The sequence below is a fragment of the Photorhabdus sp. P32 genome (assembly GCF_038085095.1).
Lineage (GTDB): Bacteria > Pseudomonadota > Gammaproteobacteria > Enterobacterales > Enterobacteriaceae > Photorhabdus > Photorhabdus luminescens.
In genome coordinates this window covers 1-57,671 of sequence record NZ_JAZGJN010000287.1, presented here as the reverse complement: position 1 = coordinate 57,671, position 57,671 = coordinate 1, and the positions used below count along the sequence as shown (strand labels likewise).

Annotated in this window: 37 protein-coding genes, 1 tRNA gene and 3 pseudogenes (1 of these 41 running past the window's edge); 24 read left to right on the top strand and 17 right to left on the bottom strand. The window is 40.5% G+C overall.

All coding sequences use genetic code 11. From position 1 onward, the window contains the following. The 10 genes from V2H77_RS18685 to V2H77_RS18640 form a co-directional block, all read left to right on the top strand. Positions 1-509 carry the 3' end of a serine hydrolase domain-containing protein gene (locus tag V2H77_RS18685; RefSeq protein ID WP_341500001.1) on the top strand. It extends 919 nt beyond the left edge of the window, so 509 of the gene's 1,428 nt are visible here — the last part of the coding sequence; its start codon lies off the left edge, out of view; the stop codon is at positions 507-509. Between the two features lie 60 nt (positions 510-569). Further along, complete coding sequence (locus V2H77_RS18680; protein WP_341500000.1) at positions 570-5,042, top strand: amino acid adenylation domain-containing protein; 4,473 nt, start codon at positions 570-572, stop codon at positions 5,040-5,042. Positions 5,043-5,059: 17 nt separating this feature from the next. Next, complete coding sequence (locus V2H77_RS18675; protein ID WP_341499999.1) at positions 5,060-10,861, top strand: SDR family NAD(P)-dependent oxidoreductase; 5,802 nt, start codon at positions 5,060-5,062, stop codon at positions 10,859-10,861. A gap of 54 nt (positions 10,862-10,915) precedes the next feature. Further along, entirely contained in the window at positions 10,916-11,647 is a 732-nt protein-coding gene (locus V2H77_RS18670; protein WP_265379482.1) for a thioesterase II family protein, read from the top strand. 5 nt (positions 11,648-11,652) lie between these two features. Continuing rightward, on the top strand, positions 11,653-11,982 hold the full coding sequence (locus V2H77_RS18665; RefSeq protein WP_341499998.1) for a darcynin family protein: 330 nt from the start codon (positions 11,653-11,655) through the stop codon (positions 11,980-11,982). Positions 11,983-12,008: 26 nt separating this feature from the next. Further along, a complete protein-coding gene (locus V2H77_RS18660; protein WP_341499997.1) occupies positions 12,009-15,143 on the top strand; it encodes a non-ribosomal peptide synthetase in 3,135 nt (1,044 codons plus the stop codon). 21 nt (positions 15,144-15,164) lie between these two features. Continuing rightward, the gene (locus V2H77_RS18655; RefSeq protein WP_341499996.1) at positions 15,165-15,623 is read left to right on the top strand and encodes a GNAT family N-acetyltransferase; all 459 of its coding nucleotides are present in this window, start codon (positions 15,165-15,167) and stop codon (positions 15,621-15,623) included. Positions 15,624-15,649: 26 nt separating this feature from the next. Next, entirely contained in the window at positions 15,650-18,214 is a 2,565-nt protein-coding gene (locus V2H77_RS18650) for a non-ribosomal peptide synthetase (protein WP_341499994.1), read from the top strand. A 118-nt stretch (positions 18,215-18,332) separates the two neighbouring features. After that, positions 18,333-22,793, top strand: a complete 4,461-nt coding sequence (locus V2H77_RS18645) for a type I polyketide synthase (protein ID WP_341499993.1) — start codon at positions 18,333-18,335, stop codon at positions 22,791-22,793. A gap of 246 nt (positions 22,794-23,039) precedes the next feature. Further along, positions 23,040-23,702, top strand: coding sequence for a group II intron maturase-specific domain-containing protein (locus V2H77_RS18640; protein WP_341500045.1), 663 nt, complete (start codon positions 23,040-23,042; stop codon positions 23,700-23,702). Here V2H77_RS18640 and V2H77_RS18635 read toward each other — a convergent pair. From V2H77_RS18635 to V2H77_RS18625, 3 genes are all read right to left on the bottom strand, one after another. Then, positions 23,676-24,722 (bottom strand): PDDEXK nuclease domain-containing protein, encoded by a 1,047-nt coding sequence (locus V2H77_RS18635; RefSeq protein WP_341499992.1) that lies wholly within the window; start codon positions 24,720-24,722, stop codon positions 23,676-23,678. The two genes, V2H77_RS18640 and V2H77_RS18635, sit on opposite strands and share 27 nt — an antisense overlap. 396 nt (positions 24,723-25,118) lie before the next feature. Beyond that, a complete protein-coding gene (locus tag V2H77_RS18630) occupies positions 25,119-25,535 on the bottom strand; it encodes a group II intron maturase-specific domain-containing protein (RefSeq protein WP_341499991.1) in 417 nt (138 codons plus the stop codon). A gap of 535 nt (positions 25,536-26,070) precedes the next feature. Continuing rightward, complete coding sequence (locus V2H77_RS18625; protein ID WP_341499990.1) at positions 26,071-26,403, bottom strand: hypothetical protein; 333 nt, start codon at positions 26,401-26,403, stop codon at positions 26,071-26,073. A gap of 676 nt (positions 26,404-27,079) precedes the next feature. Here V2H77_RS18625 and V2H77_RS18620 point away from each other — a divergent pair. Beyond that, the gene (locus V2H77_RS18620) at positions 27,080-28,288 is read left to right on the top strand and encodes a multidrug effflux MFS transporter (RefSeq protein ID WP_341499989.1); all 1,209 of its coding nucleotides are present in this window, start codon (positions 27,080-27,082) and stop codon (positions 28,286-28,288) included. A gap of 701 nt (positions 28,289-28,989) precedes the next feature. Then, positions 28,990-30,132, top strand: coding sequence for a Fic family protein (locus tag V2H77_RS18615; RefSeq protein ID WP_341499988.1), 1,143 nt, complete (start codon positions 28,990-28,992; stop codon positions 30,130-30,132). A gap of 187 nt (positions 30,133-30,319) precedes the next feature. Here V2H77_RS18615 and V2H77_RS18610 read toward each other — a convergent pair whose 3' ends face one another. Continuing rightward, positions 30,320-33,556 carry a hypothetical protein gene (locus V2H77_RS18610; protein ID WP_341499987.1) on the bottom strand — a complete coding sequence of 1,079 codons (3,237 nt, stop codon included), beginning with the start codon at positions 33,554-33,556 and terminating at the stop codon, positions 30,320-30,322. 178 nt (positions 33,557-33,734) lie between these two features. On the opposite strand from V2H77_RS18610, the pseudogene V2H77_RS18605 reads away from it, so the two are divergent. Then, positions 33,735-34,406 (top strand): annotated as a pseudogene (locus V2H77_RS18605) (IS1595 family transposase). Here V2H77_RS18605 and V2H77_RS18600 read toward each other — a convergent pair. The 7 genes and pseudogenes from V2H77_RS18600 to aspA all read right to left on the bottom strand — a co-directional run bounded on the left by V2H77_RS18600 (position 34,314) and on the right by aspA (position 41,871). After that, the gene (locus V2H77_RS18600; protein WP_341499986.1) at positions 34,314-35,162 is read right to left on the bottom strand and encodes a hypothetical protein; all 849 of its coding nucleotides are present in this window, start codon (positions 35,160-35,162) and stop codon (positions 34,314-34,316) included. The pseudogene V2H77_RS18605 and the gene V2H77_RS18600 overlap by 93 nt on opposite strands. A gap of 598 nt (positions 35,163-35,760) precedes the next feature. Next, a pseudogene (locus V2H77_RS18595) lies at positions 35,761-36,135 on the bottom strand (Arm DNA-binding domain-containing protein); the annotation flags it as partial. A gap of 163 nt (positions 36,136-36,298) precedes the next feature. Beyond that, positions 36,299-36,374: transfer RNA gene (locus V2H77_RS18590), tRNA-Phe, on the bottom strand. A gap of 128 nt (positions 36,375-36,502) precedes the next feature. Then, positions 36,503-37,075 (bottom strand): division control transcriptional repressor DicD, encoded by a 573-nt coding sequence (gene dicD, locus V2H77_RS18585; RefSeq protein WP_265380180.1) that lies wholly within the window; start codon positions 37,073-37,075, stop codon positions 36,503-36,505. A 17-nt stretch (positions 37,076-37,092) separates the two neighbouring features. Further along, positions 37,093-38,820 carry a protein-disulfide reductase DsbD gene (locus V2H77_RS18580; RefSeq protein WP_341499985.1) on the bottom strand — a complete coding sequence of 576 codons (1,728 nt, stop codon included), beginning with the start codon at positions 38,818-38,820 and terminating at the stop codon, positions 37,093-37,095. Between the two features lie 184 nt (positions 38,821-39,004). Continuing rightward, a complete protein-coding gene (locus V2H77_RS18575; RefSeq protein ID WP_341499984.1) occupies positions 39,005-40,306 on the bottom strand; it encodes an anaerobic C4-dicarboxylate transporter in 1,302 nt (433 codons plus the stop codon). Between the two features lie 140 nt (positions 40,307-40,446). Beyond that, positions 40,447-41,871 (bottom strand): aspartate ammonia-lyase, encoded by a 1,425-nt coding sequence (aspA, locus tag V2H77_RS18570; protein ID WP_341499983.1) that lies wholly within the window; start codon positions 41,869-41,871, stop codon positions 40,447-40,449. Between the two features lie 376 nt (positions 41,872-42,247). Between aspA and V2H77_RS18565 the strand changes: the two genes are divergently transcribed. From V2H77_RS18565 to V2H77_RS18545, 5 genes are all read left to right on the top strand, one after another. Then, positions 42,248-42,736, top strand: a complete 489-nt coding sequence (locus V2H77_RS18565; protein WP_341499982.1) for an FxsA family protein — start codon at positions 42,248-42,250, stop codon at positions 42,734-42,736. Between the two features lie 197 nt (positions 42,737-42,933). Then, on the top strand, positions 42,934-43,227 hold the full coding sequence (locus V2H77_RS18560) for a co-chaperone GroES (RefSeq protein ID WP_036809429.1): 294 nt from the start codon (positions 42,934-42,936) through the stop codon (positions 43,225-43,227). A gap of 49 nt (positions 43,228-43,276) precedes the next feature. Further along, entirely contained in the window at positions 43,277-44,923 is a 1,647-nt protein-coding gene (groL, locus tag V2H77_RS18555) for a chaperonin GroEL (RefSeq protein ID WP_049582776.1), read from the top strand. A gap of 672 nt (positions 44,924-45,595) precedes the next feature. Continuing rightward, entirely contained in the window at positions 45,596-46,477 is an 882-nt protein-coding gene (locus V2H77_RS18550) for a LysR family transcriptional regulator (RefSeq protein WP_341499981.1), read from the top strand. Between the two features lie 873 nt (positions 46,478-47,350). Then, entirely contained in the window at positions 47,351-47,695 is a 345-nt protein-coding gene (locus tag V2H77_RS18545) for a DUF4156 domain-containing protein (protein ID WP_265380186.1), read from the top strand. A 59-nt stretch (positions 47,696-47,754) separates the two neighbouring features. Here V2H77_RS18545 and epmB read toward each other — a convergent pair whose 3' ends face one another. Continuing rightward, complete coding sequence (epmB, locus tag V2H77_RS18540; protein ID WP_341499980.1) at positions 47,755-48,783, bottom strand: EF-P beta-lysylation protein EpmB; 1,029 nt, start codon at positions 48,781-48,783, stop codon at positions 47,755-47,757. A 38-nt stretch (positions 48,784-48,821) separates the two neighbouring features. Between epmB and efp the strand changes: the two genes are divergently transcribed. Together efp and sugE are read left to right on the top strand one after the other, a co-directional pair. Then, positions 48,822-49,388 carry an elongation factor P gene (gene efp / locus V2H77_RS18535; protein ID WP_036776062.1) on the top strand — a complete coding sequence of 189 codons (567 nt, stop codon included), beginning with the start codon at positions 48,822-48,824 and terminating at the stop codon, positions 49,386-49,388. Between the two features lie 195 nt (positions 49,389-49,583). Further along, positions 49,584-49,898: a quaternary ammonium compound efflux SMR transporter SugE gene (gene sugE / locus V2H77_RS18530; RefSeq protein ID WP_088373786.1), complete on the top strand. Its 315-nt coding sequence runs from the start codon at positions 49,584-49,586 to the stop codon at positions 49,896-49,898. Positions 49,899-49,943: 45 nt separating this feature from the next. Here sugE and V2H77_RS18525 read toward each other — a convergent pair whose 3' ends face one another. From V2H77_RS18525 to frdA, 5 genes are read right to left on the bottom strand one after another with little or no spacing between them, the layout of a single operon-like run. After that, a complete protein-coding gene (locus V2H77_RS18525; protein ID WP_341500046.1) occupies positions 49,944-50,078 on the bottom strand; it encodes a hypothetical protein in 135 nt (44 codons plus the stop codon). Continuing rightward, positions 50,068-50,421, bottom strand: a complete 354-nt coding sequence (gene frdD / locus V2H77_RS18520) for a fumarate reductase subunit FrdD (protein ID WP_341499979.1) — start codon at positions 50,419-50,421, stop codon at positions 50,068-50,070. Before frdD ends, V2H77_RS18525 begins: the two co-directional genes overlap by 11 nt. 16 nt (positions 50,422-50,437) lie before the next feature. Continuing rightward, a complete protein-coding gene (gene frdC, locus V2H77_RS18515; RefSeq protein WP_341499978.1) occupies positions 50,438-50,830 on the bottom strand; it encodes a fumarate reductase subunit FrdC in 393 nt (130 codons plus the stop codon). Between the two features lie 15 nt (positions 50,831-50,845). After that, positions 50,846-51,580, bottom strand: a complete 735-nt coding sequence (locus V2H77_RS18510) for a succinate dehydrogenase/fumarate reductase iron-sulfur subunit (RefSeq protein WP_341499977.1) — start codon at positions 51,578-51,580, stop codon at positions 50,846-50,848. Next, a complete protein-coding gene (gene frdA, locus V2H77_RS18505; RefSeq protein ID WP_341499976.1) occupies positions 51,573-53,369 on the bottom strand; it encodes a fumarate reductase (quinol) flavoprotein subunit in 1,797 nt (598 codons plus the stop codon). Before frdA ends, V2H77_RS18510 begins: the two co-directional genes overlap by 8 nt. A 1,639-nt stretch (positions 53,370-55,008) precedes the next feature. Between frdA and V2H77_RS18500 the strand changes: the two genes are divergently transcribed. The 4 genes and pseudogenes from V2H77_RS18500 to V2H77_RS18485 all read left to right on the top strand — a co-directional run. Next, complete coding sequence (locus tag V2H77_RS18500; RefSeq protein ID WP_341499975.1) at positions 55,009-55,701, top strand: PAS domain-containing protein; 693 nt, start codon at positions 55,009-55,011, stop codon at positions 55,699-55,701. Between the two features lie 51 nt (positions 55,702-55,752). Further along, a complete protein-coding gene (locus V2H77_RS18495) occupies positions 55,753-56,433 on the top strand; it encodes a helix-turn-helix transcriptional regulator (protein ID WP_341499974.1) in 681 nt (226 codons plus the stop codon). 300 nt (positions 56,434-56,733) lie between these two features. Further along, positions 56,734-57,414 carry a helix-turn-helix transcriptional regulator gene (locus V2H77_RS18490; RefSeq protein ID WP_341499973.1) on the top strand — a complete coding sequence of 227 codons (681 nt, stop codon included), beginning with the start codon at positions 56,734-56,736 and terminating at the stop codon, positions 57,412-57,414. 28 nt (positions 57,415-57,442) lie between these two features. After that, positions 57,443-57,646 (top strand): annotated as a pseudogene (locus V2H77_RS18485) (helix-turn-helix transcriptional regulator); the annotation flags it as partial. Positions 57,647-57,671: the final 25 nt, after the last annotated feature.

Here is a 57,671-nt window from a genome sequence, read left to right as displayed (position 1 = left end):
CAGGCATGAACCCAACTTTCTCTAGTTACGTTTCTGTTGATCTGGATTCTGGCGCTGCGGTTGCCGTGATGGCGAATGTTAACAGCAACATTACTTTTGAACTTGGTAAGCAAATCATGCAACAGCTTGCTCAAGGGGGAGACTTTACAGGACTAAATACCGTTAAAGATCTGGAATTATTTGATACTTTTGATAGAACTTTTCTCATTGTCAGTATATTTGTGATTTTGGCTTGCCTCTTGTTAATCTATTTAAACTTAAGAGGGAAGAATATAAGATGGCTTTCAAACTTGGGCGTTGTGAAAGCGGCAATTTTATCTGCTGGATTCAGCATTGCTCTGTTAATCGTGTTGACCTTCCCAAATTTGTTGCTTGGATTGTCTTGGGCGACATTTATGATTTGGATGCCTAATAGTTTTTGGGTTTTATATTTTCCTCTGGTGCTTCTTTTACTCCTTTGTCTCTCTTTGTTCTCTCGCGCTTTATATCGTCGTCGCTCAGTACATTGAGTTTGATTGGGATTTTATTTTTCAACATGTTCAGCATTTAAATTTCTTACGGATTTAATTATGTCTATTAGTAGAAAATCATATGAAATGACAGGGATTCAAAAAGGGGTGTGGGTAACAGAGTTGAAACATCAGGGGACCAGTATGTTTAATATTGGTGGTACCTGTAGTGTTGAAACGGAATTGGATTTTCCAAGGTTAGCTAATGCGATACAGAGCGTTATTAGAGAAACCCAAAATTTAAATTTCACTTTGAATGATGAGATTCCACCGAAACTTATTTTAGATCGCCGCGTGGAAAAAAATATCGATTTTATTGATTTTGGTCACAGAGAGAATCCACAAAGAGAGTTTGAGCAGTGGCGTGAAGAGTGTATGTCTCAGAAAATGGATTTGACGACATGCTTATATTATTTTTGCTTGTATAAAGTGTCTGATTCAAAATGTGGTTTTTTAATCAAAATACATCACTTAGTTTGTGATGGCGTGACAATGCATAATATTATAGCCAGGATTTGTGAGTGTTATAATCATCAATTAAATGATGTTGTGCATTGTGAGCCTGCTGATGATCAAAGCTACTTTTTGGCGTTAGAAGAAAAATATTTATCTAGTCGCCAATATGATAAGGATAAATTATTTTGGCGTAATTTCCTTGCTGGCAAGGGAGAGAACAGCAACTTTATTTTAGGTAATAGAACACTTTCAACCCAAGCCACACGGAAGATTTATGATATTCCTAATCAAATATCAGAGAGAATAAAGCATGTTTGCGCAAAATTAGAGTGCACAGAAAACGTATTTTATTATGCGGCTATTGCTCTATTATTATCTCGGCTTTCGGGGAGTAAACAAGTCTCTTTTGGTATACCGCTTCATGGCAGGAAAAAGATAAATCTGGTACGGAATTCAATGACGGTGTCTACCGTTCCAACACAAATAGCCGTGGATGAATACACCGATTTTTCAAGTTTAATTAAATCAGCTTTTGAGAATACCAATCGGATATACAGACACCAAAAATATGATTACACAGAGTTGGTTAAAGAAACGAGAGCCGGGGCATCGGTTAATGATTTGTTTGATGTTAGCTACAACTACGCCAACACTGGATATAACCTGGTTCTGGGTGAATGTCCACTGATTGTTGAAGATATATTCCCTGGCGAACAACAATATTCTATTCAATTTCTTTTTAAAGAGTTATTAAATGAGAAATCGACAAAAATATATTGTGACTACAAAGTAGAAGAATATACCCAGCAACAGATTGATTCAGTAATCAATTTATTAATTGATATTCTGGATGAAGTCAGTACCGATCCACACGGTCAGTTGTTGATGGTTGCGCCAGTAAGAAAGAATAATCTTCAACTGATTGAAACGGGGCCTAACAATGCGGTACCAACCGCCGCAACGATCATCTCGTTATTTGAACAGAGTGTTAGTAGCAATAAAGATCGGCTGGCAATTATTGAAGAAAATAGATCATTGACTTTCCAAGAGCTTCAAACCTTAGTGAGAACAATCAGTATCAATCTCTTAAATCACGGGGTTTCTGGAGGATCTCGAGTTGCTATTTTACTGCCTAAAAGTGCAGAGCAAATTGCAACTTTACTGGCGATTATGACCGTCGGGGCGACATATATTCCACTTGAAAGGGATTTGCCGAAGGAAAGAATAAAATACATTTTGGCCGATAGCGAATGTGCATTAGTTATCACAAACCATGATGGGGCATCGTTATTGCCAGCAGACGTTGCTTATTGCGATAGTGCAGCTTTGTCTGAAACTTTGCTACAAGATGATTTGGCCCGGTTACAAATAAGGTGTGAACCTACCAGTGAGGCGTATTTAATATATACTTCGGGTTCCACCGGTCTGCCGAAAGGGACAATTATTCGTCAACCAGAACTTGTGAATTATTGCCAGTGGGCCGCACAGGTTTATTATCCCGAAAAATCTGATGTGGCGGCATATTATACACCGCTGACTTTTGATTTAACGGTGACTTCATTGTTCCCGGCGCTGCTTTCCGGTTCGGCGATTAAGGTATACACCGAAACATCAAACTTTATCCTGAGCGATATTATTCACGATGGTGTTGCGACAGTAGTGAAATGTACGCCATCACATTTACGCGCTATCCAACATGAAATTGTCGGCCCTCACTGCGCAATTAAACGTTTTATCGTGGGTGGAGAAAATTTAAAAGTCAGCGTGGCAAATCACACCTACCTGCAATTTGCGGGTAAAGCCGACATTTTCAATGAATATGGACCAACAGAAACCGTGGTTGGCTGTATGACTTATAAGTTTGATCCCGCCAAAGATACCGACGTTTCAGTACCGATTGGTGAACCTATCGACAATACCCAGATATATATTGTGGATGGTTATGGACGCCACTGTATTCCGTATATGAAAGGTGAAATGGTCATTGCTGGAAATGGCGTGTCTGCGGGCTATTGGAATCGCTCGGAATTGACTCAGAAGAGATTCATTACTGACAGATTTTATCCAAAACAACGAGCCTATTTATCAGGGGATCTCGCTTATCGCAACGAATCTGGGCAAATAACTTATTTGGGCCGTATTGATAAACAGGTCAAGATCAGGGGACATCGGATTGAGATCGAAGAGATCGAGACAAAGTTATTGGAATATAAGGATGTTCAGGACGTAACCATATTGGTTGACGAAACCAATCCTGACGCCTCAATATTAAAAGCTTTCGTTGTTTTAACGGAGGAATCGCCTGTTTGTGGAGAGGAGTTAAAACAGTATTTATCGAGTCACTTACTCCACTATATGGTGCCACAATTTATTAAATGTATTGACGAAATTCCTTTAACTTTTAACGGTAAAGTTGATAGCGCCAGATTGCTGGAGCTTGAAGATGATAAAACCGGCGCCAATGACAATGAGAAAATGAGCACTTTAGAAATATCCGTGCTCGAAGAGTTTAAATTGGTACTGGGTTGCACAGAGTTATCTGTACACAGTGATTTTTATCAATCTGGCGGCGACTCGATAAAAGCGATTCAATTGGTCACATTGCTACAGAAAAAAGGTATTAGCGTAACAGCGAAGGACGTGCTCCAGTTACCGACGCCAAAATTGTTGTGTCGTCATATTGATAGTCGGACGACGCTTATAGAGCAGGAAGAAATCGTCGAGATCTCTACTTTCTCACCGACGCCAATTATGAAATGGTTTAGCGGCCTGTTGTTAGGAAAGAAAGAGATATATCACCAGATGCTATCCTTATCTCTGCCATCATGTCTGGATCAGGCGGGGCTGGATCGGATCTTGGATGCTCTTATATCATTCCATCCGATCCTGAATACCTATGTAAAAGACCAACACTTCACTTTGCAGGTACGAGCAGGAATAAGGCAGGTTAAAACACCTAGAGTGAATGTAACGGGGTTTGAGCAACGGGAGTATGTTGCGAGAACGCTGCTGGAAGAGTCAAGTTGGCCTGAATCTGAGTTATTTCAGGCGATTATCCTTGATGATGGTAATGAAACCGAATTATTGCTGATGGCGCATCATTTGATCATTGATGGTGTGTCCTGGCGTATTTTGCTAACAGATTTAAATACACTTGTTGAGCAGCATTTAAATCGTCAACCGCTTAAATTACGCCAGCAAAATAACAACTACGCTAGATGGATTGAGTTTACTGAATACTATGCAAAAACAGTCAGTGAGGATGAGATCTGTTTTTGGCAAGAGCAAATAAGCGGCTCTCCTTTATTCACTTATCAAGACTTATATAGCCGTAAATTAACGATCGGTTTGTTAACCAGTGAAATAGCGGGTGTTAACTTTGAAAGTTTTACAAAACTATGTGGAATGTTGAAAATCAAACCCAATGAGTTGTTTTTCTCGTTATTTACCTACTCATTATTTAAAACTTTCAATAAAAATAATTTTACCGTTGAACTTGAAGGTATCGGCAGAAGTTCACAACAGAGTGCAGTGGATTTAAGCCATAATATAGGATGGTTCACATCAATCTATCCATTAATATGCCACTGTGAAGACAATATATCTTCCCATATAAAAAAGATAAAAATAGCCATGCGTCGGGTTAATGATAATGGTATGGCCTATCAATCCATTCGCCACTGCTCGACAGAAAAACAGTTAAGCCCTATTCATAACGTGCCGAAGTTCAATTACTTAGGTGATTTTTCAGGATCGGCTCACCAAGGGGTCGTGAACATCAAGTCAATCTACCCTCATGCTATTTCCAGTGCGGATAATATCTATACCGATGCCTTTGATTTTAATGTTTATTGGCAGCAAGGGTGTAAAGTAAGTGTGAGCTATATTGAGCAGTTGATAGATGCAGCTGAAATTGAAAATATCATTAATGTCATGGCGAGTAAGTTCAAGGAACTTATTGATTCAAGTAATTATGATGACAAGGATTTTTATATACCAAGCGATTTCCCGACTATTTCATTATCAAGTACTGAACTTGAACAATTAATCTCTGAATTATCTGTGCTTTCAATTTAAATTTGGGTTATTAACTTATGACAGATTCATTTGATATTGCCATAATTGGTATGGCATGCCGATTTCCAGATGCTAAAAACCCAGAGGAGTTTTGGCAGAATTTAATCTCAGGGAAAGAAAGCATTAAAACATTCACGCAAGATGAACTACTTGCTAATGGTTATAAACAAGAGGATATCAATAATCCCAACTTTGTAGCAGCTAAAGCGACGCTTGAAGATTATAAATCCTTTGATAATCATCTTTTCGGATATTTAAAAGATGAAGTTGATAAAATGGACCCGCAGTGTCGATTGTTACATGAATGCTGTTGGCATGCATTAGAGGACGCTGCTTATATCGGCCAAAATAGTGATGAAAGAATCGGTTTATTTGCCGGAGCGGCTTCAAATATTCCCTGGATATCAGGCTTATTAAAGCGCAAGCTCACACCTGCTGAAACATTCGATATCGTGAATTGGAATTTACCTGAGTCCATCATTACCAGAACGGGATATCGACTAGGGTTGAATGGACCTGTCATGGCGATTCACACCGCTTGTTCAACGTCGCTGGTTGCTATTCATACCGCGTGTCAGTCAATTTTAAGCGGGGATTGTGACTTAGCTCTGGCTGGCGGGGTTTCTTTAACGTTACCTCAAGAGTCTGGCTACCTTTATCAGCAAGGCATGGTGCGTTCGGCTGATGGTCATTGCCGACCTTTTGATATCAACTCCAATGGTACTGTGGGCGGCAGTGGGGCTGGCATTTTGTTGCTTAAGCCTTTGGATCGGGCCATTGAAGATAATGATTATGTTCATGCGGTGATTAAGGGCTCCGCGATAAACAATGATGGTCAGCGCAAGGTTGGATTTACCGCTCCGAGTGTTCAAGGACAGGCGGAAGTGATAGCCAGTGCTCAGATGTTGGCTGGCGTTGAACCAGAAGATATTAGCTATATAGAGTGTCATGGCACTGCTACTGAGATAGGTGACCCGATCGAGGTATCGGCGCTGTCTAAAGTGTTTGGAAACTCGAACCATGTATGCATGCTGGGTGCGGTGAAAAGTAATATCGGGCATCTGGATGAAGCGGCGGGTGTTGCGGGTGTCATAAAGACGGTGATGTCTTTAAAAAATAAGCAACTCGCGCCAACCCTCCACTATAACGAGCCTAACGACAAGCTACATATCGAAGAAACGCCGTTCAAAGTCGTGGATAGACCAATGGAGTGGGTAGTTGCAGGAAACCAGAAACGCATTGCCGGCGTCAGTTCATTTGGTATTGGCGGGACAAATGCCCACATCATTTTAGCGGAGGCGGATGAATCAACCGTTCTCAAGAAAGAAACCGCGACATTACCGAATGTGTTTTTGCTCTCAGGTGAAACCCCTGAATCACTTACCAATAATCAACATAATTTGGCTGATTTTCTCCAGGCTAAGCAAGATGTCAGATTGTCTGATGTTGCATACGTATTACAACAGGGCCGAATACATCATAAATATAGAAAATCAATGGTTGCTTCCTCATGCGACGACTTAATTAAAGCCCTTCGAAAACCCAGTTCTCAGCATGCAAAAGTTTCTGGGACAGAGCATCAAATAGTATTTCTGCTGCCCGGTCAGGGAGCGCAATATACCAATATGGCGCGGGCCTTGTATGACACTCATACGGAATTTCGGGATATTGTAGACCATTGCCTTGCGATAGCGTCTCACCATTTGGGTGAATCTCTGAAAGAAAAGTGGTTTACCGATGGTATTTCAAATGAATTGCAGAAAACGAAATACGCTCAACCTGCCATTTTTATTGTTGAGTATGCGCTCGCTCGTTGCTTGATGGAACTTGGCGTTCAACCTTCAAGCTTGCTCGGTTACAGCTTTGGTGAATTAGTCGCTGCGACGATTGCAGAAGTGTTTTCCTTGGAAGATGCCATTAGCTTTGTGATTGCGCGTGGCAAACTGATGCAAGATTTGCCGGTGGGGGCTATGTTGAGTATCCCGCTGCCTGTTGCGGAGGTTAACGCCATATGCCCGGCAGGGGTAACTGTGGCGATCGATAATAAAGATTCGTGTGTTGTCTCGGGATCGGCAGCAAACATCGAAGAATTTGCAGCGATACTCAAGAAAAAGCGTATTCTGACCACTCCGATCAAATCTAAGCATGCGGCACACTCGCCAGCGATGAAGCAGATTAATGGCGCACTCCAGACAGTAATCGCTCAATTTAATCTCAGTGCGCCAAAGATCGCGCTTATTTCTTCCGTGACGGGAAGGCCGTTAACCCCCGCGCAGGCGACTTCAACGGAATATTGGGCCGCACAGGCTGAGCATACAGTCTGTTTCGTCAAAGGATTTGAGTACCTGATTGAGAAACACAAAGCCTGTATTTTTATTGAAGTTGGCGCTGGCCGAGATCTGATCAATCTTGCCCGGAGATATCTCTCTCAAGATGGTTCTAATGTAAATAGTTCTAATGTACTTATCCAGTTACTGCCAGAAGAGATCAAAGCGCCAGATCTGCCTTATTCCTATTGGGGGGCGTTAGGTAAACTTTGGCAACAAGGCGTGCAGATTGATTGGCATAAGGTACGATTTACCGATGATTGCCGGCGTATTCCATTGCCGGGATATGCGTTCGATAGACGCGTTTTTTGGCCCAAAGAAGCAAACTTCCTGAATATTTTCTCTAACGCGCCAGACGCAATGAAAGCAGAGAAAAATGTTGAAAGGAAAGGGCGGATGTCTGATTGGTTTTATCAACATGCTTGGAAACAACAGCCGTTGAGCACATCAAATGTGCAATCAAGCGATGAAACAACGCTCTTGCTACGGTTCAGTCATACACCGACACAAACATGCTGTATGGCGCGTAGCCTACAACGTTACTACAATAAATTAATAAAGATTCTTGTGAGCGACGAGAAAGTCTTTGATCTGGATGGGGAGAGCCAAATTAGATCAGATAATCAGGAAGACTTTACTCAATTCTTTAAGTTACTCGCAGAGAGTAATACTTCGGTGGCAAACGTTATTGTTGATTGTCTTGACTCAGCGCTGGCGGTCGATGAATTGTTGTCACAGATTCTTAATTTCTTAAAATCATATCGTGCGCAAGTAGCCAACAGTGCCATTAAGAATGTCACTTTTCTGGTGAAAGATGCCGTCGTGATATGCAATGAAAAGAGCATTGATCCATCATCAGCCGCAGTTATGGCAATAAGCACAGTAATCCGTCAAGAGTTCCCGGATTTATCTTGTCGGGCTATAGACGTTGGCGATATAGCAACAGATTGCGGGGCGACAAAACTACTTGCTGAAATTGCATCTGGTGGAAACGAAACTGTTGCGTATCGTAATAACAGGAGATGGAGTGAAGATTTCGTTCCTTATGTGCCTTTAGCTACACGAAATCACGCTTGCCTGAAAAAAGAAGGAACTTACTTACTGATTGGCGGCGCGGGCTTTATTGGTAAAACGTTTTCAAATTACCTCGCTAAAGAATACCAAGCTAATTTAATTATTACTTCGCGCTCTAGCGCTTATTTGGACAATTCCTGGCAACAAATAGATAAACAGGCTTCCTCATTGCAGCTTATCCAGGCTGATGCGAAAGATCTGGATGCAATGTCTGAACTCGTTCAAAACGTCATTAAAAATCATGGCAAGATAGACGGCATATTCTATCTGGCTGGGATTACCGGAGAGGCTTCACTAAGATCTATCATTGAAACCGATAAGGCTTATATTAAGGCGCACCTTGAAGCTAAACAAAAAGGCATTGAAGTCTTAGAGAAAGCGTTAGCAGAAGCTGACTATGATTTCTGTGTTGTTATTTCCTCACTTGCTCCAATTCTTGGCGGGCTTGGGTTCTATGCTTATGCTGCCGCTAGCGCTTATTTAGATGCATTTGTCATTCAGCACAACCAATATAACCAGAATAATTGGACATTGATTAATTGGGATGGATGGGAAGTCGCGGTAAAAAGTGACATTAATGAGAAAATTGGCGCCAGTTTGTCGCACTTATTGGTAACGAAAGAAGAAGGTATCTTATTACTGGCAGATGTGCTCAATTATCAAGAAAAAGACGCTTTGATTATCTCGACTGCTGATATCAATGCCCGCATTGCGCAATGGTCTAAACCAAGTCAACTTGAAGAGCAAGGGAGTGATAATAGGCATAAAGAGTATTCGTGCCGGCCAGATCTTGAATGTGACTTTATTACTGCTCGTAACGAGATTGAAACTAAACTGGTTGGAATATGGCAGGAGTTTTTACGTATTAAGCCGCTAGGCATAGAGGATGATTTCTTTGATTTAGGCGGAAACTCTCTCAAAGCGATCACTTTACTATCGCAGATACACAAGAGCTGTAATATTGATGTGCCGCTGACCTATTTCTTTAAACATCCAACGGTCAAAGAGATCGCCGAATTTGCTGGAAGCCAATCTGAAACGTCAGGGTATCAGGCAATTCAGCTTGTTGCTGAGCAGGATTCTTATCCATTATCTCCCGGCCAGCGACGTATCTATTTACAACAAATGTTCGATAAAGGATCTGTGGCTTATAATGAAACCGCAGTTTTTAATATTGTCGGTCATTTGGATATCCCAAAATTCAGTGAAACTCTACGGAAGTTAATACAACGGCATGAATCGCTGAGAACTTCGATAGTATTGGTTGATGGCGAACCGAGACAAAAATGTCACAAAGAGCCCATTGTTGAACTTAAGCATATTAAATTCAATACAGAAGGATTAAGTCCGCTTCAAGTTAAAGAGCAGATCAAGCGCTTAATAAAACCATTCAACCTGCATAAAGATGCGCTAATTAGGCCAATTCTTATTGAGTTAAAACAATATGAATATCTATTTTTCTTGGATATTCACCACATCATCTCTGATGGTCTCTCTCAGGATATTTTTGTCAGAGATTTCCTCGATATATATCAAGGCGTAAAATTAGCGCCTCTCAATATACAGTATAAAGACTACACTATTTGGCAAAATGAAATAGCAAATAGTTGCCGAGTATTAGCACAAAAAGACTTTTGGCTAGCAAAGCTAAAAAACATACCCGAACTTCAACTGCCTTATGATTTTGATCGGGAACAGATAACAGATGATTGTGGGGAAAGGCTTTACTTCTATTTAGCAAATGAAACTACCGAACGGCTGGTTAATGAATTCAGTGGAGATGGCGCCACTAACTTCATGATCTTCATCTCTACTTACTACTTGTTATTAGCTGATTTAACAAAGCAGATGGAATTTTGCATTGGAACGCCAATATTGGGTAGGCCACAAAGTGAGTTGCAAGATGTAATAGGTATGTTTGTCAACCTTCTTCCAATACCATTTGATTTTGATGAAACGATAACTTTTAGGGATTTAGTTAACTCGGTTTCTGATGTTGTTATCTCGTCATTTGATAATTCGAATATTCAATTTGAAGAAATAGTTAAAGCAATAAATATAAAGCCTAAGAAAAATAGAATGCCGATATTCGATACCGTATTCTCATATATGAATATTGGCATGTCTGATTTCGAAATGCCTAATTTGAAGTTAAGCCGATATGAAATAGAACAAGAGAGTTCCAGATTTGACCTGGCGTTCTTTGTGAAAGAAATCAATGATGGATACGAGTTTAGCTTTGAGTATAAGAGGGCATTATTTACAAGTGAAAAGATTAAATTTTTCATAGAGCGATATATTAATCTGGTGAATAATCTCTTGAGTCATCCGAATGTTGCTATTGCTGAATATTTTGAACATGAAAAAGTGAATTTGGACATTCCTAAAGATGAAAGTCTTTTAGAATTTAACTTTTAATGGTTTGATTAATGGAGTAAAACATACTCCACTCTATTGACATTATTTAAAAATATGAAAAATTTTATAGATATTAACGATAGCAAAAATGCAGATATTCGGCTCTATTCGATTCACCATGCCGGTGGTTCACACATGCTTTATCGATCTTGGGCGCATTTATTGCCGGGCTGGATAAAATGTATCGCTCTTGAAGTACCGGGAAGAGGGATGAGTTTTGGTGAGCCGCTGCCGAAATCGATGGAGCAGGTCATCGAGTTATTTTTGCATCAAATTCAGACGGATAAGCCATTTGCCATTTTCGGCCATAGTATGGGGGGCTTTATAGCGTATGAATTGACGCTAAGGTTACAGAGTTTAGCTATTCCCCCGGTTTGGTTAGGTATTTCGGCTTGCAAACCTCCACACTTAAAAAATAAGGAAAATTTATCTCGCGCGTCATTCAATGATGATGAGTTAATCGAATATCTTGAGAAATTGGGAGGTTCGAAGGACTTTTGTGACGACCAAGTGGTGATGAAAATGATGTTAGATATTGTGAGGAGTGATTTTAGAATAATAGAATCCTGGCGTATGAGCGATTTGAAAGTTAGCGACAAAACGACAGTTCATGGTTTTTCTGGCCTATATGATGCGGTAGTAACGCCTCAAATGATCTCTTGTTGGAAAGATTACGTAAGTGGTGAATTTCTGCATAGTACTTTTGATGGGGATCATTTTTATCTTAATAATTTCTCAAGTAGATTGATCAATAAAATAGTCAATGATCTGAAGTTCAATCGGTGATTGATATGAAATATGTAATTATTTGGACATTAGTTTTTAGTGATAAATGGAATGCTTTAAATCGTTCTCAAAGAGAACAATTACAGAATGAATCGCTGCCTGAAATTCTAGTCAAGTACAATGATTTTATTAGTCTTAGAACCGTAGATTCGGAAGGGTTTTCTGCTGATTTTCAAGATTTTGTTATTATTGAGACGGAAAGCTTAGAACATTACTACTGTATGCTCCAGGATATGCGCAATACAACAGTAATATCAGAGGGGTATTTAAAAATTTCCAATATATTAATGGGCATAGAAAATGCCCATGAAATATATAAGCCACATAAAATATAATGGAATGGACGGATTAGGAAATGCCTGTGAATTATAACATTGTCGCTTTAAGTCCAATGCAAGAAGGAATGCTTTATCATTCCATTGAAGAGGGTGGCAAAGATGTTTACGTGACAAACTTTACCTTAACCATTGCTGGTCTGATTGATGAAAAGAAATTAGAAGTTGCATGGAACAGAGTGGTATCGGAACATCAAGCATTACGAACGGTTTATCGCTGGAAAGGGTTAAGCCACCCAGTTCAGATTATTTTTGAGGATAAACGGCTTCACATAGATTTCAGAATATTTGAAAATAATAGTTTTAGGGCAGCTCAAGAAAATATTAATGAGATAATTTCTCAAAGAACTGAAATTGATTTAGAACATTGTCCAGTTAAAATTAACTTATATAAAGTAAGCGAAGATAATTATATACTTCATGTTCAATATCATCACATTTGTATGGATGGTTGGAGTCTGGGGTTACTAATAACCCAACTTTGGGATTATTATGATCATCCTCAATTAAAAGGTGTTGGAAAAATTTTTGATTATGAAGATTATATTATTCACTTAAATAAAGTTAAGCAATGTAATGAAGCAAAAGGATTTTGGACTGGCGCCATATCTCAAGACGTAGCAATTAGCTTACCAAGTAAACAAAACTTACTCTCAAAAGGAATAGGTAAAGTTGAATGTACATTAGATAAGAATCTAATAAACGAAGTTGAATTATATTGTAAAGGGAATGGATTTACGCTTGCTATTGCAATATACGCTGCCTGGTCAATTGTTTTATCAAAGTATAATGATTCGGAATCTATCTGCTTTGGCACCACCGTATCGGGTAGAGATAATCTAATTCCCGGCATTGAAAATAGTATTGGTTTATATATTCAAACTCCACCATTGTTAATCGATAATCTCTCCAGTCAAACGACGCTTTTAAGCATCATGAAGAGAGTGCAATCTAGTATATTGGATAGAGATTGTTATAAAGAGTATCCAATATCTGAAATACAAAGCGGTAATAAAATAAAGCATAATCTTTTTGATAGTATTGTGGTGATAGAAAATTATCCAATTTCGAGAAGATTACAAGAGTTGTCAACAAGTGTGGATATTCTTTCATATACAACATCTGAAACCACAAATTTCGATCTGAGCTTAGAGGTTAATTTGCTTGATTCCGCGATTTTAAAACTCAGTTATAATGCCGAAAAATACGAACAATATTTTATTAATGGCATCCTGAAACAGTTCACGAGAGTATTAAAAGCAATAGCTTATAATGCAGAAAAAACTTTATCTGAACTCTGTTTCTTGGATGAGAAAGAATATAATCAGTTAATTATTGATTTTAACAATAATGATGCTCCATTGCCGGGGCCTGCTCATTTAACTTTAGCGTGGCAGGTTGCCGCAGAAAAATATCAAGGCGATATCGCCATTAGACAACAAGGTACTCGCGTTACTTACGCAGAACTTGATGCGCTATCTAACCAAATTGCAAAAAATCTTTACTTAAAAGGCGTTAAGCATCAGGAATTCGTTGCAGTTAAATGCCGTGCCAGCATTCATACCATAGCGCTGTTAATTGCGATAAATAAGTTAGGCGCTGCGTATGTTCCAATCGATATATCCACGCCTGAAGAACGAGTGAATAAGATCTTATCTAATGGCATTAAACATATTATTTACCATGACGATTTGCTTAGTTTGTCAGAGATAAAAGAGGGTGACAGTCAGCTACCAGGTTTGGCATACTCTGAAAATGACCTGGTGTATACGATATTTACCTCAGGGTCTACCGGAGAACCAAAGGGGGTGATGTTGGAGCACCACACGGTTATGAACTATATTTACTGGGCGATTAGTGCCTATCATGCAGAGGGTTATCGTTCGGTTTATCCTTTGTTCACCAGCCTGGCGTTTGACCTGACCGTGACTTCTATTTGGTGCCCGCTAATTTCTGGCGGAGAAATAGAAATTATCGCTAAAGAATCATTTGAAGCCTTACAAGATGTTGCTAAAAACCAAAGTCTAAGTAATGTCAAGATCACACCTTCGCAATTAAATCTACTCAATCAAATCTGTGATAATAAAAGTTCACTACAGACGTTTATTCTGGGTGGTGAACAGTTAGAAAGTAAATTGTGTAAAGAAATAACAGATAAGTTAAAACCTGGGGTGACTATTTTTAACGAATATGGCCCAACGGAAGCAACGGTTGGTTGCATGATCTATCGATATCAAAAAGATCAAAAAGAAAATTCTGTTGTTCCCATCGGTAGACCAATAAATAACGCCAAAATATATATTTTAGATAAAAATTTACACCCTCAACCAATAGGTGTTCCCGGTGAGATTTATATCGGCGGAAGCGTTCTTGCCAGAGGATATTTGAATCGGCCAGATTTAACGGCTGAAAAATTTATTGATAGCCCTTTTGATCATAAATCAAAACTCTATAAAACAGGGGACTTGGCTTTCTTTAACGGTGAGGGGGATGTTGAATATATTGGTAGAATAGACAATCAAATAAAGTTGAGAGGCTATAGAATTGAGCTAGATGAGATAGCGACAAAGATAAAGTCATATGACGCATGCCATAATGCCGTTGTGGTTATTAAGAGGATTCATGGAGAAGATCAGCTAGTGGCTTATTACGTTTCCGATCAAGATATTAAACAGAATAATCTAAGGCATTATTTGTCTGAATCTCTTCCTAGCTACATGGTGCCTGGCATATTTAAAGCTGTCGACGAAATCAAATTGACAACAAATGGGAAAGTCGATTTAGCAAACCTGCCTGATCTTGATTTCACAAGTCAAAATATTGCTGATTTAGCGAGTTCAAGTTATAAAGATAAAGTGGTTGAAGTGTTCTGTTCAATTTTAGAGATAGATCAAATAGACCTTAAGACCAGTTTCTTTGATTTAGGGGCTAACTCGATAAAACTGCTTAGAATCACAAATGTTTTAAATGAGTTCCTGCCTTTCCCATTAAAAGTGGTTGATTTCTTCACATACACCAATATGGCTAGTCTTATTTCATATATTGAATCTGGTGAGAAACAGCAAATAAATCTGGTCAATAAAGAAGAATCTATGTCGAGACGAGACCGGTTAGCGGAACGTCGTGGAAAAATGAAGAAAAGAGTCAGTTTTGTTAATTAATAAAGATGGAGATAAATAATAATGACTGCAAACTATGTTAAAAACGTTATCTTAACAGAATTAAATGGTGATGTTGAAGAAATAAAAAAGGTTGTAGATATTTGGTATCTTGCTTCGGTCAAATGCCATAACTTTGTTAGCGAGAGTTTTTGGAGTTCATGTAAGGAAGATATGATGAAAATATATATTCCTAGCGCTGAAACTATGGTTGCAAAGTATAATGATGAAATTGTTGGGTTTGTCAGTTTGGTTGATAATATTCTCGCCTCAATATTTGTTCATCCTGATTTTCAAGGTAAAGGGATTGGCAAGAAATTACTATTAGATGCCTTCGGTAAAAGAAGTGATTTGGTGCTTAACGTTTATTCAAAAAATAAACTGGCGAGAGATTTTTATAAAATGAATGGCTTTATAGAGGAAAAGGAAGGTGTAGATGAACATACTGGTGAGTTAGAAATTACGATGAAGTGGAATGGCTAATTAATTTTTAAAGATGAGATATTAAAATGGCTGATAATGGTAATGTAATTAGTGAAGCTACGGTAAATTATTGGAAGGGATTCTTATCGGAATACCATAGTCCAGAGTGCGAGATTTCTTATTGCAAAGATATCTCATCTAAACCAACAAAGTTTAGCTTTTCTGAAGAAACTTCAAACACCTTACTCTCAATTGCAAATGGTTCAAATAAACGGTTGAGTATATTGCTCACCTCTTTAGCCGCTTATGCGCAGGCAATGATGTTGAAAAGTTCTGAGGTGACTGTTCTTACTGGAAATTATCTCGAAGATTCAACTGAACCAAAGATATTATGCTTACCGTTTAACTTTGATAGTGAATGCACCTTAAAAGACGTAATCGTAGCGGCTTCAACAAATATGCAACAAAAGCTTGCGTATTCCGTGGAGTCTTTTCAAAACATTTTTGATAGTACAGTCACCTTCCCTTTATCTGTTATATTGAAAAATTGTCAAAAGGAGTCTGATGAATTTTCTGAGCGCTCCTTATCGCAATTATTCTTTGAACATGATAATGCGCTAATATCATGCGAAGTGACTTCCATATACGATTCAGAATACGTCATCACTATGATGAATATGGTGGAATCTTGGGCGAGTAAAATACGCTCTGATGGTAAAGTTTCTGAGTTGCTAATACCTGATCCCTTTTACTTAAATGTTGTTGAAGCAGAAAACGGTATTGATACCGAGCAATCGATACTGGCTTTATTTAAGCAACAAGTAGGTATTCATCCTGCAAAAACGGCTATCGCGGATGGCGTGGGGGAATTAAGTTATGCTGAACTGGATAAATTGAGCGACGCTTGTGCTATCGGATTAATAGCATTAGGTATCGAAAGAGGCGATGCGATTGGTATACATATGCCGCGATCTTGCTCAGCAATAGTGGCAATGTTCGCGGTGCTGAAAGCAGGCGGAAAATACTGTCCTTTTGATATAAATTGGCCTGTTGGCAGAAAGAAATATGTATTAGATATTGCAGACATGCGATTAGTTATATCGTCAATTGATACCCGGCTGGAATTGGAAGAGTACAGCCAGATTACCTATGACAATCTGCAACAAGATGGATTTGATGCAACACAAGACGTTCAATTACCTGAAATTAATGGTCAAGATTCCGCTTACGTTATTTTTACCTCTGGCTCGACGGGTAATCCAAAAGGGGTTGAAATTCCTCACCGTGCCGTTGTCAATTTGGTCAAAGGACTAGAGCAAAAGGTTTATCGCAATTACCCGTGGGATTTGAACGTCTCAATGATATCAGCCCTAAGTTTTGATGCGTCGGTACAGCAGATGTATCCAGCGCTTTTACTGGGCCATACGCTTCATATCGTGCCTGATGAAGTCAGGAAAGATGGCAGGAGAATCAGTCAATTTTGGCGCGACAGGAAGATCCACATTGCCGATTGTACTCCAACTCATTTAAGGATGATTAGGTCACAAATGAATGGTCAACGCATTGATTGTCAGGTAAAGCATCTGATGATTGGCGGTGAAAAGCTAGAGAGGCAAAACTGGTTGAATTTCGCTCAGTGTTGGGCGTCTGTTCCTAACGCCTCTAACGCATATGGGCCGACAGAATGTTGCGTACAATCGCTCTCTTTTGAATTCAACGCTTCAAGCCAGATTAATACTAAGACTATTCCTATTGGTCTGCCAATGTCTGGTGAAGAAATTGTACTGCTTGATGAGTTTATGCGAATTCTTCCCAAAGGGGCGGTGGGAGAAATTGCTATATCTGGGAAAGGGTTGGCAAAGGGCTATATCAATAATGCCCAGTTATCTCAGAAATCTTTCATTTTTATCAATGGTAAGCGTTATTATCGAACTGGTGATCTGGCGAGATATATCGGCGAGGACGGCTTAATTTATTTAGGGCGGATAGATAGCCAAGTAAAGATAAACGGATATCGAATAGAACTTGGCGAAATAGAGAAAGTTATGCAACAAGCGATATTAAAACGGTATTCCGTGGATAATATAAAACCAGTCGTTGACGTCCATGTGATAGTAAAAAATAAAGAGTCTGGTAATCAACTATTAATCGCTTATATTTGTTCCAATGAAGAAATTGATTTCGGTGCACTTCGTAAGGAAATTGCATCTCATCTTCCTGATTATATGGTTCCAGCATATTTCATTGCAGTTGATTCATTCCCACAAAATAGCAGTGGTAAAATTGATAACGCTAAATTACCCGATCCTCGTTTTGACGTGGTGCAAAAGAGAGTTGTGGCATGTAATAGCGAGACGGAACAGCAAGTACTCGATATATGGGCAGATTTACTGAGTACTCGAAAGGAGAATATCAGCTTAACCGATAACTTCTTTGATTTAGGTGGTTCATCATTTAAGTTAGCACAGCTTAGTTTCAAGCTGAGTGAAGTATTTGCTCGAGAAATAGAAGTTGTTGATTTGTTTCAATACACGACGATTCAGTCACAAGCACAATATATAGATGAAAACGAACAGCCGCTAGATAATTCGGATAACGGCGCTAATTCAACAGAGCAGTTCGATGAAGCATTGAAAATATTTGGTCTTTAAACTTAGATTTCATCAATATCATCCATTCGAAAAATATCAATCGCAATATATTGATATTTTAATTAAACGTCTCTCAATAATTCAATAGCTAATTTAGCATTTGCTAATATTAAAAATTATGAAAAAAGATAATCATATGCACGAAGCTGCCAGGAAAAAATTAACAGGATTAGAAATAGCTATTATAGGTGTTTCTTGTCGCTTCCCTAATAGTGAAACAGTAGAGAGTTTCTGGAAAAACTGTCTAGAGGGTAAAGATTGTATCTCTCGTTTTTCTGATGAAACATTGGCGAAAAATGGCGTGCCTGAACAGCATTATTCGAGTGAAAATTATGTCAATGCCAAGGGGGTTATTGATAATCCCCTAACATTTGATGCTGATTTTTTTAATTATAACAAGCGTGAAGCTGAGTTTTTAGAGCCGCAAATTCGTAAATTACATGAGTGTGGTTTTGAAGCGTTAGGTTCTGCCGGCATTGTACCGTCTGAATATAAGGGGGCGGTTGGTTGTTATTTAGCGTCAAGCGCTCAACTCGGTTGGCAAATGGCAGCTTATGATGAGTGTGAACAAGATGGCGCCAGCCTTTTTTCTGCGTTTAACTTAGTAGAGAAAGACTTTGCGGCAACTCGACTGGCGTACAAATTAGGTTTAACAGGGCCTGCCATTGCCGTCCAGACAGCGTGCTCTTCATCTCTCACCGCAATACACCTGGCATCAAGAGCCTTGTTGTTAGGCGAGTGCCAGACAGCGCTCGTTGCCGCTGCGACCTTAGTGACACCCCATCAACAGGGCTACCTACATCAAGATGGCATGATCACTTCTCCAGATGGAACTTGCCGACCATTTGATGAAATGGCGAACGGTACGGTCGGTGGCGAAGGGGTTGGCGCGATCGTGTTACAGCCGCTCAAAATTGCATTAGAGCAGGGACGGCCTATTTTAGCTTTGATTAAGGGATCAGCGCTTAACAACGACGGTGCAAGAAAGGTCGGTTACACAGCGCCGAGCATTGACGGACAATTCGAAGCGATTAGAGGTGCTTTGGCTATGTCTAAGGTTGAAGCTGAGTCCATTTCTTATATTGAAACCCACGGGACGGCGACAAAGCTTGGCGATCCAATAGAAATAACCGCTCTGAATAAAGTTTTCTCCACAGTCCCACAGCAGAGTATTGCTATTGGGTCGGTAAAGTCGATTATTGGTCACCTTGATAGTGCGGCTGGCATGGCCGGGGTAATAAAAACAGCTCTGATGTTAAAACACAAAAAGCTGTGCGCTAATCGGTACTTTACGAATCCTAATCCCAAAACAAAACTCTCTTCTTCACCTTTTTATGTTAATACGGACAGTAAAGATTGGGATAGTGCGACCGTGAGGCGAGCAGGGGTGAGCTCATTTGGTATTGGGGGAACAAATGCTCATGTGATACTGGAAGAATATGTTTGTGAACCTCATGATGATCAAGCTTCTGATGCAGTAAAACTACTCCCGCTGTCTGCTAAATCTGAGTGGAGTTTGGCTGAAATGGAGAGCAGGTTAATCGAGTGGTTAGCCTCTAATCCTAATAAATTAGCCGACGTTGCTCATACTTTACAAAATGGTCGCGAACATTTTAGTCATCGATCTGTATTGGTTTGTTCAGACGACAGGGCGACATATTCTACAGCAGACTTCGTTCGCGGTAGATGTGAACGTTCAAACAGACGTATTGTTTTTCTCTATCCAGGCCAAGGCTCGCAATATCAGGCTATGGGGCTAGGTTTATATTTCCGTGAGTCAGTTTTTAAAGAACATGTAGAGCACTGTCTGTCGCTTTTGGACGATGAGAAAGGAGAACAGATAAGAAGCTACTTAATGGAGCCGGAAAGTTCTCATGTATTTCCTGCCGAAATCATACAGCTTGCTATATTCATCATTGAGTACGCGACAACGCGATTGATGGAATTGAAGGGCATTCAGCCTGATATATTACTCGGCCACAGCTTGGGTGAGTATGTTGCGGCGACTGTTTCAGGGGTTTTTACGCTAAAAGATGCTCTATTTTTGGTTGGTCGGCGAGCACAATTGATGGAGAAGATGTCTCCGGGAGCCATGTTAAGTGTACCGCTATCAAAACAGCAAGCTGTAGAACTATTGGAAGGAAGTTTAGAAATTGCGGCGCTTAATGGTAAAGAATCGACAGTATTGTCTGGCTCTATCGAAGATATCGATAACCTAAAATCTTACTTGCAACTACAGGGTATTCATTCGCGTAAGCTGAAAACGACCCACGCGTTCCACTCTAAAACAATCGATGAAATACAGGATGAATATGCGCTGGCATTGCAAACTGTTGCGTTTAATGCTGTCAGCATCCCAATTTTGTCAAACTTATCTGGTGATTGGCATGACAATAATGAAATTAGAAAACCGGCATATTGGTTATCTCATCAAAGAGATAAAGTCGACTTTTTAGGGTGTTTAGAGACGCTTTCTTCACAGCAGGATCTGGTTTTCATCGAAGTGGGGCCAGGCAATACTCTCGCCAGTTGTGTACAGAAGTTCTTCAAAGAAAAACCGGATCAGCAAATACATATTGCCAATATGCTAAGACATCCGAATTTGCCAGAGGGTGATGTCGCCTATTTTTACAGTCAAATTGCTAAGTTGTGGTGTACTGTTGGATTAGGGGATTGGCAAGTGTCGGGCAATCAATCTGGTCGTCTCATTCATTTACCTGTGTACGCATTTGCCGAACAAGAGTTCACAAAGCTCAGAGATAGACTTGTAAGAGGTCGAACACCACAGATTAAATTACCGGATATCAAACAAAATATTTTATATCAACCAGTATGGTATAGAAGTTCGTGTGATGATATTGAGAAAAGGACACATGAAGGGCAGGTATATGCTCTAACCACTCGTCGTGGCGCTGATAGCAATAGAGCGTTGGTCGATAATGTTTTACCAACGCGCAGTATTATCTTTGTCGATGAAGTTGACAAGCTACCTCCGTTAAATCTAACGGGCTGTTGTTCGTTTGTATTAATCCCGAATGCAGAAGACTTTGTTTGTGATCCAATGGCACATTATCTTGAATGGCTCGCATGTATTAAAGAAATATTGTCCGTTAAGGCACTAGCGGCTTCTCGGTTTATTCTGTTAACGCCTCAAATTGAGAATGTGCTCGGGTATGAAGCCACCGATGCAGCTATCTCATTATTGAAAGGCTTAATACAGTCAATTAACTACGAGCATCAAGAGCATTATGGCTATCAAATTGACATCTCCTTCGATGAATTAGCAAAGGATAATTCAACCCAGTCTTTATTCCGTCACTTAGTTAGCTCTGATATTAATCATCGATTGGCAATAAGACATAATCAAATTTGGTTGCCAGAGTTCAAAGCATTGCCGAATAAAAGAATTGAAACTCATCAACAATGTAATGGGTTGCGTGAGAGATGCTTAGTCTTAATCAGTGGTGGACTCGGTGGAATTGCTTTGCAGTTATCGCAAAGCCTGGCACAACATTATAAGGCCCGTATTGTGCTGGCATCTCGAACAGCTATTCCTGAACGTTCGCAGTGGGCAAGTATCAAGGAAAATAAGAAGCAATCGGCGTTAATTAAACAAATTGAGTGTCTGGAGAAGATCGAACAACTCGGTGGGGAAGTGATACCGCGACAATTGGATGTGACAGATAAAACCCAACTTTTTGACACGTTACAATGTCTGGAAAATAATTATGGGGCCATCAATATGGTGATCCATAGCGCTGGCTCGGATGCTGGCGCGTTGATTATGCAACCTGATATATCATCACATCGCAAGATCATGACTGCTAAAGTAGAAGGAACGATGAACCTGCTATCGTACTTTGAAGAAAAACCGCTAAGTTCGATGGTGTTATGTTCTTCATTACTCTCTTACTCTGGTGCTTCTGGGCAATCGGCTTATGTTGCTGCTAATGCATTTCTCGACGCTATTGCTGATAGGCGAGATCTAAAATTCAAGGTCTATTCTCTGGCTTGGGATCGCTGGCTGGAAGTTGGCATGGCGTTGAGAAATATGAAAATTGACGCATCCACAGAAGGGTTAACGAATCAGCAAGGTGAAGCTGTATTTCTACAAGTACTTTCACAGGCGACTCAACAGCGATTATTAGTTTCTGTCATACCCATTGAGGAAAGATTAAATACTGTGGAAAAAGAGAAAGCCAGTACTTTGGCAGAGACTAAAAGTGGGATCGTAGATAAAAGTATTTCGATTAAACAGGTAATTTCAGAAGAAGTACAACACCAGCTCGGGCTTTCTGAAATTGATGAGCATTGCAGCTTCTTTGCTCTTGGGGCTACATCATTGGATATCGTTCAAATCAATGAAAGGCTTAAGCAACGTATCTGTCACGATATTCCTATATCAATGATGTTTACTTACAGCACCGTGTCGAAACTAGAAAATGCGGTAGCATCTAAGTTGAATAACACTCAAGAAAGTGAAGTGGCATCATTACAACCTCGCACTTCAGCGAGCCAACTTGCAAAGCAAAGAATGAAGAATAAGAGGGTAAAGAAATCAGTTAATTACGCAGCATAAAATGTCAGATCTCAGACCTTCCCTCGCAGAGTATTTGTAAGCTCTCATTTTTTCAACAAAAGTCTCATAAGGCGTTTTACCTTTCAAATCACCACGTGGTCTGTGATATATGATGGTTGTAAAACGCCTTTTCTTATTTTGTAAGAGCTCGCGTTTGAAATCTTGTGGGCTCGCATTTATCCGTTTTTTTAGTCAAAGTACCAAAGAAGCACTTAACAACCTTTACCATAAAAATATGTTGTCCTTCTGACCCTAATCGTTTTCGACAAGTGGATGCAGAAATATTATCCCCGGATGAAATGGTGTCGCTATGCGGATGATGGACTGGTTCACTGCCAGAGTGAAGCACAGGCCAGAGAAATCAGGCAAAGGTTGGAACACCGTTTCAGGGAATGTGGATTGGCCCTGCATCCGGACAAAACCCGGATTGCTTACTGTAAAGATGTAGAACGAAAAGGAAAATATGAACATACCTGTTTTGATTTTCTTGGATATACGTTCAGGCCAGGGTTGGTCAGGAACCGTAAAAGAAACAGTTTGTTTGTGAGTTTTACATCGGCAGTCAGCAAAGCCGCCCAAAAAGCCATGAGATCCAAAATCCGTAAGTTGAAGATCCGAATGCGGATAGAACTGAACCTGATACAACTGGCAAACTGGCTAAACCCCATAATCAATGGCTGGTTGAATTATTATGGGCAATTTTGCCGATCGGAACTGTATAAGGTCTTCAGGCAACTCAACAAAGCGCTGGTGCGCTGGGTCAGGCGAAAGTTCAAGGCACTGAGCAGACATAAAACCCAAGCCTCAAAATTGCTTCAAAGGAGTTGGCGTAGATTCAAGAGGAGAAATTTTCTCCTCTTTACGCGTCAAAGTAAAAAAATTCTACTGCGGTTTTTCTTGTTGATCTAACAAATGCTGACGCTCTTTTTCGAGCTGTAAACGAAGCTCTTCTTCACTTGGCAGTTCCAACATGTATTTTGAGGCAAACAATTGCTTGCTGTCGTTGAGTACTGAATATTTGGCAACGGTATGATTGTTTTCGGTACATAAAATTAAGCCGATGGTTGGGTTATCATCACTGCGGCGTTTTTTCTCTTCGTACATGCGCACATACATGTCCATTTGCCCCACATCTTGATGGGTGAGCTTATGCATTTTCAGGTCAATCAACAAAAAGCATTTGAGATGAAAGTTGTAGAACACCAAATCAATGTAATAATCACCATCATCGGTACTGATACGTTGCTGACGTTCGACAAATGCAAAGCCTTTACCGAGTTCCAGCAGGAACTTTTGCAGGTTGTCAATTAGCGCTTGTTCAAGTTCACTTTCTTGTAGTGCAGCACTCGGTAAACCTAAAAAGTCGAAAATATATGGGTCACGCAAGTAATCTTTTGCCGATAAAGTCAGTGCCGTGGTTTTTTGCTGCGCTTCATCCAGTACAGACTGGATATTTTGTTGCTTTGCTTGAGTAGAAAGCAAGCGCTCGTAATAGAAGGTACCGATTTGGCGTTCTAACGCGCGAGCAGACCAAGCCTGCTCAATTGCTTCTTTCATATACCATTGTCTGGTTTGCTCGTTTTCAATGCGGGTTAAGGTGCGGTAGTGTGTCCAGCTTAATTCGTGACGCAGTGCGTCACGATTTGGAAAAGTAATATAAAACAATCTCATATAACGAAGATTGGAGTTATCAAAGCCTTTGCCAAACTCTTTGGTTAAAGAAGTGGAAAGGTTTTTGAGTACTTTCTTACCATATTCAGCGCGCGTCTGTCCTTGTTGTTCATCTTCGACAATCAGGCGGCCAATTTCCCAATAAGTTTGCACCATAACAGTATTGACTGCTTGTGCGGCTTGTTTGCGACCTTGGGTTAATAGCGTCCTAATATTGTCTAGCAATAGGTTTGATCCCGGTAATACGGGTTGATTCATTATGCAGCCTCCATGTCTTCTATTTTTTCTCTGTGTACATCGAATATGTATTTTTAAAAAACAGATCGTTGCAAATGGGTAGGATGCCTATATCACGAAAAATATCATATGCATTCCAGACCGCTTGTTTGATTGAGTTAGCACTCATCATTCATTATTCTCATCAAGTAACTTTTGAAACATGCCCTGAAGTATAGGGGGATCTTAAACCCGGAGACAATCCTCCCTGAATATTCGCAGAGTAGCCAGAGACAGTTACCTGTTTCCAGCCCGCTAAGAACCGTGCGTGCGCCTTTCAGCGCACACGGCTCAAGCCTTACTAAGGCCTGATAATGACCCGGTAACCCAACGTGCTTTATTCCTGGATAAATCCCTTCCCTTATGCTCCGCTTCGGGCTATCTGATCTGTGCACGACGCTCAAAGTACTGTCGGTATGTCGGATCATAAGGGGTCGCATTAGCTCTGATCTTGATGTGGCGGACGATCGGGGTACTCGCCATTGAGAACAGGTCGAGACATCCCTGTTCTCCCTTCACATTCCTGAACATCGAGAAGAAAGTCCATTGACGTAAACCAAGGCGACGAAAATAACGCTTTTGCTTCCATCGGGCTGATTTGTTTGGATGTCGTCGATTTATCCAGATAAGCAGAGTCTGAAACACCTGATGGTCAACGTAAGCAAAGGTCTTTTTCGACACAACATGGCGGTAATAATTGGCCCAGCCTCTCAACTTTCTGTTGAGTTGCCGGATCAGGTTTTCCGTTTTGGCGGTTGCATTGGTTTTGATAAGCTCTCGTATATTCCTCAGCATGTGTTTGACTGCGCCTTTTGCTGGTTTTATCAGCAACTTGCCACGGTATTCATGAAAATACGCAAATGGTAAGACCGAATATTATTTATCTGTGAGTGGCAAGGCATGGTCCGCTAATTCATCAACAACAGTGAATATTAGTGGGATTGACTATAAAGTGATTCTAAGTGACAGTAAAAGTATACCTAGTGTATCAACTTCAGCAGCACAAACTAATTAACCTGAGATTTGCTTAAGAAGGGAACTAAGCGCCTGAGGTACGATCAAAGTTTTTGTCAAAGAAAACAAAATCGTGGAGATCTTCAGGAAGGTATAATTTAGAAGAACTTTACTTGTGAGATCTCTTATCTCTCCTGACAGAGCATTTGTAACCTCTCATTTTTTCAACAAAAGTTTCATAAGGCGTTTTACCTTTCTAGCTTCCATGTCGTCTGTGGTACATGTGGTCTATGATGGTTGTAAAACGCCTCCCTCTCCTATTCAGCCAATTTGGCTTTTAAATCTACGTCGCCTTTAGTTTTTTCTCTGATATAGCCTATATATATTCAACATTAGCGATCCAGTTTTGTTGACGACGAGTTAATCGAGCTTGCTCGCTTTCATCAGTGAACTTAGCAGAAACATATTTAAGCAATGTAGGATCAACGTTTTCAAAGGTATTGACGTTAACGACGGCATAATCGTGACCATTAATCTGGCTGATGACAACAGGTACTACTCCGCACTGGCTACAAATATGAAACTGCGCTGTACCTGTTTCAAAAGAGTACCTATATAGAAACTTTTGTTCTCGGATATTCAGCCGAAGTCGCCCTGCTGTGCTGGGTATGATGTCCAGACGGCGCTGTGCTTGATACAAAAAGAGCAACTACATGCTCGTGCCGGAATTTCCAGAGGCTCAGGCTCCCAGTTAAATGTAAATTCAATATTCTTACAGTGACAACTACCGGAAATTAGCATGTGTACCTTCTCAGTTTTCGTGTCTTAACAATGGTAGGGAAATGTGATCTGGTATTATTAGTCTGTAATTTTTTAAAAAATATACCCGTTATCTTTCAAGTTGCCTCTTTGTTGGCTGCACTCGCTCACCCCGGTCACATAGTTATCTATGCTCCCGGGGATTCGCTCTCTTGCCGTCGCCATGCATATTGAAATCCATAGGGTATATATCATTGCTCATATAATAACTGATGACTTTATTTTCAGTATTATATGCTGTGTTTTGTGTTTTTTTTATTTGTTTTTGAATTTAAATTTTATGTTTTTTTGTTTACTAAAAAATGTTATTAGTGTTACTATATTTTCAGTTGATATTTACATAAGTTTATTTTTATAAATGTTAATTATTAAAGAGATTGTGTAAATTAATAGCTATGCCAATGTGTAATTTGCCAATGTGTAATTAAAATTATTTTGATTTTATTAATTTATTCATTAAGTAAGTGATTGTGTGCATTTGGTGTAAATTTAACTGGTGCATGTTTTTTATTTTATGCGGAATTTATTCTGGGGTAATATTTATTATATTGATTGGTTAATAGTCCATGAACAATAAATCTTCGTCTTTATTATTTATCGTTTTAATGGCTTTTCTTTCTATGGGAGGGTTGGTTTCATCGGATATATTCCTACCCGCCTTGAGTAAAATGGGAAACTATTATCACGTTAGCGAATCTAGTATACAAAGTGCAATAGCTATATTTCTATTTGGGATAGCCTTTTCTCAACTTATTTATGGGCCATTGAGTGATTGTTTAGGAAGAAAAAAGGTTCTTATTTCTGGAATGATTATATGGCTGATTTCAACAATCGGTATTTTTTACAGTACGCATATTAGTGAATTGCTATTATTGCGTTTATTCCAGGGAATAGGCGCTTGTGCTGGTATTACATTAAGTCGTGCCATTATTAATGATTTGATGGGGAAAGAAGAGGCAGCCAATTTGTATCTGATTATTTTCCCTTTTGTGGGAATGTCGCCCGCTGTCGCACCAATGATCGGAGGTGTGTTAAGTGAACATTATGGTTGGAAAGCCTGTTTTTTATTTCTTACTTTATTTATAACAGTCACGCTTATATTATGCTTGCTAGTTCTGAAAGAATCACTACCAATAAAAAAACGTCAAAAATTGAGTATTAAAAATATATTGGTCAGTACTTACCAAGTGATAATAAATAAAGAGTTTCTTTACTATGCAGCAATACCTTGTTTCGCTTATACGGCATATTTTTCTTATTTGATTGAATCTCCATTTATTCTTACAGCTATGGGATTACCAGAAAAATATGTTGGTTACACCTATATAATGCTCTCTTTGAGTTACGTGTTGGGTAATCTTACTGCTAAGAAATTAAGTCGCCAGCAGGGCATGAGAAAAACGATTTCTCATGGTTATCTCATCTTTGCTGTTGGAGGTATCGCTTTCACGATACAAATGTTTTTTAGTTCCTACCCATTGATAACTTCTGTGCTAACAATATCAGTATTGACTTTCGGTAATGGTTTTTTGCTGCCGCTTGGTACTGCATCGGCAATTGCCACTCATTCTCAAGCGGCCGGGACAGCTTCCGGCATAATGGGAACATTGCAATTAGGTAGTGCAGGACTGGCATCATTGCTTATTGGTTATATATCTCACCATGAACCTATTAAAGTGGCATCTATCATCACCGTTGTTTCCTTGGTCGGTAGCATTATTTATATAACTGGTAATAGAGGTAATAAAGGAATAAGTAAAAAACAAACAATATAAACTAAAATAGGAATGAAAAATGGTTAATAATATAGATGTCGCATTACGTGTATTAGTGTGATTACCGAGGGAGATTGACGACCCTATTATCAAACACAAAGCCGGTTTATTGAACCCAACATCGTGTTAATTTATTGATTTATTTTGGATTGGCCTGGCAGTTGCAATAGGACTTGTAAGTATTGCGTTCAAGCAGAAAAAAGACACATAATTTCTCATGTATCCTACATCATAACCCTTGTATTCAATTCAATATCGAAGTACTGAAAAGCTAAACTAACTACAGTTATACATTCGGGTTCTTGTTTCGGCCGCTGGTTGAGTTTTCTCATCTCTCAACCAACGCGTTTTGAATTGGTGCCGGACTCGGAATCATATCCACGATAAATCGCTTTTGTTTTGTGATGGTTATCACGAAAAATCGGTATTTAAGATAGTGGGGCTTCGTTTTGTGTGGAGTCAGGTCCACATATAACGACCAGACCTCCACACATAGCGGCGCTAAAAAATCCATACTGCATTATGCAATCAAAGCCCCATCCCCCTTCTCATTGAACATCTTTCAAACTTACATTTGATATGTTGGAACAACGGTTTTTGAGATAATTAAAAACAGTGTTCTTTCTAAGATATAGATTCTATTACTATTTTTGCTATACTTTTGAGATGTTTTTATTCACCAGTTGAGATAACTAAACATCATGGTTCAATTTAATCACTTTGAACTCTCGCTTCTGAACCCCAGCTTTGACTCCCCTTTGGTCGATGCGCTGACGGAACTAGAGTTACTCCGACACCTGCGGCTGGAAACTGATGTTCACCCTATCCTGTTTGCGCAGTTGAAGGCCGTTTTCCACATGCTGGAGAGTCTTGGCTCCGCAAGGATTGAGGGAAACCACACCACGCTTGCCGACTATGTTGAAAGCAAGGTTGAAGGAACGCAGAGTTCGACGGACCAACTCAAAGAAATCAACAATATTGAAGCTGCGATGGAGTACATCGACGAATACCTGAGCAACGGCGATGACATAACAGAATATTTTATCCGCGAGTTGCATAGTCTGGCGGTAGCCGGGCTGCAACAGGAAGGCGACAGAACGCCCGGCGCATATCGGCAACATAAAGTCAGCATCGCTCTGTCTGACCACTTACCGCCGGACCACATCCGCGTTCCTGATTATATGGCGGAACTGACCGCCTTTATTAATCGTGCCGATAAGCCAAAGTACGATCTGATGAAGATTGCACTGGTGCACCACCGCTTTGGCTGGATACATCCATTTGGCAACGGTAATGGCAGAACGGTCAGATTGCTGACCTATGCATTGCTTATCAAGTATGGTTTTAATGTTCAGGCTGGTGGGCGGGTTCTCAATCCGACAGCGGTATTCTGCAATGATCGTGAACGCTATTACGCCATGCTTTCGTTAGCCGATAAGGGAACAGAGCAGGGGCTGGAAGAATGGTGCTTATATGTGCTTTCGGGGATCTCCTCTGAGCTGAAGAAAGTCGATCAACTGACAAACCACGCTTTCCTGAGCGAAAAGATCCTGTATCCGGCCATCGATTTCTCATCGGAGAGAGGGCTGATAAACCCGCTGGAATCGAAGGTTCTGAAACGCGTTGTTGAGCTGGGGACGATAAAAGCGGGCGATCTACGCGCCGTTTTGCCTGATCTTAAACCGACGCAGGTGACTTATCAGCTTGGTAAGCTGATTGAACGGGGACTGCTTCAGCCAGTAGAAGAGGGGGCTCGTACCTATACGGCGAAGTTTTCTAACTCATATCTGATTCGTGGGGTGATTAAGGTTCTGCGGGAAGAAGGGTTTATTCCTAACCTATAATCTTAATGAGCAAATTGTTACTTACAATGTAGATAGCTTTTTTAACACATGTTTATTTCTTCTGTAAAAGTCCCCCTTCATAGAAGGGGGCATTGATAACGCCCCAGAGGGTGGTGTTCAGATGGGTATGAATATTAAGGTGGTTATTTTCTAAACCACCTTAATTTCATAGCGGTTGGTTAATATACTATAAATTTTCTTGTAACCAAGCTTCTAACGCATCTACTTGTACAAAATTAATATTAGTTTCATATGGCGGATATCTTAACCACCAGTAAATTTGTCTACTAATATATAAATGGATAAATTTAACTTCGTGATTATCTGCTGGCTCACTCCAGTTTAGTAGAGTACGAAGATTATTATAATTTTCTGCTAGGAAATCAATTCTTTTTTCTATTTTCCCAATCTGTCCCCTTTTATCACCTCTACCAAATATTTTCTCTCGTAAACGACGCATATCCTTAATGCAATAGTAGGGCTGATTATACTTACACTCTATATTCAACCTGGTATTGCTATCAGGAAAATAGGCTAAGGTATCAAAATCACCTACATCAGGAAATTTTTTCTTTGGAAAGCGTTTCTTAAAGTCGATGCCAAGTTCAATTTGGGTTGTGAACCTTTTTACAATATCAAAAGTGGTTATTTCTAATTGCTTTTCAATACTCTCTTTTATTTTACCAACTTCATGTGAAATGTGGCTCCATTCGAACTCGGCAGGAAGATATCCATTTGCAATATGGGCAATCCATATTGTGCCTGCCCGATATGCTGCCGTAGCTCCCCAGATTATATTATTATTACTAATTTCTATTAGTGGGCGAATATTATATCGGTGATCTCGTTTATTATGATCGGATATGGGCACATCAAAATATTCAGAATCAGCACCCAGCAATTTTCTTATCTTATTCGGATTAAGAATAAGAAAATCTATTATTTTCTCTACTTCTTCATTAATCAGGTTTGTATTGTTGTTAAGTAATGTAGTTACCATATCAGCCCTTGTCGCCTGATATGAAAGATTTAATTCAATTTGGTTAAATCGAGCCCATTGAAAAAGAATAGAGAAAACAGCAAGTAAACTCGAGTATTTGAAACCGAGATCTTGTTGAAATATACGGTTAAGAACATCTAAATTTTCATTTATAATGTCGGATTCTACTGAGTCATTATCATTTAAATTATAACCTAACTTATAGCCTGCTTGTTCTTCACTAAACTTATCTTCTTTAATCTCACGATCTTCGGAAAAAAATACTTGTGGGATGTAAAAATTATCTATATTCAAACCACCTACATCAATATCGTTATGCAAGATGTCACTTGCATTATAAAGTACTATTAACCAATCAATATCAGCAAGTAATTGTAAGATATCATCGGTAGCAGGTATGGTTTTACTTTTTGTGTTAAGACTCAAAGCGCATTCAAGCAAATATCTATAATTTGCTGACATACGGTTGAACTCAGTACTCTGTTTTGCTAATTTTTCTGTTCTATTATAATTAACCTCATGTTGAAGGCTTAACATAATATTTTGCTTTTTTCTATGATCTTCGGCTACATAAGCATCATAGTTTTCAATTACAAATTGTAGCAAGTGCTCCCTGTTCATTGAGCGTATTGTTGCGTGAATTTTTTCTCTGAAAAAATCGGCTAAAGGGTTAATAATATCCTTGGCCTTTTGTAACTCATAATTACCTTCCTGAACTCCAGACTCTTTAATTAAGTTAGCCAATGTTTTTCTGGCTAGTTTAAAGTGTTTGGCTTCAGGAATGTTTGGTTTTATTTCTAAAGTATCAAAGGTGCGCTTTTCGCTGGATATTGCCATCCTTGCGGGTCTGTTCCCTGTATTGATTATCTGTTGCCTAATATCTTCGGAGAACTCGATATGAAGTATTTGGGAGAGCGATTGTAAGAACGCAATGCAAACATCAGCCTGGAAACTGGCATTTTGAGGTCTGTTAAGACGATATTGCATGAGAGGTAAATTAATGTGAATTTTTATATTTGCAGAAGAATTATCTTTGTTAATTAATGACACGTGAGTGAACAATTCAGGATTAAAATTTTCTGTAATGTCGGAATTACTATCGACCAGATATTTTTTGTCAATAGAGCAGTGAACGGTAATTCTTTTTATATTTTGGAATGATATATTCTCTAAAATATCTTTTCGTTGCGATAGCGCATCACAAGTGCATTCTAAAAATAATGTCAGAAGCTGATCGTTAAGGTGATCTTCATTTAGTAGTGGTTTGCGATCGGCACAAAAATGCATTGTGCAGTTATTTATTTTTGTGCACCAGCATACATAGAAATGACTTTTTGATATTAATGAAATATTTCCTTGGTAAGTATTACTGATATTCCATTTTACATTGACATCAGGAAAATTTGAAGGGACCTGTGACCAGTATTTTTCCAGTTCTTCATATCTCCAGTTAGATCCCCAATGAGGATCAAGAGTAATTATGTCGAAATTAATAGCACCATCTTCTAATACAGAATGAGTTCCTTTAAATGATGCAAATTTATCTATTACAGAAATAAAAAACGGATTTATTTTGGATTTATATTGCTCTAGATATGAAAAAAATGATGACAATTCACTCAGGTTATCTATCGAGTCAAATAATGCAATAAATTCTGCCAAGAAAAGAATATGATAACTATATTTTAGTTGCGGTGGCTTAAAAGGAAGCATAGCAGTAGTAAGATTAGAGCTTATGAAAATAAACTCAATATCATCAATTGCAAGTTGCTTTCCTGAGCCATTTCGAATACCTAATAGTTGTGATGATGAAATCGGTGATAAAGCCCATTTTCCTTGGCTAAAAAGTTCGAAAATATCTTCTTCTATCTTTTTTAGTTTGTTTATTGGATTAATATCAAAAGGTACAAATAAATAATACTTATCATTTCCCTGTAGTATCCCAGCGAATTTATAAGGTAGGATCTTTTTTTGATTCAGAAGCAGAAATGGTCCCTCAATAATGTTTTCAAAACGCTGGGATATGAAATTTGAAATTGCATCTGAACAATCGATATCCATTTTCTGGGAAGCATAGTGCTCAATAATTACATTTGCCATATTCCTGAATGACAATGGATAAACACGATCACCAATATTGATACCAATAGCAGGGAGCGCTATGCCTTCCATTATTATATTTGATAATTCAGTGGTGGAGTTAATGCTTTTAAATTCCCCTGGTTTTTTAATAAATATATTTTCTGTCTGATTTATTATTTCCTCAAACGCATGACTGGCATCCGTTAAAGCCTGATGGTAGGTTTTCCAGAACGTTTCTGGAGGGATTTCGACATGACCGGGTGAGAACTCTTGTTCTGAGAGTGTATCAACTGGATTTATGCCTGATAAAAACTGGTTCTGTAAAATAAGAACATTTTCCATTTGCTTAAGAATAATTGGATATTCTGCGTATCTAATTTCAAAAGCTTTAATATAATCATATAAGCGTTCGACTGAGCTACCATAAAAAATGGGGCTGCCCTAGATAAGTCATTTGATCTAGGATACCCCAATGAGAAAAAGTCGGATTAGCTAATACAAGCAAAAACGTCTTCAGGAGATCTTTGTGGCAGGGGCTACAGCTCGCACTGCGGCAGAGTTAGTGGGTGTCAACAAAACGACTTCAGCTTACTATTTTCACCGCCTCAGAGTCCTTATCTCTGATTATGTCGATGAACACTCCATGTTTGAAGGTGAAGTCGAGATAGACGAAAGCTATTTCGGAGGTAAACGTAAGGGAAAACGCGGGCGGGCTTCAGCCGGAAAAGTCCCTGTTTTCGGGCTTCTAAAGCGGGGTGGTAAGGTTTAAACCCGCCTAATACCTAACGCTAAATCCGATACTTTGATGCCGATAATCACAGCGAAAATTAAGCCTGATAGCCTAGTCTACACAGACAATTTTGCCAGCTATGATGTGCTGGACTTGTCCGATTTTAAACACTACCGAATCAACCATAGTACGGAGTTCGTAGACGCTAAAAATGGTCAAAACCCTATCAATGGGATAGAGAATTTTTGGAACCAAGCCAAACGTCATATGCGTAAATTTAATGGCATACCAAAGGAGCATTTTGAGTTGTTTCTCAAGGAATGTGAGTGGAGATTTAATACACCGGGTGTAAAAGAGCAATTATGCATTCTAAAACAAAAAGGGAATAAAAATAGTTCGTTCAGGCTGGTGTCGGCTTTGTCTGGAAATATCACTGTTCATCGCCAGACAAAATTGAATTGAGGGATTTTTATCAATAAAGTGCCATCCATCATCAGTAGTTATGCAGGCTGATATATTTTCATGTCCCATCTCTATTAAGCTGGCACAGGCAAAAGCGATACCTTCTTCCTGACTGTCTGCCCGAATAATAATTTGTTCTTTTTTATCTGATAGAAAGTCGTTCAGTGTGTTTTTTTCCTCTTCCCTGCCAGCCAGTAAGGTGTCTTTTGTTAACGGAAATTGTGACTGATTGCACCATCGTTCCCAGAAATGGGAAATGGATTCAATGCCTGCGCCAGTATGGCCTGTTATTTCACTGAACCAGAGAGCTACAGCCGGAGTGTTTTCCAGCCACGCCTCCAGATCGTCAGCATCAAGAGCATAAACGCCGGACCAGATGTTTTCAGCCTGTGCTTCTTTGAGCCAGCTATCTTTTTTGGGCCACCGGCGTGGTGATACGAAGACAAAGCGACTTTGAGCTGCTTCCTGTGGTGAAATTTGTTGATTTCTTTTCCGAAAATCTGAGCGGGCTTTAGTAATGATGTCGGAGGAACAGCCCATTTCCCAGAAAGAGGCACCATCAGGAACCCAGATGTTGCCTTTGTCAGCCTGGACAATACCATCCCAGCCGCTGCTTGAAACAGAATCACCGCCGGGCATGCTCAATGCTGTTATTGTTGTGGTCGCGCTAATTAATCTCCGGATCAAAATGGGCAACATTCCCTGAGCGTCTCTTGTGTCCGCCCACTGTTCAATTTGGGTCGCGGTGATCCTCATGTTGAGATCCTTAAAGTGTGTTTTCTGGATTATATTCCCGATTATTCATTGAATAAAATGGAAAAAATGAAGCTTTAGTCTTTTATTTGATGCGAAAGACGAATGATTAATTTTGCAGGTAAGAGAGAGTTATTTTTGCGATAAGCCTTCCATAACCTCACTTGCTGTTAACTGCTAATCGCGGTGCAAATTCAGGTGCCGGGATTGGTCTCCTGAAGATATTCCTTACTGGCGGCATATGACGCGCTTTGCGTCTTTTTTATGTCGTTCATCCGGCTATATCTCAATGGTGGGCCGGGCGGAGGCGTCGCAAGACGCGCCGGTGTCCAGTAAGGCCGGTAAGACCAACTCCGTCCGGTTCCACCACCCGCAAGATTGGTCTCTTCGGTGGTGGTTCAATTAATCACTTACTGGAGGCTGCCACTATGGTTACGATCCCCACTCAAACACACCCGTTACTTGCTATTCCCTTCAATGCCGCCACGGACTTCACCGTCCTTGCCGATCACTGCGAAAACTTCGCCGAAACCCTGATTGAAAGTAAAGATATAGCGTTAAAAATGGCGCTCTGCGGCAGGATCAATGCCTGTCTGACGTGCTCCAGCGAGCGCAGGATCTTCGCCGTGTGATGCTCCGTCCAGCGGATATTTCCCGCCAGCCACTTACGGGCGACCTCTTCAAAGGTATTACCGCTTTTCTTCGCCTGCTTCTCCTGCTGCTTTTTCACCCCCGGATCGTCGCCCGCGCTGAGTACGGCGCGAGCTTCTTCACGCAGCTTACGCGCATTCGCCAGCGTAACGGTCGGGTAAGCGCCAAACGCCAGCTTCTTCTCCTTGCCGCCAAAGCGGTATTTGAGTTGCCAGAGTTTAGAACCGTTGGGTTTAATCAGCAGGTACAGACCCTGCGCATCGCTGAGTTTGTAGGGTTTATCGAGCGGCTTGGCGTTACGGATGGCGGTATCGGTGAGTGGCATGGCGGGGGCTCCAGAGTTTATCGAACCAACAGGCCCCCAATTAAGCCCCCAAAAACTCTGAATGTCAAAAACCCTGGCAGTATCTATTGATGCTCCAGGCTCTTTGCAACTTACTGATTCTTTAACGTTTCAGGATGTACAGGGACGCCATGAAACTAAATTTTGGTGCCCGGAGGCGGAATCGAACCACCGACACGAGGATTTTCAATCCTCTGCTCTACCGACTGAGCTATCCGGGCAACGGGGCGCATTAAACCGTATTCAGCCTAAGTCGTCAATGCCTTTCTGATAAAAAATGATAAAAGCGGATTGTTTGCTTTCTTTTTGCCCGGAATTTGTGTGGTTGTTCATCTTAGGCTGATTTTTGTTAACTTAATGCGCCATTCTTGCGGCATAAGGCAATAGCTAAAACATCTTCTGCCAGTAGTTTTGCCGTCGCGATATCATCAATATTCCGTTTGATCAGTAGTTTACTTAAGCAGCCTTCCAGAATCAGTTCCATCTGTTTGGCAACGAGTTCGCAATCTTCAATATCCAGTTGATGTAATAGCTCGGTGGTGTAGCGGGAGGAACTCTGTTTTTGTAATTCAGCTAATTGATGAATAGGGTGGTCAGATTCAGGGAATTCGCTACAGGCCGCGATAAACAGGCAGCCTGGATAGCGTTTCTCTTTTACTTTTTCATCTAAGGCTGCATAACGAGCCAGTAGCTTTTGTTCTGGCGTCAGATTTTCATCCAGTAATATCTGTCGTTGCCAGATTTCAATCTGTTGGCCGTGATAACGTAGGCAGTCATAAAGCAACGCTTCCCGATCGGGCCAGAACTGCTTGAGATATTCGATATCCATGTTGAGCGAGCCAAAAAGTATCTCAGTTGTGATGGATAAGCCATGCTGCTCTAGTAAGTTTAAGGCATGACTAAGGATTTGTTCTCGTTGCACGGTGTTCTCCTTCAAGATCATTTTGGCAGATGCTGCAAATGCTCGTTAAAGCGGGCGGCATTCATAAAACCATTCACCCGTGAATCGGGGATCTCTTTTCCTTGAGCATCAAAAAACAGAATAGTCGGTAATCCCCGAACGTTAAGTTTTTCTAAAAGCTGTTTCTGTTGCGGGCTGTTATTCGTGACATTGGCCTGTAACAGTAAGGCATCATGCAGTTGTAACTGAACTTGTGGATCGCTGAAAGTATATTTTTCAAACTCTTTACATGCGGTACACCAGTCAGCATAGAAATCAAGCATAACGGTTTTATGGCTGTTTTGTGTCATTATATCTTCTAACTCCTGCCAGTTATTTATCTGGCGGAAGTTGAGGCTATGCCGCGACTGTTGTGTAACTGTTGTACCCCAAAACCAATCTTGCAACGGACGGGTAGCTATCAGCATCAGAATTAACAATATCAGTTGTATGACTCGTACCCAACCGTTTTGGCTTCTAATTGTCAGAGCAAATCCCCATCCCAAGAAACTGACTGCCAGCAGGCTCCATAACCGTATTCCCCAGGTATCACCGATAACTCTTTCTAGCAGGAAAACGGGTAGCGCGAGGATAATGAAGCCAAAAGCTTCTTTAACATACTGCATCCAAGGTCCACTGCGTGGCAGGAGTTTATGACCAAATAGCGTGACGGCAATGAGCGGTAATCCCATTCCCAAAGCGTAAAGATAAAGGGTTAGGCCACCTGCTACGGTATTACCACTTTGAGCGATGTAGAGCAGAATCGCACTTAACGGCGCGGTAGTACAAGGAGAGCAAATTAATCCGGCTAACGCACCCATAGCGAATACGCCGAAAAGCGAACCGTTTTTTTGCTGGTTACTCCAGTTGACTAAGCGCGTCTGAACAGCGGAAGGCAGTTGCAGAGAATAGAGGCCGAACATCGACAGGGCCAGCAGAATAAACAATACTGATAAGCCGATCAGTACATACGGATGTTGCAGTGCGGCCTGAAATTGTAGGCCCGCAGCCGCTACAATCAACCCAAGTAGCGTGTAGGTGAGCGCCATGCCTTGAACATAGCTTAACGCCAACCAAAATATCTGTTTTAGGCTCTTAGGGCGTTGGCTGCCAAGAATAATGCTGGAAATCAATGGGTACATCGGTAGTACACAAGGTGTAAAGGCGATACCGATGCCAATCAAGATTGCCCAGAGTGGTGAGAAAGGTAAATGTTGTTGATCATTTGATGCGCTTTCTGGTGTTTTCTGGGCAGGTTCGTTAGGGGTTGCGTCAGTTGTTTTTGATGGAATAACTGCACTCAATGGAACAAGGCGGGTTTCAGGTGGATAGCAATATCCTGCGGCGGCGCAGCCTTGGTAAGTGACAACGATATTAGAACTGTTGTTCGCCTCTGTAACAGGAACATTGACGATGAGTTGTTGGAAATAAACTTCAGTTTCACCAAAGAACTCATCTCGATGAGCTGTACCTTGTGGCAACGTGATTTTACCCAGTGTGGCCTGTTGCGGCTCAATATGAAGTTGTTTGCGATAAAGGTAATAACCCGGTTTGATCTGCCAGTCTAACGTCAATTTGTCGCCTTTTTGCTGAAAATCAAACATGAATGCCTGATCTACTGGCAAATATAGATTTTGCACCGGTTGTTCAAACAGCGCGTTCGCTGCCATTGGGGTAAAGAGGATGCTGCAAAGCAGCAAAAATAGCATCAGAGTACGTTTAATCATAAAAATAATGATCGCTAATTGAATGGAACAGATTCAGCACTATAACCGAAGGCTGCCAGACCAGAAAGTGTTCTGGTTAAGATTGAAACAGTTATCGAAGGTTTTCAGGGAAAATATCTCATTTAGGGGAGGGTATGCAGGGGCGATATACGCCCCTGTATTAAGCGGTTATTGGTAGGCAGAATTAGAGGATCATACTGCCGAATAGGAAGCCGAAGGCAACAGCCAGAGCAACTCCAATGGTGCCAGGGATAAAGAATGGATGGTTAAATACGAAACGGCCGATACGGGTAGTACCGGTGTCATCCATCTGAACTGCGGCAACCAAGGTTGGATAAGTAGGTAGAATAAACAACCCAGAAACCGCGGAGAAAGAGGCGATGGCGGTCAATGGTGTGACGTTCAGAGCCAAAGCCATCGGCATCAATGCTTTTGCGGTTGCCGCCTGAGAATAGAGTAGGGCGGAACAGAAGAAGAAAATAATCGCTAGCAACCAGGGTTGAGAGTGGATTAAGTCTCCAGCGGTGCCTTTAATCCAATCCATGTTTGCCTGTACAAAAGTATCACCTAGCCATGCAACACCCAGAATACAGATACATGCGCTCATACCTGCTTTAAAGGTGCTGGAGTTCAGGATGGCGTCAGTATCAACTGAACAGAACATGGTGGTGATAGTTGCAACACTCAACATAATGATCAGAATGGCATGAGTGGTGTTCATCAGGGGTTCTGCAATCAGGCCGATGCTTGGGCTGTTGACGATAGCGTAAATAACAACACTGATAACACCCGATAGGAATAACAGAACAGAAGCTTTAGCCCTTGGTTTGATTTCAATTTGTTTGCTGCCACGCAGAGTTACCAGGTTTTCTTCCAGACGTTTCAGATAAACGGGATCATCAGACAGCTTGGAATTGAATGCCCAGGAGATGATAAAAGACATCAGAACGATCGCGGCGAAAGTGGATGGCAGCAGAACCATCAGAAGATGAATATAGCTGACGCCGTGGCCTTCCATCAGAGAAGACATATAAACGACTGCCGCGGAAATAGGTGAGGCGGTGATGCCAATTTGGGCCGCTACAACCGCCGTGGAAAGCGGACGGCATGGTTTAATGCCTTGTTCTTTCGCGACTTCAGTAATCACGGGCAGTGCTGATAGAGAGATGTTGCCCGTACCTGCAAACAGCGTCAGAAAATAGGTAACGATAGGTGCGAGTATCGTGATGTATTTTGGATTTTTACGCAGTAGTTTTTCAGTTTGCTGAACCAAATAATCCAGACCACCGGCAACCTGCATTGCAGAGATAGCGGCGATAACGGCCATAATGATGGAAATAACATCGAATGGGATATGCCCTGGTTTAACGCCAATTACAGCCAGCACCAGAACGCCAAGACCACCGGCAAATCCAATGCCAATTCCCCCTAATCTTGCACCCAGGAAGATGGCCAGCAGAACGATAATCAATTCTACGGCTAACATAATAGTGACTCCTTGAAATAATTAAAAATTTGAAAATTTTAGGTTAATACTTTGTGCATGTAGGGAAGTAAAAAGGCACGCTATCCAGTTGGAATCGCGTGCCTTATTGCTAAGAGCTATTTTTTATTATATTCAACAACTTAATCGTCAAAGCGTTTTGCCTTATAAGATGGACATTTTAGGTTCTCTACAGAGAAGATGTCATCCAGTTCAGTTTCGGTCAGTAGACCTCGTTCCAGCACGACTTCACGAACACTCTTACCCGTTTCGGCACAAATCTTACCAACGATATCACCATTGTGGTGACCGATGAATGGGTTCAGATATGTCACGATACCGATCGAGTTGAATACGAAGTTTTCGCAAACTTCCTTGTTAGCCGTGATGCCATTAACGCATTTTTCTACCAGGTTGCGGCAAGCGTTGCTTAGCAGGGAGATAGATTCAAACATGGCCTGACCGATAGCAGGTTCCATAACATTCAACTGTAACTGGCCCGCTTCGGATGCCATAGTAACACAAATATCGTTACCAATAACTTTGAAGCAAACCTGATTCACAACTTCTGGAATAACCGGGTTCACTTTTGCCGGCATAATAGAAGAGCCTGCCTGTAATTCTGGTAGGTTGATTTCATTCAGGCCAGCGCGAGGGCCGGAAGAAAGCAAACGCAGGTCGTTGCAGATTTTAGACAGTTTGACAGCCAGGCGCTTCAGAGCGCCGTGGACCATAACATAAGCTCCACAGTCGGAGGTTGCTTCAATCAGGTCTTCGGCGGGTATGCAAGGCAGACCTGAAACTTCAGCCAATTTTTCAACCGCCAATTTCTGATAACCTGGCGCGGTATTCAAACCGGTACCGATAGCAGTGGCGCCAAGGTTAACTTCCAGCAGTAACTCAGCCGTGCGGTTTAGGTTTTTAACTTCTTCTTTCAGCAGGATAGAAAATGCATTGAATTCCTGCCCCAGCGTCATAGGAACAGCATCCTGTAACTGGGTACGACCCATTTTTAAAATGTCGCTGAATTCTTTGGCTTTTTTATCGAAGCCTGCAATTAACAGTTCAATAGACTCGATCAGTTGCAGGATGGAGTTATAAACTGCGATACGGAAGCCGGTTGGATAGGCGTCGTTAGTTGACTGGCTTTTATTCAAATGATCATTGGGATTCAGGTACTCATATTCGCCTTTTTTATGGCCTAACAGTTCCAGACCAATATTTGCCAGAACCTCGTTGGTATTCATGTTGAGTGAAGTACCGGCGCCGCCCTGAAACACATCGACTGGAAACTGATCCATGCATTTGCCGTTATAGAGCACTTCGTCACATGCTTTGATGATGATGTCTGCAATTTTCTTAGGAATAGTTTGCAGTTCTTTGTTAGCTAAGGCTGCGGCTTTTTTTACCATCACCATGCCACGGATAAATTCGGGTACATCATTAATGGTGTTGTTACTGATGTGGAAGTTTTCAATCGCACGTAAGGTGTGAATACCGTAATAGGCTTCAGCAGGGACTTCTCGTTTACCTAACAGGTCTTCTTCGATACGAATGTTGTTTGACATGAGAACCTTCTTATTAGATGACGTTTTTACTGTCTAATTATGCGTTTATTCAATTATTATGTTGCCAACAGCAATAGTTATGATGTGAAATTTTTATCACCAGATTGCCCGCGTGATCATATGCTGGTTAGCAATAAATGCATTGAATCTGGATCACTTTATAGTGGTATTTGTTTAGTCTGATTTGATATATGTGATATTTATCACAATTGCGTGTCTAATTAGCAAAATTTTCAGCGGATTGAAAACGATAACTGTGACCCCAATTATATCTTTAATAAATTAAAAAAAGTTAATTTGGTTGTCCCTTGGATTTTGTTGATATGATTTATTCAGGATACAACCTGTTCATCCAAATCAATTGAAGGAGCACCAAGTGCGTTGGTTGCCATTTATCCTAATATTTTTGCTTGTTTACATCGAGTCAACCCTATTTGTGCGTGTTGCCTCTGAATTAGGCGTACTGTTTACGCTATTACTGGTGCTGTTTACTTCTTGTGTCGGTATCTCTTTGGTTCGCAGTCAGGGCATAAAGAATTTTCTCCAGATCCAGCAAAAGCTAGTTACCGGAGAGAGCCCGGCAGCAGAAATGATAAAAAGCGTTTCCCTGTTACTGGCGGGTTTCCTGTTACTCCTCCCCGGCTTTTTTACGGATTTCCTTGGATTGCTGTTGTTACTGCCGCCGGTTCAGAAAAAATTAGTGATGAAACTGATGCCGCATATCAATTTCTATCGTCCTCATAATAGTGGCGGGTTTAAACGGGATAGCAATACCTTCGAAGGAGAATACGAGCGTAAGCAGGATGATCCCTCCCGTTCATTGAGAGAACATAGGCCCGATGATGACGAGCATAAGCCTCATTAATAAGCGGTTATTGTCTAAATGTTTGGTTTAACTATAGGTTTTTTTCTGTCGGCAAGAAAAAAGTAAAATATTTTTTTGCCTGCCCTTGAAGTATCATAAATAAGTCCCCATTTAATTTATTATGATACTAGTTTAATGAAAGCATACTGGTATCAATCCTCTTACCTGATATGGACTTTCTTATAGGAGAGCTATCAATGAATATTCGTCCATTGCATGATCGTGTAATCGTCAAGCGTAAAGAAGTTGAATCAAAATCTGCTGGCGGTATTGTGCTGACTGGCACTGCTGCGGGTAAATCCACTCGTGGTGAAGTTCTGGCTGTGGGCAATGGCCGCATCCTTGAAAACGGTGATGTGAAAGCACTGTGTGTGAAAGTTGGAGATATCGTTATTTTTAACGATGGTTACGGTGTTAAGTCAGAGAAGATCGACAACGAAGAAGTGTTGATCATGTCTGAAAGCGACATTCTGGCAATTGTTGAAGCGTAATTGTTGCGCTTAGGTCTTCTTAACTGAACGAATTTAAAGGAAAGAAACAATGGCAGCTAAAGACGTAAAATTTGGTAGCGACGCTCGCGTTAAGATGCTACGTGGTGTGAATATTCTTGCTGATGCAGTAAAAGTGACTTTGGGTCCTAAAGGCCGTAACGTTGTGCTGGATAAATCTTTCGGTGCTCCTGCAATCACTAAAGACGGTGTTTCCGTCGCTCGTGAAATTGAACTGGAAGACAAGTTCGAAAACATGGGCGCTCAGATGGTGAAAGAAGTTGCCTCTAAAGCGAATGATGCTGCGGGCGACGGCACAACGACAGCAACTGTATTGGCTCAGTCTATTGTTACTGAAGGTCTGAAAGCCGTAGCCGCTGGTATGAACCCAATGGATCTGAAACGCGGTATTGACAAAGCCGTAGTTGCAGCAGTGGCAGAACTGAAAAAGCTGTCCGTACCTTGCTCAGATTCCACCTCTATTGCTCAGGTAGGTACTATCTCCGCGAATTCCGACGAAACTGTGGGTAAATTGATCGCAGAAGCGATGGATAAAGTCGGTAAAGAAGGTGTAATCACCGTTGAAGAAGGTACAGGCTTGGAAGATGAGCTGGATGTCGTTGAAGGTATGCAGTTCGACCGTGGTTACCTCTCTCCTTATTTCATCAACAAACCAGAAAATGGTTCTGTTGAATTAGAAAACCCATATATTCTTCTGGTAGATAAAAAAATCTCCAACATTCGTGAGCTGTTGCCAGTTCTGGAAGGTGTAGCTAAGGCAAGCAAGCCTTTGCTGATTGTCGCTGAAGATGTTGAAGGTGAAGCACTGGCTACTTTGGTTGTTAACACCATGCGCGGCATCGTCAAAGTGGCTGCGGTTAAAGCGCCTGGCTTCGGTGACCGCCGTAAAGCTATGCTGCAAGATATCGCTGTCTTGACTAACGGTAATGTTATTTCTGAAGAGATTGGCCTGGAGTTGGAAAAAGCAACTCTGGAAGATCTGGGTCAGGCAAAACGTATCGTTATCAACAAAGATACCACTACCATCATTGATGGCGTTGGTGAAGAAGATGCAATTGCAGGCCGTGTTGCTCAGATCAATCAGCAGATCAAAGAGTCCACTTCTGATTATGACCGTGAAAAACTGCAAGAGCGCGTAGCTAAACTGGCTGGCGGTGTTGCTGTTATTAAAGTTGGCGCTGCAACAGAAGTTGAGATGAAAGAAAAACGCGCTCGCGTTGATGATGCTCTGCATGCAACTCGCGCAGCAGTAGAAGAAGGCGTGGTAGCTGGTGGTGGTGTTGCGCTGGTTCGCGTTGCAGCCGCTATTGCTGGTCTGAAAGGCGACAACGAAGATCAAAACGTAGGTATCCGTGTTGCAATGCGCGCGATGGAAGCGCCTCTGCGTCAGATCGTTGACAACTCAGGTGAAGAGCCATCTGTTATCGCAAACAGCGTGAAAGCAGGTGAAGGCAACTACGGTTATAACGCAACGACTGAGCAGTATGGCGATATGATCGCAATGGGTATTCTGGACCCAACCAAAGTAACCCGTTCTGCACTGCAATTTGCAGCATCTATCGCTGGCCTGATGATCACTACTGAATGTATGATCACTGATCTGCCTAAAGACGATAAAGCTGATTTAGGCGCAGCAGGCGGTATGGGCGGCATGGGCGGTATGGGCGGCATGATGTAATAGTCGCGTAGGTCGCTAGCCTGGTGGGTTACGTCCAAAAGTGGGTACTAACTAAAGTTGTGCTCATTACCTTCCCGCCGAAATAGCATTTGGTAAAATCCAATATTCGGGCTGAGGTTTAAGCCCGGATATTGGTCTCCGTTTTATTAAGTGATCGGTTTATTAGGATAGCTGGAGTGCTTTCCCGTCAATTTTGTTTTTGCTGACGTTCCGATGAACGGCACAAGAGTTCTCTTGCTGTGGCGTTCTTCTCTTCTATATTCTCTCTGTCAGGCCATGTTCGTGATTTAAAGTTTGTGAAACAGCAGGTTTTGCTCTGTGTGAAGCTATGACTTTATAAAGTGACTAGCCCCTTTATCAGCTTAAAAAGCGACTTGATGTTCCACTATCTTGTTCGTTGACAGCGTCAATCCCAATAGTAATAAGTAAAATATTTATCTAAATTCCAGATAGGAATTAACGACATTCGATCATGCTGATCTTGTAGAGATTGGCCATATAACACGCAATGGGTTAAGTAATAAAAGCAATTTGGTATAGGACAAATTCTTAAGGAAAAAAATATTTCCTTAAGTTTAGAAAAAATGAGCTTATTAGACTAAAATTCATTTATTCATAGGATTTTGGAAAATAATTCAAATATCTATGCACAAATTTAATCGATCTACAGAAATGGCTGTATTCGTTCAGGTAATTGAATCGGAAAGTCTCTCAGCCGCTGCTCGCAAGCTCGACATGACGCCATCAGCGGTCAGTAAGCTTATTAATCGACTGGAAATGCGACTTGGTGTACGGCTGTTGAATAGAACAACACGTAAACTCCAATTAACGGCTGAGGGTTCTGTTTTCTATGAGCGTAGTGTCAGGATTTTGGAGGACATCATAGCCGTAGAACAAGAAGTAAATCAGGGAACAGCGCCGTGTGGACGGATACGTGTTAATTGTCATGTTGCGTTTGGAAAACATTGCTTGATGCCTTTATTACCGGATTTCCTGCAACGCTACCCGGAGATCACACTCGACATTTCATTATGTGACTTGGTAGTGGATTTACTTGATGATCGTAGCGATGTGGCAATTCGTACCGGTCCTCCTGTGGACGACTCATGTCTCATGGTGCGCCGGTTGGGATCAAGTCGAATGGTTGTGGTAGGATCTCCTTCATACCTTGAAAGAGTGGGAATGCCCGCTACGCCTGGCGACCTGGGTCGTTATAATCGACTTGGTTTTGGTTTCACCCGCCATGTGAAAGCTTGGCCTTTCATCGGTTCGGAAGAATGGGTGCAACAATTGCCTTCAGGGAACTTGTTGCTTGGTGATGGAGAAACCATGCGTAAAGCTGCGCTAGCAGGGCTTGGTCTAGCTCGACTGGCCCGTTTCCATGTGAATGCTGATATTCAGGCTGGTTTGTTGCTACCTGTACTTGAGAACTATAATCCTGGCGATCAAGAAGAAATATATGCCGTTTTTGTCGGAACAGGTAGACAACTTCCATCACGAGTACGAGTATTTCTCGACTATCTAACAGAGCACATCCATATTGGTGATGGATAGCAATAACCATAAAATTGACACCACGAAAACATTTGATCGAGTGTTATTGTGGTGTTAATGGAATATCGGTATCCAAATTAAATCCGTGTTAAAAAAGCATAATTATTTATATATAAAAAATCCACATGAATATAATATCTAAGCCATCTTAGTAAGTGGAATTTTTATGGAATATAACATCAGATAATGACTTAATAGAAAATTGTCGTGAGATATTACCAATTCAAAACTGCTGAAAGGTGTTCTAATCGTATTTTTAATGAGGTGATGTTAAGTTTAATATCATTCGCAACATCGGAATTGAATTTATACCCGTCATCTTTCAAGTTGCCTCTTTGTTGGCTGCGCTCACTCACCCCGGTCACATAGTTATCTATGTTCCTAGGGATTCGTTCCCTTACCGTCGCGATGCATCTTGAAATCCATAGGGTATATTGTAAATTTATTTAAGACTTTCTTGGGAGCTAACGAATTGGTTAAATATTTACATTATGCTTTTAATATTGTAGATGGATTTTTTAAATTAAGAGAGATATAGGAAAATTTATAATCTATGTTAGTTTTGGTGATTATAGTATTATGAATATCCTATCAGGTAATTAATATAATGAATAAAAGATCTTTTGGGTAGATAACCAATGGCCTGATTAGTGAGTTACTTTTTTATGGGAAAAGTAATTTATTGAGTTTATTCGTGTTATTTATTCGATTATTTTCCCTATTTTTTACTGGATTCACCTTGGTATAAAAGATTCTTGACCTAAACACTTTACCTAAAGGATGACTTTATTAAATTATTTTTTGCGATATTGGTGCACAACAAGGTATATTGATGATTAATTGTCGAATTTCCAACAATGAGTGAGGAAAAACATGCGAATTAAAGTTTTGCTCAGTGCTTCGGTATTGTTAGTGTTGGCTGGGTGTACAACCACTAACCAATTAACTTCTGAAGGTTCACAGGTTCGATTTGTTGACACTAAGCCGGGCAGCGAATGTCAGCTATTAGGTGAAGTAACAGGTACGCAAAGCAATTGGATGACTGGTGTAAGTAATGAAAGCAGCTCAATGCGTGGGGCAGCCAATGATTTACGCAATAAAGCCGCAGTCATGGGGGGAAATGTGATTTATGGGGTGACCAGTCCGAGTGAAAGTCTGTTATCTAGCTTTGCTCCACTAGACAGTAAGATGATTGGTCAGGTCTATAAGTGCCAGTAATAGCATTCAGAATTTGAGTGATATGCCCGGTTGAAAAGTATCCGGGCATGAATTTTTTGTTAATTTTGTTTTAATCCCAAATCAATAGGCGTTTTACTCGGTTCTCCACCGATTTCCCTTGCCAGACGTGGTACTAAATAACCTGAAATTTTTGTCAGCAATTCCCGAATAAGCTCCTTGGCTTCTTCATCGCTGACCATAAAATGAGCGGCTCCTTGTACTTTATCCAGCACGTGAATGTAATAAGGCAGAATACCTGCATCAAACAGAGCATTGCTCAGATCAGCCAGAGTATCAGAATGATTATTGACACCGCGTAACAGCACGCTTTGATTTAGTAATGTAATACCTGCTTGTTTCAGCAACATCATACTGTTCCGCAAGGATTGGTCGATCTCATTAGCATGATTGATATGTGTCACCATGAGCACCTGTAATCTCGATTGTGCCAGCCGATCACAAAGCGTTGTTGTGATCCGGGCAGGAATAACCACAGGCAGACGAGTGTGAATACGCAGTCGTTTGATATGGGAAATCTTTTCCAGATTGCTGATTAACCAGTCAAGTTCGTGATCTTTTGCCATTAAAGGATCGCCGCCAGAGAAGATAATCTCATCAAGTTCAGGATGTTGCTGAATGTAATCTAATGCTTGCTGCCAATTGCGTTTATTGCCTTTGTTATCTTCATATGGAAAATGACGGCGGAAGCAATAACGGCAATTAACTGCACATCCTCCTTTAACCAACAATAATGCGCGGTTACGGTATTTATGTAATAGACCGGGGACAGCACTGCGCTGTTCATCCAGAGGATCGGTAGAAAAACCCGGCGTAAGCGTGAATTCTTCCGGTGTCGTTATAACCTGAAGCAGCAGCGGATCATTAGGATCGTTTACTTGCATACGGGCAGCGAAAGCTCTGGGTACCCGTAATGGAAACAGGCGACGTGCGTCGCTACCTTTACTCAATGTCGGGTGTTTATCTAAAGATAATAATTGTAATAATTCATCAGGATCGGTAATAACATCTGTCAGTTGTTTCAACCAGTCTTCTCTGATGATGATCTTTGGGGTTATAATGTGCGCCATTTTTTGGCTAAGCCATTTTGTTTATAAAGAGGATCTCCATGGCTACTTATAGTACCAATGAATTCCGTTCAGGTCTTAAAATCATGTTAGATGGCGAGCCGTGCGCTATTCTTGAAAGTGAATTTGTGAAGCCGGGTAAAGGCCAGGCGTTTGCTCGTGTCCGTATTCGTAAGCTAATTTCCGGTAAACTGTTGGAAAAGACCTTCAAATCTACGGATTCTGTGGAATCTGCCGACGTGATGGATATGAACCTGACTTACCTGTATAACGATGGTGAGTTTTGGCACTTTATGAATAACGAAACCTTCGAGCAATTAGCTGCTGATGAAAAAGCCGTTGGCGATAACGCGAAATGGTTAGTTGAACAAGCTGAATGTATCCTGACACTGTGGAATGGTCAGCCTATCTCTGTAACTCCACCAAACTTTGTTGAACTAGAGATCACTGATACTGATCCCGGTTTGAAAGGTGATACCGCAGGTACCGGGGGTAAACCCGCAACTTTGAGCACTGGCGCCGTGGTTAAAGTACCTTTGTTCGTTCAAATCGGTGAAGTGATTAAAGTGGATACCCGTTCTGGCGAATACGTTTCCCGCGTAAAATAACCATCGACTGTATTCAATAAAAGCCACAGTTCTGGCAACAGACTGTGGTTTTTCTTTTTAGCGCATAATGCTGTGTTATTGATACTGCAATTTTTCGCGACTATAATTTGCCTCTATTTCTAATGGTTATCCGGGACGGCCTGGATATGCTACCGTTTTCTGGGGACGACCTCTCAATTATTATGGGGCTTTGATATGTCCTGGTTTGTGCTTGTTATTGCTGGTTTATTCGAAGTCGTCTGGGCGGTTGGCCTGAAATATACACATGGTTTCACCCGGTTGATGCCGAGCCTTATTACAGCCAGTGCTGTGGCGCTGAGTATGGGGCTGCTTGCTTATGCTATGAAAGGTTTACCAATAGGTACAGCTTATGCAGTGTGGACTGGAATAGGCGCAGTGGGCACTGCCATTTTTGGCATTATCGTGTTCGGTGAATCTGCAAGTTTTGCCAGAATCCTAAGCTTTGTTCTGATTATCGCCGGTATTATCGGCCTGAAATTGTCCAGTTAATATTGAACTGCACTCCAAAGGCTTCACACTTTGGCAGTGCAGTTTTTATATGCAATATTTTTTAATCAAGAAATAGAGACTTTTCATCACTGTTTCTCGTTCGATACCGATATCCGGCATTGAACGGGCAATTTTCAATGCCGCCAGTTTTTCACCTTCCAGACGTCCTTTACAGAGCAAAAACGCCGATGATAGCGACAACACTCAGGATTGCTGCTAAGCCGTAGAAAATCCATTTACTTGCGGGAATATGAATTTTCAGGTCATGCATACCGTGGTGGATACGGTGTAAACCGCACCATAACGGTAGAATGATCATCAGTAATAGGAACGCACGACCAATAAGGCTCTGACAGAAAGCCAGAATTCGTGCGTAGCTTAACGCTTCCGGCGCTACTCCTAATGGTAAAAGGATGGCTACGAGTAAAATAATGGCTGGCGCTACAATTGCGCCCCACATACCACCGGCACCAAATAATCCCCAAAAAATCGGTTCATCGGAACGTTTAGGTATTTGATTCATGAGATCCTCCTTGGGGTTAAAGTAAGGCTATACCTAAGATAATCGTGGTGACGATAATAGTGACGGCCCATAGCAGTTTGATTATAGGCTCAGGTCCCATCTTTTCGCTTTTTATCACTATATTAGCTGCTTTCGGCGCTAGTTCGAACCAAGTTTTAGTATGCAGCAGAGCACCTAGCAGAGTGATGATATTAATCAGCAAGATGACGGGATTTTGTAGAAACGTGACAAATGCATCCCAGCTTTGTGCGCCGCCTTTTAGAGCGAATAGACCGTATATCAGTAAGATACTAAACCACATAGTTGTCACTGCGGTACTTTCACGCAGAATATAGAAGCGATAAAAGCTCAGTTTCTGCCACCAGTTGGGCGCCATGCTGCGGATATAAGGTTTACGTTTAGTCGTCATTACTTTCTCCTTCCCTTATTGCGGTTTTAGCATGGCGATCATGAAGTCTTTCGCGCTTTCGATCTTGCCTTGTTGAATAGCCGCTGCGGGATCGACATGTTTCGGACAGACCTCAGAACAGTAACCAACGAATGTACAGCTCCATACCCCATTCTGGCTATTAAGTTGGGGCATGCGCTCTTTTTTACCGTGGTCGCGGTTGTCGAGGTTATAACGATGAGCCAGCGTGATTGCCGCCGGGCCGATAAATTCAGGGTTCAGACCAAATTGAGGGCAGGCGGCATAACATAAGCCACAGTTGATACAGCCGGAAAATTGATGATATTTCGCCATCTGTGCTGGAGTCTGAATATTTGGGCCTTCAGTAGGTTGACGGTCATTCCCGATGATGTATGGTTTGATAGCTTCCAGACTTTCAATAAAGTGGGTCATATCTACTACCAGGTCACGTTCGATAGGGAAGTTAGCCAACGCTTCAACTTTCATTCCTTGAGGATAATCACGCAGAAAAGTTTTACAGGCCAGTTTCGGCACGCGGTTAACCATCATGCCGCAAGAACCGCAGATAGCCATACGGCAAGACCAGCGGTAAGAGAGGTCAGGAGCGAGATTGTCTTTAATGTAGCCTAGAGCATCAAGTAGAGAAGTCTGCTCATCATAAGGAATTTCATAGGTTATAAAATTGGGTTTATGGTCACTTTCCGGGTTATAGCGCATGACCTCCATTCTCAGGGTGTTCATATCAACCATTCTCCTGTTCCTGATGTTTTTTCTCTTGTGCTGCGGCTTCACCGCCATATACACGTTTTGCCGGTGTGGATTTGGTGATTTTTACATCGCTGTATTCCAGGTGAGGGACACCTCCAGAGTTATAGAAAGCGAGTGTATGTTTTAGGAAATTTTCATCATCGCGTTCGGTACAACCTTCATCCAAACGTTGATGAGCGCCGCGAGATTCTTTGCGGCTTATCGCTGAGTGAATCATACATTCAGCGACATCCAAGCCAAAGCCAAGCTCAATGGTGTACAGTAGATCCGTGTTGAACACATTGGTGTTATCGGTGATTCTCACCCGTTTGAAGCGATCTTTTAGTTCAGCGATCTTATCGATCGTTTTTAGCATGAGTTCTGGGGTGCGATAGATACCGCAGCCTTCTTCCATCGAGATCCCCATTTCATCACGGATCTTCGACCAACTTTCCGTTCCTTCCTGTTTCAGTAAGTTGTTTAAACGAGCGACTACATCACGTGCTTGGGCATCCAATGGGCGGTCATTAACGGGTTTGGTTTGTTGGATATGTTTTACCGCTTCTTCACCCGCCAGACGGCCAAAGACTACTAATTCAGCCAGAGAATTAGAACCGAGGCGGTTTGCGCCATGCAGGCCAACAGAAGAACATTCGCCGACAGCGAACAGCCCTTTAATGCGGGTTTCACATTTCTGATCAGTTTCGATACCGCCCATAGTGTAGTGTGCTGTAGGTCGGACCGGAATAGGCTCTTTAACGGGATCAACACCGACATATGCTTTTGCCAGTTCACAGATGAAGGGCAGGCGTTCAAGTAATTTCTTCTCTCCCAAATGGCGTAGATCGAGATAAACCACATCGCCACGCGGAGTTGAAATAGTACGACCGGCATGCCATTCATGCCAAAAAGCCTGAGAAACTTTGTCACGGGGACCCAGTTCCATATATTTGTTTTCAGGTTTGCCTAATGGCGTCTCAGGGCCGAGGCCATAATCTTGTAAATAGCGGTAGCCATCTTTATTGACCAGAATTCCGCCTTCGCCACGACAACCTTCCGTCATTAAAATACCGGAACCTGGCAGACCGGTTGGATGATACTGAACAAATTCCATATCACGCAGTGGTACGCCATGACGGAATGCCATGCCCATGCCATCACCGGTCACGATACCGCCGTTGGTATTGTAACGGTATACACGGCCTGCGCCACCGGTTGCCATAATAACGGCACTAGCTCTGATCTGAATTTTGGCGCCTTCCATCATATTTAGTGCAATCAGACCGCGTACTTGTCCTTCATCCACCAGAATATCGAGGACAAAATGTTCATCAAAGCGTTGGATTTGAGGGTACTTAAGGGAGGTTTGGAATAGCGTATGCAACATGTGGAAGCCAGTTTTATCCGCGGCGAACCAGGTGCGCTCTATCTTCATACCGCCAAAACGACGCACGTTGATGGAACCATCTTCTTTGCGGCTCCACGGACAGCCCCATTGCTCTAGCTGGATCATTTCTGTCGGGCAATGTTCGACGAAATATTCAACAACATCTTGCTCACATAACCAGTCACCTCCGGATACCGTGTCGTTGAAATGGAAGTCATAGGAGTCGTGAGCTTGGGTGACGGCTGCTGATCCACCTTCTGCTGCCACAGTGTGGCTACGCATTGGGTAAACTTTTGAGATCAGAGCAATCTTCATTTGAGGATTGGCCTCAGCGGCGGCAATTGCGGCACGTAGGCCAGCGCCTCCGGCTCCGATAATCGCGAGATCGGCATTAAAGATTTGCACTGTGCTTCTCCATTGTTTAAGTGAAATTAATGAGTGAGCAAAATCGTCGTAACTTTCCTACAATGTTGTTGTTATTTTTTATATAGCAAAATTTTGTAGGTAAAATCTGGTGCTTTAACGATTAAGGGCAGCTATTTATTACTATTTGTATTGGATTAAGTATAGCGAGTTCTAGGTGAGGTAAATTTGATATGAAAGGGTATTTTGTCAGATTTAATTACAAAAATATGATCTGAGACAGGAATAAGTTATTTTTTCTTTCGTTCATCCCGATCTGATAGCAAGACGGCCTTTAGAGGAAAATAATGGTGTGTCATGGTGGGATAAGTCACAGTCTGTGTAGTGTGAATTTAACTTATCTGGTATTTTTATCGGTGTTGGAAATTGTGTAAGTTCAGTGATATTCAAGTGATTTATTTTTTCTGATAATGTTGTAGTTAATAATTTTAAATTATTTTTTATTTTCTATAATTATTCTTTAAATTAAATATAAAAATGACTGCTGTTTATTTTATGAATGTTATAATTGAGAATACAATAACCATGTCATTAAAAATAGATGTGGGAATATAATTTGCTATTTTATTTTAATGACCTATATTTAGTAAAGGAGTTTTGTTTTTACAGGTATAGGGATAAGTGACATTTAAATAGTTTTTCATGATTAAAGTCATTTAACTTAATTAGTTTAAGAAATCAAAATATATACCCTATGGATTTCAAGATGAATCGCGACGGCAAGGGAGTGAATCTTTGGGAGCATAGCAAACTATGTGATTGGGGTGAGCGAGTGCAGCCAACAAAGAGACAACTTGAAAGATGACGGGTATACACCAACGGCATATTAAGGATAGAAATGATCAGGATATAACCTTTGACGTTACTTCACCGGCACTGCCAAAACAGAAAATCACTGATAAAAACACGGGAAATGGGGTAAGAACACGATTGCGATAAACATCTAAGTGGAATTTGAAATACAACTTTATATCTTGAGCTATACCATTTTAAGTAAGTTTTTTATTTAATTATTCTTCAAAAATTTAATTTTATAGAATTTACCTAACCTTAATTTTATTTAAGAATAGCTATTGTCAGCAGTCAGCAAATTCAAACGCAGTTTTTAGACTGAAAACTTCATATAGTTGATTATTCTGACAATTCCAAAATATATTTTACCGAATTACGATGGCCCGTATATGCCGTTTAAAAAGCATTCTTTAATTGATCGAATATTATTCCGATTAAATGCCATTTTTTCGCCGTTATTCTGTCCCAAAGATAACACCTTCTTTTTCATTCTATTACCGATCATCGTTATAACAACTGCTCCCTCATACTTCGGCTAATGGCAGAAAGTTTTTGACCTACATCACTTAATTACTTATGACTTAGAAGTCTAATTCATTAATTTTATTGTTTAGTAAGCAAACTAAAATGTTTTATACAAAAATAGTATTTTACGTTATATTCATTCAAGTTAAAAATACCATTATATAACAATAAAAGGTTTAATTAATAAATATATGTATTTTGACGAACAAGTTATTATATTCTATTATATGACTAAGGCATTTTAAGTATAATTAGTTAACAAACTTGTCAGATAGCAACTGAAATAATTATTCAGGAGTCACCAATGCAACATATAAAAAACAGACCTAATAATATCACCCCACAATTAATTCATATGTGGGAAAACAGTGACGAACCCTGGGGAGCTAAAGATCTTCAATCAAGATTTATTTACGCTAATTCCGCCTTTTATCAACTCCTCAATTTACCGGAAGATTTCGATATTACCGGGCTTTCAACAGGTGAATTACCCTCGCCTATTGCAGAATATGAAAAAGAATTCCACCGTCAGGATCAAAAAGTTATTCAAACAATGCAACGCGTTACTTCACTAGAAACGCATCCATTTGAAAAACATAAGATTAAACAAATCTATCTTTGTAATAAATATCCACTTTGTGATGAAGATGGCAATTGTATTGGGATCACTTTCCATATGTGCAAAACCCAAAATTTTTCTACTGCTTACTATTATGAAAAAACCCCTCCGGCAACATTGGAATTTATCGCGCCTAATGACAAATTGACGCAAACTGAATGGGAAGTTCTCTTTCTAACTCTACGCTCATTAGATGAAGAGAAAATCGGTGAAGAGTTAATGATAAGTACCGAAGATGTGGTTAATCATATTCAATCAATTTACCAAAAATTCAATTTACCACTACATGCAGAATTAAAAGATTTCTGTAGAGAAAATAAACTTGACCTTTATATTCCAGCAAGATTCGTCACTATTGGTAGTTTGGAGTTAAGTTGATTATAAGGTTAATAATCTAATTTTAAGACTAGAGAAAAGAGGAGTGATAACATGGACAATAAATTAATTATTTCATCTCAGGTTATTAATACATTAAAGCAAAGTAATGATCCTTGGGGAATAAAAGATAAAAACTCATGCTTTATTTATGGTAACTTAGCATTAAAATCTCTTAAGAATTTTTCAAGTTCATTTGAATTTGAAGGACTTTATGAACATGAATTGCCCTGGGATGGAGCCGAATTCGCCAAAGAGTACATCGCTCATGATCAAAAGGTGATGGAAAAAGAAGAAAGAGTATGCCTACTTTTAACTCATACTTTTGGAAAAGAACAAATTCTTTCTTCTTATTTTTTTGAAAAATACCCTCTTTATTATAAAGATGGAAGCTGTATGGGAACGATATATCATGGCTGGCAAGCTCAGGATTTTTCATTCACCCGGCTATTTCATGGAAAATTACCAGCAAATATTATGTTCCAGCCACCGACCGATCTCTTTACTCAACGGGAATGGGATGTTATTTTCCTTATGTTACACAAGTATACCAGCAAGCAAATCGGTAGAATGTTAAATATTTCCTATCGTACGGTTGAAACCCATATTTCACGCATATATAAACGCATTGGCGTTCACTCTAGTCATCAATTGGAAGAGTATTGTCGCACAAATGATTATGATCTCTATGTACCAGAAAGATTTGTGCATCCAGAAACCAGAATGTTTCTTTAACTCTTAGATTACAAAGGAACTTTTACTAATATGAAGAAGAACTATTCAATATCGCCTCAGATTATTAACACAATAGAAATGAGCAATCAACCGTGGGGAATAATGGATAGTTCTTCAAATTTTATCTACGGTAATTCAGCTACAAAAATATTTATTCGTAACTTTAAAAAACTATTTTATTATATAATATTTTATGATCATGAATTACTCTAGGTATATGAGGTAATCGTGAGTTAAATTGATTATAAGATTAAACATCAGAAACCTAATTTTAAGATTAGAGAAAAAAAGAGTAATAACATGGATAATAAACTCATTATTTCACCTCAAATTATTAATACAATGGAACAAAGCAATGCCCCCTGGGCAATAAAGGATAAAAACTCATGCCACATTTATGTCAATCAGACATGCAAAAGTCTTCTCAATATTTCATGTTCTTTTAACTTTGAAGGGCTTTATGATCATGAATTACCCTGGGATGGGGCCGAATTTGCCAAAGAATACATCGCTCATGATCAAAAAGTGATGGAAAAAGACGAAAGAGTATGCCTGCTTATAACACATGCATTTGGAAAAGAACAAATTCTTTCTTCCTATTTTTTTGAAAAATACCCTTTTTATCATGAAGACGGAAACTGTATAGGTACCATATATCATGGCTGGCAAGCTCAGGATTTCTCATTCACCCGGCCATTTCATAGAAAACTGCCGGCATCTATTATGTTCCAGCCACCAACCGATCTCTTTACTCAACGGGAATGGGATGTAATTTTCCTCCTGTTACAAAAGCATACCAGTAAGCAAATAGGTAAAATGTTAAATATTTCCTACCGTACCGTTGAAACCCATATTTCACGTATATATAAACGGATTGGTGTGCATTCCAGTTATCAATTGGAAGAATACTGTCACATTAATAATTACGATCTCTATGTACCAGAAAAATTTATGCAACCTAGAAGTAGAATGCTCCCTTAGCCATTAGATTAAAAGGAGTTCCACTAATATGAAAAAGAACTATGTCATCTCCTCCCAGGTTATTAATACAATGAAACAAAGCAATGAGCCCTGGGGAATAAGAGATAAAAACTCATGTTTTATTTACGGTAATTCAGCAACAAAAAATCTTATTCATAATTTCAAAGAGTCATTTGATTATGAAGGATTTTATGATCATGAATTGCCTTGGGATGGAGCCGAATTCGCCAAATAGTACATCGCTCATGATCAAAGGG

What these genes read in the sequence shown, in the direction of transcription:
- V2H77_RS18680 (WP_341500000.1), top strand. Translation starts at nt 570, where the DNA reads ATGTCTATTAGTAGAAAATCATATGAAATGACAGGGATTCAAAAAGGG.
- V2H77_RS18675 (WP_341499999.1), top strand. Translation starts at nt 5,060, where the DNA reads ATGACAGATTCATTTGATATTGCCATAATTGGTATGGCATGCCGATTT.
- V2H77_RS18670 (WP_265379482.1), top strand. Translation starts at nt 10,916, where the DNA reads ATGAAAAATTTTATAGATATTAACGATAGCAAAAATGCAGATATTCGG.
- V2H77_RS18665 (WP_341499998.1), top strand. Translation starts at nt 11,653, where the DNA reads ATGAAATATGTAATTATTTGGACATTAGTTTTTAGTGATAAATGGAAT.
- V2H77_RS18655 (WP_341499996.1), top strand. Translation starts at nt 15,165, where the DNA reads ATGACTGCAAACTATGTTAAAAACGTTATCTTAACAGAATTAAATGGT.
- V2H77_RS18650 (WP_341499994.1), top strand. Translation starts at nt 15,650, where the DNA reads ATGGCTGATAATGGTAATGTAATTAGTGAAGCTACGGTAAATTATTGG.
- V2H77_RS18645 (WP_341499993.1), top strand. Translation starts at nt 18,333, where the DNA reads ATGAAAAAAGATAATCATATGCACGAAGCTGCCAGGAAAAAATTAACA.
- V2H77_RS18635 (WP_341499992.1), bottom strand. Translation starts at nt 24,722, where the DNA reads ATGAATCAACCCGTATTACCGGGATCAAACCTATTGCTAGACAATATT.
- V2H77_RS18630 (WP_341499991.1), bottom strand. Translation starts at nt 25,535, where the DNA reads ATGCTGAGGAATATACGAGAGCTTATCAAAACCAATGCAACCGCCAAA.
- V2H77_RS18620 (WP_341499989.1), top strand. Translation starts at nt 27,080, where the DNA reads ATGAACAATAAATCTTCGTCTTTATTATTTATCGTTTTAATGGCTTTT.
- V2H77_RS18615 (WP_341499988.1), top strand. Translation starts at nt 28,990, where the DNA reads ATGGTTCAATTTAATCACTTTGAACTCTCGCTTCTGAACCCCAGCTTT.
- V2H77_RS18610 (WP_341499987.1), bottom strand. Translation starts at nt 33,556, where the DNA reads ATGGAAAATGTTCTTATTTTACAGAACCAGTTTTTATCAGGCATAAAT.
- V2H77_RS18600 (WP_341499986.1), bottom strand. Translation starts at nt 35,162, where the DNA reads ATGAGGATCACCGCGACCCAAATTGAACAGTGGGCGGACACAAGAGAC.
- V2H77_RS18580 (WP_341499985.1), bottom strand. Translation starts at nt 38,820, where the DNA reads ATGATTAAACGTACTCTGATGCTATTTTTGCTGCTTTGCAGCATCCTC.
- V2H77_RS18575 (WP_341499984.1), bottom strand. Translation starts at nt 40,306, where the DNA reads ATGTTAGCCGTAGAATTGATTATCGTTCTGCTGGCCATCTTCCTGGGT.
- aspA (WP_341499983.1), bottom strand. Translation starts at nt 41,871, where the DNA reads ATGTCAAACAACATTCGTATCGAAGAAGACCTGTTAGGTAAACGAGAA.
- V2H77_RS18560 (WP_036809429.1), top strand. Translation starts at nt 42,934, where the DNA reads ATGAATATTCGTCCATTGCATGATCGTGTAATCGTCAAGCGTAAAGAA.
- groL (WP_049582776.1), top strand. Translation starts at nt 43,277, where the DNA reads ATGGCAGCTAAAGACGTAAAATTTGGTAGCGACGCTCGCGTTAAGATG.
- V2H77_RS18550 (WP_341499981.1), top strand. Translation starts at nt 45,596, where the DNA reads ATGGCTGTATTCGTTCAGGTAATTGAATCGGAAAGTCTCTCAGCCGCT.
- V2H77_RS18545 (WP_265380186.1), top strand. Translation starts at nt 47,351, where the DNA reads ATGCGAATTAAAGTTTTGCTCAGTGCTTCGGTATTGTTAGTGTTGGCT.
- epmB (WP_341499980.1), bottom strand. Translation starts at nt 48,783, where the DNA reads ATGGCGCACATTATAACCCCAAAGATCATCATCAGAGAAGACTGGTTG.
- efp (WP_036776062.1), top strand. Translation starts at nt 48,822, where the DNA reads ATGGCTACTTATAGTACCAATGAATTCCGTTCAGGTCTTAAAATCATG.
- sugE (WP_088373786.1), top strand. Translation starts at nt 49,584, where the DNA reads ATGTCCTGGTTTGTGCTTGTTATTGCTGGTTTATTCGAAGTCGTCTGG.
- frdD (WP_341499979.1), bottom strand. Translation starts at nt 50,421, where the DNA reads ATGAATCAAATACCTAAACGTTCCGATGAACCGATTTTTTGGGGATTA.
- frdC (WP_341499978.1), bottom strand. Translation starts at nt 50,830, where the DNA reads ATGACGACTAAACGTAAACCTTATATCCGCAGCATGGCGCCCAACTGG.
- V2H77_RS18510 (WP_341499977.1), bottom strand. Translation starts at nt 51,580, where the DNA reads ATGGTTGATATGAACACCCTGAGAATGGAGGTCATGCGCTATAACCCG.
- V2H77_RS18500 (WP_341499975.1), top strand. Translation starts at nt 55,009, where the DNA reads ATGCAACATATAAAAAACAGACCTAATAATATCACCCCACAATTAATT.
- V2H77_RS18495 (WP_341499974.1), top strand. Translation starts at nt 55,753, where the DNA reads ATGGACAATAAATTAATTATTTCATCTCAGGTTATTAATACATTAAAG.
- V2H77_RS18490 (WP_341499973.1), top strand. Translation starts at nt 56,734, where the DNA reads ATGGATAATAAACTCATTATTTCACCTCAAATTATTAATACAATGGAA.